This window comes from Actinocorallia lasiicapitis (assembly GCF_054778695.1).
In genome coordinates, this window is the sequence record NZ_BAAGZI010000004.1 from 1 (window position 1) to 50,530 (window position 50,530).

Below are 50,530 nucleotides of genomic sequence, written 5' to 3' on the forward strand. Positions count from 1 at the left end.
ACCCACCCGAGCCCACGCCGACCACCCCACCCCAAGGGCCCAAGCCCAACCCCAACCGGCCAGCCAACAACTCCTCCACAGAAGCGAAGCCAACACACCTCAAGCGAGCCCAGCTCCGCGCTCCACCCCGCGCTCCACCCCGCGCTCCACCCCGCGCTCCACCCCGCCTCGCTCGCAAGGCCCCCCAACGTCCCGCTCTCCCACTGGTCGGTACACAGCATGTGGATAGACCAGCGCGGCCCCACCCGCCCCGCCGAGAAAGCCGCGCCATCGTTGAGACCGAGCCGAGGCCCGCAAGGACGCTCCCTTCCTCTCGCCTGCACTAGATTCCCCCGACGCCCGACGCCCGACGCCCGACGCCCGACGCCCGACGCCCGACGCCCGACGCCCGACGCCCGACGCCCGACGCCCGGAATCAGCTTTAGCCGTGTGGCAGGGCCGGGGCCACTGATGCGAGCCGCCGCTTGCTGTGGGAGCTGCCGGGCTTGCCGGTCGGGGGGGTGGAACGGGGCCAAGCTAGCGATCCTGTAGGTGCGTCTCCAGGGGCGTTTCACGTGAAACGAAGGCGAGGAACATCGCTCTGTCAAGGTCGATGCTCAGTGCAGCGAGCAGGCCGTGGTCTTGCCTAGGTCTTATGCCAGCGAGCGTTCCGACTACGCGGGTCCAGGCGCTCGTGACTAGGACTGGGCCCTTAGAGAGGGAGAAACGTCTTAAGAATTAGGAGCGGCAGCCTGCGCGGGAGGGCAATGCGCAGGCTGGCCGGACGTTAGCTCCGCGGATCGTCTCCGATGTTCGACGAGGCCGGTGGAGCCAGACCAGCCGAAGTGTCATCTTGGAGGTCCAACCGGGTGAGCCAACTGCACCGGAGCTCGCGGTCCGCGTACCCTCGCCGCGCAGTCGGCCATGACGACCTACGGCCATTCATTGGGACTGCGTCACGGTGTGCTGCAGCGCTGAGGTGGGAACGGGGATCTCCTCCGTCGTCCCCGCTGGCCTTCCTCCCGGAGTCGTTGACCGCGACGATTCGCCCCTGGAGACGTATGCGGCCGTAGATAGCGGTCGAACCGAGCGTTGGAGAAGCGGAGCACCGGCCCTCCGGAACGCCTCGATGAGGTGATGCTGCCTAGCGCGGCCTCGCTTCCCCAATCTGACGGCCGGGGAGCGGCCAACTCAAGTTCGCGGGCTGGCCATGAGCAGGCGGCTAATCGGAGCCCCAGGTCTTCCCCTTGCGCCCGCCCGGCACCGGTACGGGGCCCCATGCCCCCGCCCGTCTTGTGAAGGCACCCTTGAACCGCGTTTCTGGGGGACGAGGTCCCGGTGGCCGGAGAGCGGTCGCCTCGTTTCACGTGAAACAGCGACTCCGGTTCAGGTCGAGTGGTTGCTGGCGGGTGAGGGGGCCGCGAGAGAGGCGAAGCTACGGATCTCTCGTACGAGCACCGCTCTGGGTGCCATGGTCCGCGCTTCGCCGCCACTCAACTCGTTCGGCTAAGGCCGGCTTACGGGAGGACGGGCCTGCCCCGCTACTGGGCGCTGTTCTGAATCGAGTACCGAGTCGCGCGCTCATATGACCGGCCGTCGTCTCTGGCTGTGCCCACGCCAAGGCTGGTGCCTGGGCGTCTAGCCACGACGGCGCTCCCGGGCGCCGACTAGCCTGACGGAGGCGCACTGATGGGTAAGGAGACCGAGAGCCCTCCTGCCTCAGCCGCGCCGGTAACCCGGGCCTGGCTCATCTGCCCGCTGCTGTGGGGCGGGAGAAACTCCGGGTGCTCGGCTAGTGCGAGTCGGCCCCGCAGCGTCGCTAGTGACTTGAACTGTCGTTACCGAGGGCCTGGCGCGGTGCCGGAGCTGGTTTCACGTGAAACAGAGCGAGGCCGAGGATCTGCAGGATCGATCGGCTTGCGTAGCTCGTAGGTTCAGGCAGCACTCAGAGGTTCCAGCGTCCCCGAAACGGGCCTTGCTGGTGCGAGGAAGACAAAGGCGGACCGGTGTCGGGCGGAGGGGGCCTCACCTTCCCCGTTGCGGGGTTTCGGTAGTGAGCCTTCGGTCCTCCTCGGGAAGCTTACAGCGCTCGTTTCACGTGAAACCAGTGCCGTAGGTCCAGATGGAAGGCGTCGCCACCGATCGATCCGAGGACGGCGCAAGTGAGCACAGGCCACGTCCTGGCGAGAACGTGGCCACCGAGAAGAGCTTTGCGGGCGGGCCCAGGGGGAGCGGCGCGGTGTCTCCTGGGAGAGCTGACAGGCTGGAATGAGAGCGATCACTAGCTAGGCGTCGCCGTCATAATGCTGGCCATGGCATCCGGGCTCTCCGGGTCACGGCTCCCTAAGTAGGGTTCGTTCGGTGTTGCCGCGAGCCCCTGGCGCGGCTTGGCGCGGCCCCGCGAGCCCTTGAGTCCATGACTCGCGGCAGGCAGACGACTTCGCGGTATGCGCCGTATCCGGCTGCCCACGAAGAGGGAGCGACGTCCGGGGCGGGTCTCGCACCCAGCCGTTGGTCTGGCTGAGCTCGCTCCCTCCACCCTGTCCGTTCAGGGATGTTGGTCCGCGCAAGGGTGAGGTCAGCGCGCTTGCGTGAACAGCATCCCTGCGCGGGCCGACCCTTGAGGCGCTCCATGGTTCGTGGCCTCTGCCAGTCCATGTGGGGAGCAGACCGCGCCGCGCGCCGTCGCGACGGTCTTCCTGGTGCCGGTCTCCCGCCTCAACGCCGTCCGGTGAGTCCGATACCCCGCTGTGTAGGCCCTCCTCGCAGGAGTGAAGCTTGACCTCCACTTGCCCGTGCAGCGCCAGACGAACGCTCCTTCGGAGGTCACATGCAAGGGGGCACTGTGGCGAATACCGTCACAACCGGATCCGGAATACTCTCGGCCCATTAGGTTCACGGTTCTTCTTCGTGACGCTCAGGAGCCTGTTGGAGGCGTCGTCGCTCGTCGGGCATCAGATCGATGCCCATCCACGGTGGCCTCACGCATCAGAGGTTCCCGGTCATCGACGAAGTTCGCTGGCCAGCCCCGGGGACGCCGGGCCCACTGCTCGAAGCCGTTCCCTCGTGGTGAAGATCGCCCCGATCAAGTCCGGCGCATCGCGCGCTGCGTGGCCGTAGATCCGCTCTGCTGAGTGGCGCCCAGTCGCTCAGTCCACAGCCTGAGGACCAACGGGCTACCCAAAGCCGTGTCCTCGCAGCGGCGGGGCTCCTTCCCTCCGTCTCAAGCCTTCGATGAGGCAGTGGGTTCTCCAGCATGACCGTGCTAGAAGCGCGCGACCGGCTGGATTGAGGGTGCGTCGTTGGCCACCGGCTGCGGATAGTTCTCCGCCCGCCTGCTCAGCATTGGGTGGACGGGAGGGAGGGGATTGGTGGGGGAGGGGGAATGGAAACGCCCCGGGAGGGAGCCCGGGGCGTGTTTCACGTGAAACGGGGGGTTGGGTTAGGGGTGGAAGGTGTTGCGGAGGTCTTGTTCGGCTTGGATTACTTCGGATAGGCGGCGGACGCCTTCTTGGAGATGGGCGGGCTCGGGGTAGCAGTAGGAGAGACGGAGGTGGCGGTGGCCGGAGCCGTCGGCGTAGAAGCCGGTGCCGGGGACGTAGGCGACGCGGTTGGCGATGGCCAGGGGGGCCATGGCTTTGGAGTCGAGGCCCTCGGGGAGGGTCAGCCAGACGAAGAAACCGCCGGCGGGGCGGGTCCAGGTGGTGCCTTCGGGCATGTGGGTCGTGAGGGCTTCGAGCATGGCGTCGCGGCGTTCACGGTAGAGCTCGGTGAAGGTCTTCACCTGGTCGCGCCAGGGATGGGCGGACAGGAACTCGCGGACGGCGAACTGGGTGAGGTTCGAGTGGGAGAGCATCGCCGACTCGGCCGCCAGAACCAGTTTGGCGCGGACGGCGTGCGGGGCCAGAGCCCAGCCGACACGGAGGCCGCTGGCGAAAGTCTTGGAGAACGAGCCGAGATAGACGACGCGCTCGGACTCGTCGGCGCGCATGGGGCGCGGCGGGAGGCCGTCGAAGCTCAGAAGACCGTAGGGGTTGTCCTCGATGATGAGGAGGTCGAACTCCTCCGCGAGGGCCAGGACCTCCGCGCGGCGCGCCGTCGACAGGGTGACGCCCGCCGGGTTCTGGAACGTGGGCACCGTGTAGAGGAACTTGACGCGGCGGTTCTCGGCGCGCAGCCGGACCAGGGTCTCGCGGAGCGCCTCGGGAACAAGCCCCAGCGCATCCATCGGAACGTGCACCACGTCGGCCTGGTAGGCGGCGAACGTGCCGAGCGCACCCACATACGACGGGGACTCGGCGAGGACGACATCACCCGGATCGACGAAGATCTTGGTGAGGAGGTCGAGCGCCTGCTGGGAGCCGACCGTCACGGTCACGTCTTCGGGGCTCGCGGTGATGCCCTCCATGGCCATCACTTCGCAGATCCGTTCGCGGAGCTCGGGGTCGCCCTGCGCCGACCCGTACTGGAGGGCCTGCGAGCCACGCGTCGCCACCACGTGCTGGAGCATCGCGCCGACCTCGTCGAGGGGGAGCGCGGAGACGAACGGCATACCGCCGGCGAGGGAGACGATCTCCGGCCGGGTGGCCACCGCGAACAGAGCTCGGATCTCGGAGGCGACCATGCCGCGTGCACGTGCGGCATAGCGGTCGAGATGCGAGTCGCTGCGGGTGGTCTCCATGGGTCTGCCTCCTTGGCCGGGCCGATTGAGCCGGGTTCCCACCGTACGACACGCCCTCCCACCCGCGCTCGCCGGTATCAGGAACGCCCCCACCTTCCTCCCACCCCGACCGACCCCTCGCCCCAACACCTCTAGGACGTACTTCAAGGCACCTTGCTCTGCCTACGGGACGACTACCGCGACTCAACGCTGACCACGCGGACCGATTCCACCGCCTCGAAGTCGTGACGGTCGACGGCCGCACCCTCGTGACCGCCCCGGCTACTGCTCGCGATGCAGACGACACCCCGCCGCGAAGAGCACCCACTGCTCCAAGCGCGCCCAACGGTCTGCCTCTTCGGAGTCTCACCCGCAGGACTCCGCGAAGGCAGACGACTTCGCGGTATGCGCCGCATCCGGCTGCCCGCCAGGACGACGCGACGCCCGGGGCGGGTCTCGCACCCAGCCGCTGCTCCGGCTGAGCTCGCTCCCTCCACCCCGTCCGCGCAGGGATTGTCGGTCTGCGCAAGGGTGTCGGTCCGCGTGGGGATGTCGGTCCGGGCAAGGGTGTCGGTCTGCGTAGGGATGTTGCTTGCGCGAGAACGCTGACCTTGAAGCGCTCCATGGTCCGTGGCCTCTGCCAGTCCATGCTGGGAGCAGACCGTGCCGCTCGCCGTCGCGATGGTCTTCCTGGTGCGGTCTCCCGCCTCAGCGCCGCCGGTGAGTCCGATACCTCACCGTGCAGGCCTCCTCGCAGGGGTGAAGCTGGAGATCCACTCGCCCGGGCAGCACCAAGACGGACCGTGTGTACAGCGGCTTGGGCGGAGCGCGCTGTTCGAGGGTGGGGGGAGGTTTCATCCTGTTGTTCGGCCTGCCGGAGCCGTTCCTCGCGGTGAAGGGTCCCGAGGTTCATGTGGATGGCGGTCTGGGGGGCGGACTGCTGTATTAGATGGGCGATGGGAGAGGGAGGGGGCCGGAAGTGTCCTTCGTCTGTGGATGGTTCGCGGTCATGGTGTGGGGCTTTCCACAGGCTGTGGGTGGGGGTTGGTCGCGGGGAGGGTGGACTACAGTTCCGGGTGTGGGGGCCGGGGGGTGGTCCTTGGAGAGATGGAATCGCGAAGGGTGTTTGAAGCCTGGTGTCTCGTCGCCTCGTGAACGTCACGCTCGATAATCTCGGCGATCTGCCGCGCCGGTGCCGTCATTGTGTTTTCTGGGAGCTCGACCCGGTGAGCAGGGAACGGGCCATGAACGCCGGGGACCCCGGGCTGGAGAAAGAAGCCTGGGTTTCGGCGACGCTCCTGGAATGGGGAAGCTGCGGGAAGATCGCGTTCGTGGACAACGTGCCGGCGGGTTTCGTGTTGTACGCGCCGCCGCTGTACGTGCCGCGGTCCGTCGCGTTCCCGACCAGCCCCGTCTCCGCGGACGCCGTGCTGCTGATGACAGCGCACATCGTGCCGGAGTTCACCGGCGGAGGGCTCGGCCGGATGCTGGTGCAGGGCGTCGCCAAGGATCTGACCCGGCGCGGAGTGAAAGCGATCGAAGCGTTCGGCGATCTGAAAGTGGAGGACGGCGGGTGCATGGTGCCCGCCGACTACCTGCTTTCGGTCGGCTTCAAGACGGTGCGGCCCCACCACAGGTATCCGCGACTCCGGCTTGATCTACGTTCCGCGCTGTCGTGGCGTGAGGACGTCGAGGTGGCACTCGAGCGTCTACTTGGATCTATGACCCCGGAAGGTGCGCTGCGGCCCGTCTGAGACGATCTCAGCGACCCGAATAATTCCCGCGGACAGTGGGCATTTCGGACAGGTTGCCGATAAGGTCATCCGACCCCGATCGAGCACCCCCGAGAGGCCACCGGTGAAAGTCCGCCTTACCTCCCTGACCGCCGTGGCGGCGCTGGCGTTGAGCGTGATGCAGGCGCCGGTCGCGCACGCCTCCGTCCCCGCAGAAGCCGCCGCCGTGCCCGCCGTCGCCGCCGCGAAGGCCGCCGCCAAGCGCTACCCGGGCAACCGGATCGGCTGGGCGTACGTCAACAAGGCCACCCCGAAGAAGACCTACGTCTTCAAGAAGACCCCGCTGCCCATCGGCAAGAAGGGCAAGAACCTCTACCGCAGCTTCCTGCGCATGGACCTCAGCTCCGCCACCGAAGCCGTGAAGATCAAATCGGTGAAGCTGACGGTCCCGGTGAAGACGCCGAACCCCTGCGTCAAGAGCAAGAACTACGCCGTCCAGGTGTTCATCGTGAAGCCGCTCACGAAGAAGGCCACCTGGAAGAACCAGCCGAAGTCCCTGGGCAAGCGGTGGCAGTGGCTGAAGCCGAAGTGCTCGGGCAAGCGCCTCGAAGTCGACGTGACGCGTCCCGCGCGCGCCCTGCTCAACAACGACCAGACGTCCATCTCGATCGGCCTGCGCGCCGACAGCGAGAAGGACGCCCGCAAGTACATGACGTTCGGCCGTGACGCGAAGCTCGTCATCAAGGCCACCTACGAGTCCGGCAACGGTGACCCCGGCACCGGCCCCGACCCGTCCACCAACAAGCCGAACGCCGTCGTCAACGCCACGGCGGGCGGCCAGGGCTGTGCGGTCGGCGCGAACCGGCCCAAGTTCGCCACCGGCGACGTCGGGTTCAGCGGCACGGTCTCCGACGCGGACGGCGGGTTCGTCCGGCTCCGCGCCGAGTACCGCAAGAAGGGCGCGCTCGACGCGAAGGCCCTGGAGGGCAAGCAGAAGTTCACCGACCAGAACCAGGCCGTCACCAGCACCGCCGGTGTCGCCGGGCTGGAGAACGCCGTCTACGAGTGGCGCGTCCAGGCCGCTGACGACGTCGCGGGCGGCGCGTGGAGCGGCTGGTGCGAGTTCGAGGTGGCCGTCCCGGTCGCTGCCGCTCCGCCTGCGGCTCCCGTGGAACTGAAGCTGATCGCCGGTGGTGTCGAGTACCCGTGTGGTGCCGTGCCGACGGTTCCGGAGGGTGTCGCCGTGACGGCCTCAGCGAAGGTCGTCGAACCGAACGGTGACAAGACCATGGCCCACTTCGCCTTCCAGGCCGCGGACGGCGCGCTGTGGAAGGGCGCAGGAGCCATCGACACCGGCGATTCCGTCGCCCAGGTGAAGACCGTGACCGTGCCCGCGGCCGCGCTCACCGCCGGCCTCAACCGGATGGCCGTCTACGCCGCCGACAAGGACGGCAAGGGCCCGGTCTCCGCGACGTGCGAGTACAAGATCGCCTGACACTGACGTGAACAGAAAGGGCCCCGTCCTGAGGACGGGGCCCTTTCTCGTCGGCTGAGGTCAGATGAACTCGGCGAGTTCTCTGAGCAGCGCCGCCTTCGGCTTGGCGCCCATGATCTGCTTCACGACCTGGCCGCCCTGGTAGACGTTCAGGGTCGGAATCTGCATGATTCCGTAGTTCCGCGGGATCTCGGGGTTCTCGTCGATGTTCATCTTGACGATGGAGAGCTTGTCGCCGTGCTCGTTGGCGATCTCTTCGAGGATGGGCGCGACCATCCGGCAGGGCCCGCACCACTCGGCCCAGAAATCGACCAGGACGGGCTTGTCGCTCATCAGGACCTCGTTGTCGAAGGTCTTGTCGGTCACGGCTTTCATCTCTAAGCCTCCTGAAGGTAGCGCTCGGCGTCGATCGCCGCGGAGCAGCCGCTGCCGGCTGCGGTGATGGCCTGACGGTAGATGTGGTCGACCACGTCACCGCAGGCGAACACGCCGGGAATCTTCGTCCTGGTCGTCGGGTGCTCGACGGTCAGGTAGCCCTCGTCGTCCTTGTCGAGCTGGCCGGTGAACAGTTCGCTGCGCGGGTCGTGGCCGATCGCGATGAACAGGCCCGTCACGTCGAGGACGCTCTCGTCACCGGTCTTCAGGTTCTTGATCTTGACGCCTTCGACCTTGTTCTCGCCGAGGATGTCGACGACTTCGCTGTCCCAGACGAACGTGATCTTCTCGTTGGCGAAGGCGCGGTCCTGCATGATCCGCGACGCCCGGAGCGTGTCGCGGCGGTGCACGACGGTCACGTTCGCGAACTTAGTGAGGAAGATGGCCTCTTCCATGGCGGTGTCGCCGCCGCCGACGACCACGATGTTCTGGTCGCGGAAGAAGAACCCGTCGCAGGTGGCGCACCACGACACGCCGCGTCCGGAGAGCCGCTTCTCGTTGGGCAGGCCCAGTTCGCGGTAGCCGGAGCCGGTCGCCACGATGACGGACTTGGCGTAGTGGACTTCGTCGCCCACCTTGACGATCTTGGGGTTGGCGGACAGGTCGACTTCGGTGACGTCGTCGGTGACGAGCTCGGTGCCGAAGCGCTCGGCCTGCTTGCGCAGGTTGTCCATGAACTCGGGGCCCATGATGCCGTCGGGGAAGCCGGGGAAGTTCTCGACCTCGGTGGTGTTCATCAGGGCGCCGCCTGCGGTGACGGAGCCTTCGAACAGCAGCGGCTTCAGGTCCGCGCGGGCCGCGTAGATCGCCGCCGTGTATCCGGCGGGACCCGACCCGATGATGATCACATTGCGGACTTCGGTGCTCACTTGCTGCTCCTCTGGGCTGGCTGCCGCTCCGACGTTGGCGTCAACCGATCCTAAGGCCCGCACATTCCCTACAGGGTCAGCGCCCTCCGGGCCACTAGGGTGGAGTCGTGGCGGAGATCATGTTGTTGCATTCGGTGTACGGGCAGCGGCCGGGCGTTCACGCCGCGGCCGACCGGCTGAGGGAGGCGGGCCATACGGTCCACACACCTGATCTCTACGAGGGCCGGGTGGCGGACACGTTGGAAGAGGCCAGAGAGATCCTGGCCGAGGTCGGCCGGGACAAGCTGCTGGAGGAGGCCATCAAGGCGTCCGCTCCGTACAGCGCGCACGGTCTGGTCTATGCCGGTTTCTCCCTGGGGGCGGCCATCGCCCAGACCGTCGGGATGGCCGATGAGAACGCCAAGGGGCTGCTGCTCATGCACGGCACCTCGGACCTGCCGGAGGAGGCCGACACCGAGCTTCCCGTCCAGCTGCACGTCGCCGATCCGGACGAGTTCGAGCCGTCCGACTGGCTGAACTCCTGGTATCTGGAGATGCGGCGGGCCGGCGCCGAGGTCGAGATCTTCCGCTACCAGGGCGCCGGTCATCTGTTCACCGACCCGAGCCTGCCCGACTACGACGGCGGTTACGCCGAGCAGGCCTGGGCGATCGCCCTGGATTTCCTCGCCGAAGTCGGCTGACGCTAGGCGGGCACCTGGCGGTGGATGATCTGGTCGTCCACCGTGGACGAGCAGTTCGGTCCGACCACCCAGACGTCGACGGGGCCCGGTTCCGTGCCGATCACGATGATCGTCGCGTCCTTGCCCTCGTACTTCGCCTGGTCGGCCCAGGCGATCCGCTGGCCCTTGCTGATCCGCTGGATGCAGCCGAGGAGCTGGTCGCTGACCTGCGGCCGTTCGGCCGCCAAGTCGCCGCCGATCTGCCGCCGCACCTGCTCGACGAGCCGGTCGGCACGGTACTCGGTGCCGGTGTGGGTGACCTTCGGCAGCGCTTTCGTCGGAATCGTGACGACGGCCTTGGCGTCGGGAGCCTCAGAGCCCGACCGCAGCGCGCCGACGACGACACCCGTCCCCACCCCGCCCACGACCACGACCGCGGCCGCCGCGGAAAGCAGCTGGTAGCCCCTGACCCTGCGCCGTGCCGCCAGCGACGGGACCGACGCCTTGGCCGCCTCGGCCATCAGCGCCTCGTCCAGGCGTGCCGCGAGCGAATCGGGCATCACCGGCATCGGCGCCGACGCCAGCAGCTGTGAGACGGCGCTCAGGTCCTCGAGCTTGCGGCCGCACTCCTCGCACTCGTCCAGATGGGCTTCGACGTCCCTGACGGCCGTCTCGTCCAGCAGTCCTTCGGCGAGATCGGCGAGCACGTCGTAGTCGAGGTGCTGCGTCATCTCGTTCACGGATTACCCCCTCCATCTCCCAGAACCGACGGTCTGCCCTGCCGGGGTATCGCAGGGGCATCCGTGTCAACGTTCGAAGGTCCGACGTTGGTGCCCGGCGTTCGGTTCCGAAGATGGAGAAGAAGTGGCGCGAGCCGCGCCCGGCCGCGCGCGCAGCGGCTCTTGATGGTGCCGGCCGGCACGTCCAGCACCCGGGCGGCGTCCTCCACGGCGTACCCCATCATGTCGACGAGGACGAGTGCGGCACGCTGCTCGTACGGGATCTGGGCGAGCGCGGCGGTGACGTCCAAAGTCACCTCGTGGGCGGACGTGGGATCGTTCCCACGCGGTGCGACGGCCTCGAACGAAGCCTCGTCCTGCAGGTTCACGGTCGGACGGACACGGCGCCTGCGCAGCCGGTCGAGGCAGGCGTTGACGACGATCCGGTGCAGCCACGTGGTGACGGCGGCGTCGCCACGGAACCGTCCGGCGGCACGGTAGGCGCTGAGCAGGGCGTCCTGGAGGGCGTCGGCGGCTTCTTCGGGGTCGCCGAGGGTGCGCAGGGCGACGGCCCACATCCGGTCGCGGTGCCGGGCGACCAGTTCGGCGAAGGCGTGCGGGTCGCCCTGGGCGTGCCGGAACAGCAGTTCCTTGTCGGGAACCGTGTCCACTTGGCCGCGCCCGGTGGCCATCAGCCCGTCCCGTAGACGGTGGCCTCGCCGACCTGGAGTTTGCCGCTCTTGGGACCCTTGGGGAACCAGAGGAAGACGTACCGGCCGGAACCGGTGAATTTGATCTCGGTGCTGGTGCCGAGCTTGCCGGACGCCGACTTCTCGACGCCCGCGCGCTGGTCGGCGTCGCTGACGTACACCTCGTAAGACGCGCCGATGCTGCCGATCGGGACGCTCAGCACGATCCTGCTCAGGTTCTTGCTCTGGCCCAGGTCGAGGGTGACGCCCACGCCCGTCAGGAAGTTGCCGTAGCTGGTGGCGTAGGCGGACCTGCCGTAGCCGTCGGTCTCGAAGTAGGTGGATTTGTCGCCGTCGATGATGTACTTGGCGCTGCTCTCCACATGGGTGTCGGGGTGGCCCTGGCCGGCGGGAGCGTAGTCGAAGGTGCCCTTCACGTTGTTGACGGTGATCTTCGAGCCCGGGATCGACCCGTTGGACGGCTGGACGGAACTCGTGCCGCCCGGCTCCTTCGTGTTCGGATTGTCCTTCTTACCGCCGGACATGCCCCAGATCGCCACACCGATCACGGCGACCGCGACGGCCGCGGCGGCGGCGATCAGCGGCCGGTTCACCGGCTTGGGCTCACCCGACGTCCAAGTGCCGACGGGCGCGGGCGACGGCAGCGCGGTCGTCGTCTGGGCCGTGGGACGCGGCTGGGGAACGGTCTTGGTCGGTTCGGCGGCGCGCGGCGGCCGGTTGATGATCGCCGGCGGCGGGCCGGTCTGCAGGCCGGCGAAGAGCGGCAGCGGGGTGCGCGGCACCTTCTTCAGCGCTTCGGCGACCTCGGCGGGCGTGGTGAGCGGATCGGTGGGCTCGCCCAGCTCCATCGCCCGCAGCACGATCTTCTCGACCTCTTCGGGGATCGACTCCCGGATCGTCCTGGGCGTGACGAACTCGCCGTCGGACTCCTCGGCGAGCGGCAGGCCCGACTCGTCGGCGGCGCCGGGCCAGACACCCGTCAGGGCCGCGTACAGCATCTGGCCGAGGCCGAGGGCGTCGAGCCGGCCGGGGTCGGAGGTCGACACGCCGCAGAGCACGGCGTCGACGCCGAGGCCGGTCAGCTTGACGGTGCCGCCGGTCGTCCAGACCAGGTTCTTCGCGGTCAGGCAGAGATGCGACATTCCGGCGGTGTGCGCGGCGGTCAGCGCCTCGGCGGCCTCGGAGATGAAGCGGGTGGCGCGGCCGGACTCCAGCGGGCCGTCCGCGTTGATCATGTCTTCGAGGGAGTCGCCGTTGACCCATTCGCTCACCACATAGGCCAGTTCGCCGGTGTCGTCGGCGTCGAAGACCTGGGTGAGGCGCGGATCGGTGAGCCGCGACGCGGTGCGCGCCGCGGTGACGACCTCGGCGGCGCGCGGGAAGTCCGGTTCGAAGGTCCGGACGGCGACGGCGCGCGCCAGGATCTCGTCGATGGCCTTCCACAGAGTGGAGCCACCGGCCTCGCTGCATTTCTCTTCGAGACGGTAGCGGCCGGCGAGCCTTGTTCCGGGCTCGATGACGGACGTGCTCATGACCGCTTCCGCCTGCCCGCCTCGAGAAGTCCCATGGTGCCTGACATGTTAGTAGCTTTACCGCAGGCCGGGGATCCGGGCGGTGAGGGTCCTCGTCATAGTCTCGACTTCCGCGATCCGGAGCAAGCGGGCGGAGACGAGGTAAAGGATGCCACCTCCGGCCGCGCCGACGACGAGCGCCCCGAAGGACTGCCAAGAGCCGGTTCCGGCCCATTTTTCGAACCCGACGTGACAACCCCACGCGAACGCGGCGAGGGGCCCTGCGGCGGCGAGCATCTTCACGTGCGAGGCGATGATCCGGCCGGCGTCCATCCGGCCCAGCCTGCGGCGGAGCACCAGCGCGCAGACGAAGACCCCGACCACGTTGGTGATCACGAACGCGCCGGCGATGCCGGTGATGATGTCCTGCGGCTGGAACGTCACATAGGCGGCGTACGCGCAGGCGATGTTGGTCGCGACCGTCGCGATCGCGATCAGCGCGGGCGTCCTGGTGTCGCGGTAGGCGTAGAAGACCCGCAGCATGAGCTGGTAGATCGAGAACGGCACCAGCGCGACGGCGAACACCTGCATGACCCGGCCGATCACCGAGGCGTCCTGGATCGTGAGGTTGCCTCGGGCGAGGAACGTGGTGACGATGTCGCCCGAGAGCGTCAGCAGCAGCGCGGCACCCGGGATGATCAACGCGGAGGACAGCCGGAGCCCGGCGGAGAAGTCGTCGCGGACGAGGTCGGCGTCGTTCTCCGCGGCGTGCCGGCTCATCCGCGGCAGCAGCGCGGTGATCACCGAGACGGCGACGATCGCGTACGGGAGCTGGAAGAACTGGTAGGCGGTCGAGTAGGACGCGAACCCGTAGGCGTGGCCGAGCCCCGCGGCGTACGCCTCGGCGTCGCCGCCGTTGACGAACCGGGTGACCATCAGGAAGCCGACCTGGGTGAGGACGACGTAGAACAGCGTCCACACGGCGGTACGTCCGACCAGCCCCAGTTCGCCCGGTTTGAAGTCGAGGCGCGGCCGCCACTTCCAGCCGACCTTCCGCAGCGACGGCCAGAGCGCGACCGTCTGCAGCACGATCCCGCCGGTCGTCGCGCAGGCCAGCAGCAGGAACTCGCCGTTGGTGAGGTTGTCGGCGGTCGCGTCTCCCTTGTGGATCGCGAAGAAGACGCCGCCCATCGCGATCACGACGAGGTTGTTCAGGACGGGCGCCCACATCGGCGCGGCGAACGAGTCACGGGTGTTGAGGATCGCGCCGGCGAAAGCCCCCACCCCGTAGAAGAAGATCTGCGGCAGGAAGAAGACCGCGAACATGACCGCGAGATCGCTCTCCTTGCCGGTCAGATGCGGGTTGTACGCATGGATGATCACCGAGGAGAGCGCGACCGCCGTGATGGTGATCGCCAGCAGGAACAGCACCGCGGCCGTGAACACCCGCTGCTCGTACTGCTCGCCGTAGACCTTGTCCTGTTTGCGCGCCTTGACCAGCAGCGGCACGATCACGCTGCTGAGGATCCCGCCGAGCAGCAGGTCGTAGACGATGTTGGGGATCGTGTTCGACAGGTTGTAGATGTTCGCGAGGGCCTGGCCCAACGCGACGACGATCACAGCCGTCCGGACGAATCCGGTGAGCCGGGAGGCGATCGTGCCCAGGGCCATCAACGCCCCGGACCGCATCAGACTGGACGCGCCGCCGCCACGCGCATCAGCCTGCCGCTGCTCCGTCATGCTCTGCTTCCTCCTCTTTGCGCCGCCGCCGGGCGCGCATTCCCCGGAAGCCTACGCCCAGAGCCAGGACGGCGAGGGCGCCAAGCGTGATCAACCATCCGATGAAAGGAATGTCGCTCGTTTTGACGTCGAAATCCTGGTGACCGATCCGCTCGCCCGCGGGGTTGTAGATGTCGACGTTCACCTTGACGGTGCGATTGGAGGAGCCGGTGACCTGCTCCATCGGGATCTGCAGCCCCAGCTTCTCGCCTCTGTTGAGCTTGAGTGGCATGGCGTACCCCGGCGGGTTGGTCTTCTCGCCCGCCGCGTTCTTGACGATCAGCACGTTCGGTTCGGTGGAGGTCACGATCACCTGGACCTCGACCGGTTCCTGGTAGTCGTTGGCGACGATCAGCTGCACGTTCGCCTCGGAACCGGTCAGCCCCTTGACGGTGCGCTGGTCGCCGTCCGCGTCGTCGCCCAGCACGGCGAAGACCTTCTTGGTCTGCTTGCCGACGGCCTCGTTCGCGGCGGCCATGAACAGTCCGGCTCTGCGCCGCTGGGCGGCCCCGCCACGCCAGATGCCGGACGCGGTGCGCATCGCGGCGGTCCGGAGGTTGTCGCGGTCGGGGTCGAAGACCTTGCCGAACGCGATCGCCTTCTGGTCGAGCCGGTTGACGGCGTCCAGGTAGGTGCTGGGCAGGGCCGAGGGGACGGTCAGTTCGTTCACCGGCGTGCGTTTCGCGACGGGAGCCCTGGCGACGTCACCGAGCGAGGTCGGCTTCAGCCACCGTCCCCAGGGCTGGGCGCCGTCGAGGAGGAACCGCGCGAACTCCGGCGTCGGGGACCAGCCACGCTCGGGCGTGATGACCAGGGTGCGCTGCGTGCCCGGTTGCTCCTGGTGGAACACGGCGGTCTCCGCGATGTACCGCTGCTCGGCGGCCAGGGTCTCGGCCGGATTCCTGATCGGCCCGCTGATCACGTTCTGCAGCGTGTCGTCGTAGGTGAGAACCCGGTGCGGTCTGCCTTTGGCGTCGTTGATCGAGGTGGTCGCGCTGGGCGTGAGGTTCTCCGGCGCGTACACCGAACCGCTCAGCAGAAAGACGCTGCTGCCGAGGCCCTTACGCTCGTTGACGATGAGCTGATTGATCGTCTTCTCGGTGGTCTTGCCGTTGAAGGGCCAGGCGAGCTTGGCGTACCGCTCCTGGGCGCCGAGGATGTCGGCGCCCTTCTTCTTGTTCTTGTAGGCGGCGGGCAGCAGGCCCAGCGGCCCGGTCTTCTTCTTGGGATCTTCCTTGGGGATGGTCGCCATCTTGGCGTGGACCAGCGCGACGGAGTCCGGGTCGCCGTACGGCGTGAAGAAGAACGGGACCCGGCCGCCGGACGTCATCCGCTTCAGCGTGCTCAGCCACGTGCCGGCGTTCGCGTTCTTCGGGTATGTCTTGCCCTTGATCTCCGAACCGGGCGGGTCGACGAGGTAGTCGCCTGAGGCCATCGTGTTGAGATCGTCGAGCAGACCGGGGTCGATCGCGAGCGTCAGCCCGGGGTTGGTCTCGAGGTCCGCGGCCGTCAGCAGGGTGTTCAGCCGGTTCTTGCCGGACACCTCGGCGGCCAGGGCGTCGTTGACGAAGACCTCGTCGGTGGTGCGGTGCGCCTGCTTCTCCAGCAGCGGCCAGACGAACGACACCTTCGTCTTGGGCAGTTTGGTGGATTTGGCCGGCACATAGGTGATGAACGAATGCTGGGCGTCGAGCTGCTCGCCGTTGGTGTTGACGGCTTTCAGCATCAGCGGGAACGTGGCGAGCTCCGCGCCGCCGATCTGCTTGCCCGGCTGCTTCCAGGTCAGCGCGACGGTCTTGGACCCGCCGGCCGGCAGGTCGAAGGGCCGCGCCGACTGGTCGACCCTGGCTCCGCCCGGGGCGTCGGCGGTGGAGTTGGCGAACTGGTTGAGCTCGCTGCGCGTCTCGATCTGGTCGCCGTACGCCAGCCGGACGGTGAGGCCGGTGATCGCGACCGGCCCCGAGTTGACGATCTTCGCGGTGACGGTGAGCTCGGGCAGCTTCGGCCCGATGGTCTGCGGGGACATCCCCAGCATCGTCAGCTTGATCGGGTCTTTGGCGACGCTCTGGTTGGCCGCGTGTGGCCGGGGACGGGCGGGTTCGGCCGCCGCCGGGGGTGCGACGGCGACGAGGAGGACCGCCGCGCAGAGCGCAGCGGAAAACCGATCTCTCACCAGATGTTCCGCCGTGTCACGCGCTCGATCGTAGTGGCCCGGCCAGAGTGCAAGGCTTCGCACCGGTCAATCTCCAGAGATCGATCGAGCGGATTCCCAGGGCTGTGGACGCTTCACCCGTTGCCGTGTACACGACTTCTTCGACGTCCAGCGCGTCGATGAGCTCTTCGTCCACCAGGATCGGAAGCCGGTCCGGGAGCAGGAGCGGCGCGGCCAGTTCCGCCACATAGTCGGTCATCCGGTTCACGGTGTCGGCGGGGGCGGGCCGGATCAGCCGGGGAGTGCCGAGCCCGTTGCGGACCGCTTCGTGGGTCGGGTGCGCGCCCGCGGGGACGAGCGCCGCGACCAGCTCACGCCGTCCGAACCGGTACAACCTGGTCACGATGCAGCGGTGCGGGGCCAGTCCGAGCAGCCGCGGCAGCTCGTCGGCGTGGGAGATGACCCCTGGCAGCCGGACGATCTCGTGCTGGACCTCACGGTCGAGCAGGTACCGATGTATCGCCAGGGCGTCCTTCATCTGTCCTCCAGGGGATTATCAGACGGTAACCCGCATATCGCGCGGTGTGAATACTGGTTTTGAGGGCGATCCGGGTTGCACTTACCCTTGGTGGTCGTGTCAAACGAGGAGCAGCAGAAGGCCGTGGCGGAACTCTTGCGCCGGGTCGTGCCGGCCGAGGCCGAGGAGCTGGGCGGGCTGTTCGCGGCCGCCGGGCATGAGCTCGCGCTGGTCGGGGGGCCGGTGCGCGACGCCCTGCTGAACCGGCCGGTGACCGATCTGGACTTCACCACCGACGCCCCACCCGAACGGATCCTGGAGATCATCGACGGCTGGGCGGACGCCGTCTGGACGATCGGGATCGAGTTCGGCACCGTCGGCCTGCGCAAGGGCGAGGAGCAGCTCGAGGTCACCACCTACCGGAGTGAGACCTATGACCCGAAGTCCCGCAAACCGGAGGTCTCCTACGGAACCTCGCTGATCGAGGATCTGCGCCGCCGCGACTTCGCCGTCAACGCGATGGCCGCCACCCTGCCCGGCTGCGGGTTCGTCGACCCGTTCGGCGGGGTCGACGACCTCGCGAAGAAGCTGCTGCGCACGCCGGGCCGGCCGGAGGACTCCTTCTCCGACGATCCGCTCCGGATGATGCGGGCGGCCAGGTTCGCGTCCCAGCTCGGCTTCTCGATCGCGCCCGAGGTGATGGCCGCGATGAAGGAGATGTCCGGCCGGATCGAGATCGTCTCGGCGGAGCGCGTCCAGGCGGAGCTGTCGAAGCTGCTGTGCGGGGAGTTCCCGCGGCTCGGGCTCGCCGCCCTGGACGAGTCGGGCCTCGCCGCGCACGTGCTGCCCGAGCTGCCCGCCCTCCGGCTGGAGATCGACGAGCACCACCGCCACAAGGACGTCTACGAGCACTCGCTGATCGTCCTGGACCAGGCGATCGCCCAGGAGGAGGACGGCCCCGACCTCATCCTGCGGCTGGCCGCCCTGCTCCACGACATCGGCAAGCCGCGCACCCGCCAGCATCTGCCGGGCGGCCGGGTCTCCTTCCACCACCACGAGATGGTCGGCGCGAAGATGACCAAGAAGCGGCTGACCGCGCTCAAATACCCGAAAGAGGTCATCCAGGACGTCTCGCGGCTGGTCGAGCTGCATCTGCGCTTCCACGGCTACGGCGACGGCGAGTGGACCGACTCGGCCGTCCGCCGGTACGTGCGCGACGGCGGCCATCTGCTTTCCCGCCTGCACAAACTGACGCGCGCCGATTGCACCACGCGCAATCGGCGCAAGGCCGACCGGCTGGCCCGCACCTACGACGCCCTCGAGGAGCGGATCGCGCGCCTCGAAGAGGAAGAGGAGCTCGGCAAGATCCGTCCCGACCTCGACGGAGTGGAGATCCAGGAGATCCTCGGAATCGCCCCTGGCCCCGAGGTCGGCAAGGCGTACCGGTTCCTGATGGAGCTCCGGCTCGACCAGGGGCCCGTCGGCAAGGACGCCGCCCGCGCCGCCCTGCTGACGTGGTGGTCAGCCCAGGGTTAGCGCGCCCGCCCGCATCGCCCCGGTGATGCGGGCGAGATCGTCGGCGGGGGTGATGTACGGCGGCATCGTGTAGATCAGGTTCCGGAACGGGCGGAGCCAGACCCCGTGGGCGATCGCCGCGTTCTGGACTTTCTGCTGGTCGAGCGGGATCGAGGTCTCGATCACGCCGATCGCGCCCTTGATCCGGACGTCCTTGACGCCGGGCAGCGCGGCGACCCCGTCCAGGCCGTCGCGGAGCGCGGTCTCGATGTTCTTGACCTCGGTCCGCCAGTCGCGTTCGGCGAGCAGCCCGAGCGACGCGTTGGCCACGGCGGCGGCCAGGGGGTTGGCCATGAAGGTCGGGCCGTGCATCAGCGGTGCCTCGCCCGCGGAGATCCCGGCCGCGACCCGGTCGGTGGTGAGGGTGGCGGCCATGGTCAGGTAGCCGCCGGTCAGGGCCTTGCCGACGCACATGATGTCGGGGGAGACCCCGGCGTGGTCGGCGCCCCAGAACTCGCCGGACCGGCCGAACCCGGTGGCGATCTCGTCCAGGATCAGCAGCAGGCCGTGCTCGTCGGCGAGCCGGCGCAGCGCCCGCAGATGGGACGGGTCGTAGAAGCGCATTCCGCCGGCGCCCTGGACGATCGGCTCGACGATGATCCCGGCCAGTTCGTGGGCGTGCTCCTCGACCAGTATCCCCAACCTGTGGACGTAGTCGTCGTCGTTGTCCACAGGGGGTTCGGGGGCGAAGAGGTGGAGCGGCAGGACGTCGGTGAAGAGCTGGTGCATCCCGTTGACCGGGTCGCAGACGGCCATGTCGCCGAAGGTGTCGCCGTGGTAGCCGCCCCGCACCGTGAGCAGCCGGGTGCGATGGATTCCCTGGTTCTTCCAGAACTGCAGCGCCATCTTGATCGCCACCTCGACGGCCACCGAGCCGGAGTCGGCGAAGAACACCTTGGTGATCCCGGCGGGGGCGAGCCCGAGCAGGGTGCGGGCCAGTTCGACGGCCGGCGGATGGGTGAGCCCGCCGAACATCACATGCGCCATCCGGCCGAGCTGGCCGGTGATCGCCGCGTTGAGCACCGGGTGGTCGTAGCCGTGGATCGCCGCCCACCAGGAGGACATGCCGTCGATGAGCCGACGCCCGTCGGCGAGGGTCAGCCGTACCCCGTGCGCCTCGACGACGGGGTGGACGGGCGCGGTCGCGGGCATCGGCGCGTAGGGGTGCCAGACGTGCTCGCGGTCGTAGGCGAGGAGCTCATCGGGGGACATGGGCATCCAGCGTAGCCGCGTGATCTGTATTACTCGCGAGTAGCTGACCTGGGCAAACGCGTACTGACGCGATCCACGTGATACGCCTCACCTGCACATTCTTCTAACTAGACGATCTGCCATCAGTAACTTGATCGAGAAAGTAACTCCTTCCCTCCGGGAGCCCCCGTGAAAGTCGCAACCGCACTCGCGACCGCTGTCCTCCTGCTCGCCCCCGTCCAGCCCGCGTCGGCCGCCCCCGCCGGCAGCGCCCGGGTCACGCCGGGCACCGTCGTGGTCAACGAGCGCGGAGCGGGCACCTGGGCCACGATTTCCGCCACCGGAATTCCGTCCTGGGCGGATTTCGTCGACGTGGATCTGCGCGGTCCTCGCGGGGAGCGCCTGCCGCTCGACCTGACCGTCATCGACCGGCCGGAGGTCTGGGAGGGGCAGGTCGCGTTCAGCCGGTACGACGCGGCCGGACTGTGGCGGGCCCGTCTCACCTACAGCGGCGACGGCCGGAAGGCCGCGGGACCGTCGTTTTCCTTCTCCGTCAAACGGCGGACCGTGCTTTCCGCTGACGGCAAGGGCGGCCGCGGCGGGGGCGGCGGCGGGATCAGGGGCGTGCTGCGCAGGCTCGGCGACCGTGGCGGGCTCGTGCCCTACCCGGGCCAGAAGGTCCGGCTCTACAAGTGGGCCGACGGCGCGTGGAAGTACGTCGCGGCCGACAAGACCGACGGCAAGGGCCGCTACTCCTTCACCCGCGGGAACTCCCGGTACCAGCTCCGCTTCGCCGGCACCGCCGTCAACGCCTCGTCCGTGCGCGCGGCCTGACGGGTCAGCAGGTAGTAGCCCGCGCTGGCCGCCGCGTACGCGGAGATCGTGAAGCCGAGGACGGGATAGGACAGACCGGACGGCGGCAGCGTCAGCGCGGCGACGCACGCCGCCGCCACGAAACCGACGTTGAACAGCATGTCGTAGGCGGCGAAGACCCGGCCGCGGAACTCGTCGTCCACCGACTGCTGGACGATCGTGTCCACACAGACCTTGATGCCCTGCGCGGCGACCCCCAGCACGAAACCGCCCGCCACATAGGGCGTCTGCCGGAACGGTGTGGCCAGGAGCAGCAGGCCGGCCGACGCCACCGCGAACAGGACGCTGATCCACAGATCCTTGCCGAGCCGGCGGACCGCCCACGGCGTGATCACCGCGCCGACGAGGTAGCCCAGTCCGGAGACCGCCGTGACCACGGCGAGCCCCCCGAAACCGGACGGGAAGTGGTTGCGGTACAGCAGCAGCGTCATGATCAGCCAGAGGCCGTAGACGAAGCGGTAGAGCGTGATCGCCGTCAGGGCCAGCGCGGCGGGGCGGCGGTGCGCCACATGCCGGACCCCCTCGACCATGCCTCTGACCACGTGCCGGACCGTCTCGGTGGGCGGCTCCTGCGGGCCGAGCAGATCGGGCGGCATGGTCCTGGCGACGGCCGAGGTGGCCCAGTACAGGCCGGTCGCGATGATCAGCCCGGGCAGCACGCCGCCGGCCAGGAAGCCCGCGGCCGCGCCGAAGAACGCGGCGATCGTCCCGGACGTCACCGAAACGGTGTTGGCGATCAGCAGATTCCGCTCGGCGACCACCTGGGGGAGCGCGGCCGGCAGCGCCGCCAGGAAGAACCGGTTGACGCCCAGCGCGATCAGCGCGGCCAGCAGGAACAGATCGTTGTCGTGGCTGATCAGCCAGATCATCAGCAGCACGCAGGCCGACCGGACCAGCGGGGTGTACACGAGGATCTGGCGGCGGCGCCAGCGGTCGATCAGGACGCCCGCGAACGGACCCAGCAGCGAATAGGGCAGCAGCAGGACGGCGAAGGCCAGCGCGGCCTTGCCCGCCGAGGTCTGCTTCTCGGGCGAGAAGAACAGGTAGCCGCCCAAGGCCACCTGGACGAGGCCGTCCGCGAACTGCGAGGTCAGGCGCGTCGCGTACAGCCTTCTGAAATTAGAATCCCGCCATACCTCGCGAATCCCCACAACGATCACAGTACGTCCCAGGAGCGTAGTTTCTTCGCGCCCGAGGTCAGAGTTTGATCTGTGTCCAGTCGTAGGAACCGGTGGTCGGCATGAACAGGACGTTGCCGATCCGGCTCGAGTGGTACAGGGCAAGTTTCCGATCGAGCAGAGGGATGATTGCCGCGTCGTTCATGATCAAACGGTCGGCGGCCGCCCAGGCGGTCGCGGCCTTCGCCGCGGTCGGCGCCGTGAGCGCGCGATCGATCAGCCGGTTGACCTGCGGATTGTCGTATCCGCCGTAGTTCGTTGAGTTCTGTCCGTAGCCGCGGCCGTCGAACAGCGGCTGGATGATCGAGCGGCCGTTGTTGCCGTACCAGTCCGGGGTCCAGCCGGGGGCGGCGATATCCCAGACGCCTTCCTTCGCTTGCGCCGGGGTGACGATCGTCTGGCCGTAGAGACCGCCCGTGGAGTCCGGGATCATCGTCACGGTCACCCCGCAGGACCGCAGGTTCTGGGCGAGCAGATCGGCGATCCGGCGCTGGTTGCCCGAGGTGCGGTAGGGGAACTTGAGCGTCAGCGGGGTCTTGAGCAGGGCGCGGCAGCGGTTCGGGTCGCCCGCGTCGTGCGGGGTCGGGTAGAGGTCGAACTTGCGGTGGCCGAGATTGCCCGGCGGGATGACCGTGTGCAGCGGCCTCGCGATCGACGGGCCGCCGTAGATCTTGGTGAGGGCCGACCGGTCCACGGCGTACTGGAGGGCCCGGCGGACGTCCTTGCGGGCCAGCGCGCCGCCGTTGTTCGGGCTGAGGGTGTTGAAGACCAGGTAGGGGCTGTTGCTGGGGCTCTCGTGGATCTTCAGGTTCGGATCGTCGCGCAGGCCGGGCAGGGCCGCGGTGGGCAGCGGCAGGTCCCAGCTCAGATCGGCGGTGCCCTGCTTGAGCTGCTCCAGGACGGTCTCGGCGGAGTCCTGCGCCAGGACCAGCTCGATCCGCGTCGGGCCCTGGCCGCGCAGGGGATCGTCCGACCAGTTCGGGTTCCTGACCAGCACGTAGCGGCGGCCCGGCTCATAGGTCTGGATCTTGTAGGGGCCGTTCGACAGGGTGTTGCGGCGCAGCTCAGGGCTGTCGGGGACGTACCTGTCGTACTCGACGGGGGCGGGGGCGGCGAACCCCATCGCGAGGATGTTGAGGAAGTCGCCGGCCGGGCGCGTCAGAGTTATCCACAGGGTGTTCCCCTTGGCTTTCACTCCTGTGATGGGGTGGGTGTTCTGGTACTTCGCGAAGGCGGTCGCGCTACGGGAACGGACCCTGGCGTAGCCCTCGCAGTAGGAGGCGAAACCGTGAATGGTCGAGGTGTAGTACGACAGGCCGCCCGCTGGGGAGGCCGGATTGCACAGGCGTTTAAGGCCGCGCACCACGTCTTCCGCCACGATCGGCCGGCCGTCGGCCCACCGCACCCCCGGGCGCAGCTCGATCTTGTAGCGGCGGCCGTCGCGGGAGATCCCCCCGTTGGCGCGGGTCGGGATCCGGGCGGCCAGATCGGCGCGCACCGGCACCGTCTCGGCGAACGTGTCAGAGGCGGCGTAGCCGAACAGCGTCCGGGCGAACACCCTGGTCAGGGCGTAGGAGCCGACACTGATCGAGCTGGCGGTGTCCAGATGTTCCACATCGGTCGAGCCGACGATCCGCAGGGTGCCCTCGTCGCCGTAGCCGTCGGTGCCCGCACACCCGGCCAGCGAACCGCACACCAGCAGGGCCGCGGCCGTCACACTCCCACTCCTGCCGACCGTACTTTTGGTCACCGAGCACCTCCAGAACGTGAGAAAGCCCGGACGGTAACAGGTACCGGCCGGGCTTCTCGCGCTATGTGGTTATTTGGTTACCGTTCGACGTCGCCACGGATGAACGCCTCGACGGCGAGGCGGGCCTCATCGTCGTTGTACTGCACGGGCGGGGACTTCATGAAGTACGAAGAAGCCGACAGGATCGGGCCGCCGATGCCGCGGTCCTTGGCGATCTTCGCCGCGCGGACGGCGTCGATGATGACACCGGCCGAGTTCGGGGAGTCCCAGACCTCGAGCTTGTACTCCAGGTTCAGCGGGGTGTCGCCGAAGGACTTGCCCTCCAGGCGGACATAGGCCCACTTGCGGTCGTCCAGCCACGGCACGTGGTCCGACGGGCCGATGTGCACGTCGGCCTTGGCCATCTCGTGCGGGATCTGCGAGGTGACGGACTGCGTCTTGGAGATCTTCTTGGACTGCAGGCGCTTGCGCTCCAGCATGTTCATGAAGTCCATGTTGCCGCCGAAGTTGAGCTGGTACGTGCGCAGCAGCTCGACACCGCGGTCCTCGAACAGCTTGGCCATCACGCGGTGCGTGATGGTCGCGCCGACCTGCGACTTGATGTCGTCGCCGACGATGGCCACGCCCGCGTCGGTGAACTTCTGGGCCCACTCGGGGTCCGAGGCGATGAACACCGGCAGGGCGTTCACGAACGCGACACCCGCGTCCAGGCAGGCCTGGGCGTAGAAGCGGTCAGCGTCCTCGGAGCCCACCGGAAGGTAGGAGACCAGAACGTCGACCTGCGTGTCCTTCAGGACCTGGACGACGTCGACGGGCTGAGCGTCCGACTCCTCGACCATTTCCAGGTAGTACTCACCAAGGCCGTCGAAGGTGTGCCCGCGCTGGACCGTGACGCCGGTCGGCGGAACCTCGGCGAACTTGATGGTGTTGTTCTCGCTGGCGTGGATGGCGTGCGCGAGGTCCTGACCGACCTTCTTCGCGTCGACGTCGAACGCCGCGACGAACTCAACGTCGCCCACGTGATAGTCGCCGAACTGAACATGCATCAGCCCGGGGACCCGCTGGTCGGGGGTGGCGTTCTTGTAGAACTCCACACCCTGGACGAGCGAAGAGGCGCAGTTGCCCACTCCAACGATGGCTACGCGCACCGAACCCATCCGGTTGCTCCTTTTCTCTAACCCCACAGGGGTCTGGGGGGTTTGGCCCCAGGCTTCTGCTGTACGAAGGGGGGACTTCCCTAGAAGGGAAGATCCTGATTTTTGGCTGTCTCGTCTTTGCGTTGCTGCTCCGGGATCTGGGCAGCGGCTTGCGCGTGTTCCCGTCCGATGAGCTCGTTGAGCCACCGGACCTCGCGCTCTACCGACTCGAGTCCATGGTTCTGGAGCTCGAGGGTGTAGCTGTCGACCCGTTCCCGGGTCCGGGTCAGCGCCGTCCGGACGGTCTCCAGACGCTCCTCCAGCCGGCTGCGCCGGCCTTCGAGAATCCGCAACCGCACGTCGGCCTGGGTCTGGGCGAAGAACGCGAAGCGAACCCCGAACCCTTCGTCCTCCCACGCCGCCGGACCGGCCTCGGTCAGGAGCCGCTGAAGCTGCTCCTTGCCCTCGGCCGTCAGCTTGTAGACGATCTTCGCCCGCTTGCTCGCCAGCGTCCCGGGGACGGGCTCCTCCTGGTCCTCAGTGATCAGCCCCTGTGCGAGGAGCTGCTTGAGGCAGGGATAGAGCGTCCCGTAGGAGAACGCGCGGAACATGCCGAGCAGAGTGTTGAGCCGCTTGCGCAGCTCATACCCGTGCATGGGGGACTCGTGGAGCAGCCCGAGCACGGCGAGCTCCAGCACGCCGCCCCTCTTGCTGCTCACGAGTACTCCCTCTACACGACGTCTCGTTTAGATGTATCGCGCGAATGTATCGGCTCGATACATCGCAAAGATACGTACTGTTAACCAAGTCCGCAAGGTGGGATATTCCGGCATCTAGTTCGCAACGAGGTGGCCCATCCCACACACCGCTACGGGTTGCCGTCGGTACCATGGCCCGCTAGACACCTGACGCTGCTGGGCCACCCCCCTGCTCCAGCCCTACGCAGTGCCGCCGTACGGCCCCCCAACAGGTCCGTACCCCAGAGCCGAAGAGGTCGCGTGAGTTTTCCGCCGTACGGACCCGACAACGGGCCTTCCGGCAACCTGCCGGACGACGACTGGTTCCGCCCCGCCCCCAACGCGGGCGAAGAGATCTTCCGCGAGTCGGAATACGGCCGCCCCCAGCAGCCCCAGTCGTCCTTCTCCCAGGAACCCCCCTACTCCGCGGACCCTTACGCCCAGAACGCCTACTCCCAAGACGGCTACGGCGGCTACGACGACGCCCCCGGCTGGGGCGACGACGAGAACGCCCGGGCCCCGCAGCCCGCCTACGCCCAGGGCAGCCCCGCCCTGTCACCCCACTACGTGGACGAGGGCGCCCCCCCGACGACCCTCGACGCGATGCGCGGCGAAGGCCCGATCGACTTCCCGGCGCAGGGCACCAGCCCGGGCGCCGACGGCCCGGGTGGTCCCGGAGGCGGCGCGGGCGGCGGCAAGAAGAAGCGCGAAGGCTGGAAGCGCTACATCCCCAACTGGAAGATCGTCTCCGGGGTCGTGGCGCTGATGGTCGTCAGCTCGGTGACCCTCGTCGCCGTCGGCTATATGACCACGCCCACACCTGACCTGGATTCCTCGTACGCCAAGGAAGGCGTCACCGACCAGAGCTCCGACGTCTACTGGGACAAGGCGGGACCGAACTCGGCTCCGCTTTTCCAGATCGGACTGCCGCGCGAGAACGTCGCCATCAAACGTGTTCCCCTGCACGTCCAGCAGGCGGTCATGGCCGCTGAGGAACAGGACTTCGAGACCGACGGCGGCATTTCCTACCGGGGTCTCACCCGAGCCGTCGTCAACACCGCGTCGGGCAAGCAGGTCCAGGGTGGTTCGACCATCACCCAGCAGCTCGCCCGCAACTACCTGGCGACGCTGAGCACCGACCAGAGCATGACCCGGAAGTTCAAGGAGATCTTCACGGCGATCAAGCTGAACGACAAGTACTCCAAGGACTTCATCCTCGAGACCTATCTCAACACGATTCCGTTCGGCCGCCAGACCAGCGGGATCCAGGCCGCCTCGAAGTCGTACTTCCACAAGAACATCGACAAGGTCACGGTCTCCGAGGGCGCGATGCTCGCGGCGATGATCCAGCAGCCCGGCCGCTTCTGCACGCAGTGTCCGAAGACCTCCAGTGACTACAAGGCTCTCGTGTACCGCTGGGGCTACGTCCTGGACAATATGGTCGAGAAGAAATGGCTCACGCCGGAGCAGCGCGCCCAGCAGAAGTTCCCGAAGACCTACCGCAGCATTGTCTGGACCACCAAAGACCAGAGCGACCAGACGGCCTACATCCGTGAGCGGGTCAACGCCGAACTCGCCGCCATGGGTATCAATGCGGAAGAGGCCGCCACCGGCGGCTACAAGATCTACACCAGTCTCGACCCGAAGCTGATGGAGTACGCCAGGACGGCCGTCCTGCAGAACCAGCCGGTCCAGGCGAAGAGCCGGAAGAGCAAGATCCGGGCGGGTCTCACCGTCGTCAACCCCGAGAACGGCGAGATCGTCGCGTTCTACGGCGGAGATCCCAAGAGGGGCAAGAACGGGCAGTCCGATGCGGCCCTCGTCGACCGTCCGCAGATGGGTTCGTCGTTCAAGCCCTATGTCCTGGCTACGGCGCTGGAGCAGGATTTCAACATCAAGTCCCTCATCGAGGGCCGCGCGAACATCTGCCTGAACAAAGAGACCGCCGATGTCATGAAGGCCTCAGGAAGGGAGTCCTGTGAAGGCGCGGGCGGCTACTGGGTGAGCAATCGCGGGCACGGTTCCGGCTCGGCCATCACACTGAAGAGTGCGATGACGCATTCGGTCAACTCATCCTTCATCCGGCTCTCCTACAAGGTGGGGCGGGACAAGGTGGAGAATCTCGCCGGCAAGATGATGGGATTCTCACCGGAGCGGACGAAAGAGGAGTTCGCTGACTCGCCGACCGCCACCACGTTCGCCCTGGGCGTCGCGAACATCAGGGGTGCCGTGATGCGGCAGGCCGCCGGCTACTCGACGTTCGCCAACGGTGGCTATGCCGTCATGCCTCACATCATCAAAAAGGTCACCTATGTGCGGAACAATGAGCGCAAGGAAGTCACTCTTCCCTGGAAAGTCGGCAAGGAACGCCCGCAGGTCCTGACCGCGGACCAGGCCGCGCAGGCCACGGAGGCCATGCGATCCGTCGTCACCAGTGGAACCGGCATCGGCGCCTCGCTCGGGTCCCGTCCGGCGGCCGGTAAGACCGGTACGACCGACGACGGTGTCGCACTATGGTTCACCGGTTTCACGCCGCAGTACTCGGCTGCCGCGGCCGTCTTCACCTCGAACAGCAAGCCCGACGCGGTGCTGAAGAACGAGTTCGGTGGTGGCCCCCCCGCCAAGATCTGGAAGGCGTTCATGCTGAGCGCACTGGAGGGCAAGGAGGTCAAGCAGTTCCCGACTCCCGACTACACCGGCCAGACCCAGAAGTGGGACACCCCCAAGCCGACGAAGACGACGCCGACCTGTGCCGCCGAGCAGCAGGATCTTGAGGGCAAGTGCCCGAAGCCGGGTGACGGCAACGGGAACGGTAATGAGCAGAAGCGGGGCTGCCTGCAGTTCGAGCCGCCGAACCCGTTCTGCGACCCGACCATTCCGCCGTCGACCAACCCGGTGCCCGACTGGTTCTGCGAGCAGAACCCCGGCTCGCCCTACTGCGCCGACCCGAACGGCAACGGTGACGGAAACGGCAACGGGAACGGCCAGCCCCAACCGGGCGACGCCAACGGCGACGGAGTCCCCGACAACCCGAACGACGTGGACGGCGACGGAGTCCCCAACAACATGGACCCCGACTACAAACCGGGCAACGGCAATCCGGGCCCGGGCAACGGGAACGGCAACGGCGGACCCCAGAACAACGGCACCCGTCTGCCCGCCTCCTGGGTGACTCCGACCCGCACCGACTGATCCACTCCGGCTTCATCCGCTTCACTCCAGAGGCTCGCGGCTCCCATGCCGCGGGCCTCTCGCTTTTCTCGTCCAGCTGTGACCGGAGAGATCCTTTTCGGCTGTTGGGGGCGGAAAGGATGGTCCTGGTGAGGGGTTTGCGGTGGGGAGGTGGGCGGGCTTCCCTTAACGGGGGCAGAGGTGGAACGTGGTAGAACGCATGACCATGGAGACGGTGGTGCGCACGGAGTCGGGGGTCGAGAGGTGGCGGAGGCGGCTGCCGCCGCGGCCTGACCGGGCGGCGTTGGGGCTGTGGCTGCTGGCCTCGATCTCGGTCGCCTGGTTCTCGATCGTCGTCATCCGGGTCGTGCCCCACGACGGTGTCTGGCCCGACTATCTCGGCCGCTGGAACCAGTGGGACTCCGACCGTTTCCGCTGGCTCGCCGCCAACGGATACGACGGCGCTCCCACCGCGATCTACCCGCGTTCCGAAGAGTGGCCCGCGTTCTTCCCCGGCTACCCCCTGGCCATCCGTCTCGTCGGCCTGATCTTCCACGACTACCGCGCCGCGGGCATCGTCGTCTCCCTCCTGGCCGGTGCCGTCGCCTCCGTCGCCTTCTCCCGGCTGGGCAACGATCCCGCCACGTTGCCGCGGACCTTCGCTACCCGCCCGAACCTGGGCAAGAGCCCGCTCCAGTGGTGGGAAGAGGCGGTCGGGAAGGAGCGGGGGCCCGGGTTCTATGCCGTGTTGGCGTTGGTCGCCAGCCCCTGTGCGGTGTTCCTGTTCGCGGCCTACTCCGAGGCGTTGTTCCTGGCGTTGGCGGTTCCGGCGTGGTTGCTGGCGAAGCGGGGACGGTGGGAGTTCGCGGTGCTGTTCGCCGCGGGCGCGTCCATTGTGCGGATCACCGGGTTCTTTCTGGCCATCGGCCTGATCGTCGAGTTTCTGGTCGGGAAGAACGGACGGCGCGGACCAGGCGGCTGGCGGAACGCCCCCTACCTGGTGACGCCGTTCCTTTCGATCGGCGCGTACATGGCCTACCAGTGGCATCGGACCGGCGACTGGATGGCCTGGAGCCACGCGCAGAAAGCCGGATGGAACCGTTCGATCGTCTCGCCGCTGCAGTCCTTCCGCACCACCTGGGACGCGGCGTTCCACGTCGACAACGAGTGGACGAACGCGTTCCGGGTGGAGATCGCCGCCGCGGTCGTGGGGCTCCTTCTCGTCGCTTGGCTGCTGTACCAGGCCCAGTGGGCCGAGGCCGTCTATGTGGGCTCGCAGCTGGCGGCGCTGATGGTCTCCGAGTACTACCTTTCGATCGGCCGCGCGACGCTGGTCTGGTTCCCGCTCTGGATCGCGCTCGGCCATCTGGCCCTCCGCCGACGCTGGCTCTACAACGGCTATCTGGCACTCTCCCTCCCTCTCATGGGCGCGTTCGTCCTCTCCTTCATTCAGGGCCAGTGGACCGGCTGACCGTTGGCCTAAGCGGCGGTGCCGCCGCCGGAGGCGGGAGATCCGTGCGGTGATCAGGGTGAGTTGCTGTGGGGACGGATTCCAGCCCGACGCCATGAGGAGCTCCAGCCAGGCGTCGAGGTAAGGGGCTGGGTCGGTGCGGAACTCCCGGGTGATCGGCAGGACGTGCCAGCCGAGGTCGGCGAGCACCGCGCGGCGGTAGGTGTCGTGGGAGCGGGCTACGGCACCGGTGTGGTGGGCTTCGCCGTCGTACTCGGCGGCGCAGAGCAGATTGGGATGCCCCAGGTCCATCCGGTAGCCGGTGGGCGGCGCCGGAACCTGGCAGGACGGCCGGGGAAACCCGGCGTCGAGGAACACGCCCCTGACCAGGGATTCAGCCGGTGATCCGGCCTTAGGATCGGCCATAGCGACCAGCGAACGGGCCTGTGAGACGCCGTGCCCGGACAGCCGGGAGATCCGCGTCGCGAGTGATTCCCGTGAAACATCGAGCGCCAGAAACCGGTCGAGCGCCGCCAGAGCCTCGTAGCGGGGGAGGCGTCGGGCACAGTCCAGGGCGGTCCGTTCGAGGGTCGTCACCCGGACCCCGTCGACCTCAGTGACGTCCGAAGCCGGCAGATTCTCGTACCGGATCACGCTCCCCTCCGGCGCGGACTCCTCGCCGATTCCCGGCCTCGGCCCCGCGCCGGGAACCGGCACCGGAGCGGGAACGGCCAGCTCCAGCGGCCACGAAGCGGCGATCGCTCCCGGGGGCAGCACCTCCACCCCCCAGAGCGCCGCCGCCGACCGGGTGGTGAGCACGAAGCGAGCAGGTACGGCACGCGTGAGCAGCCGTGCCCGCGAGAGCGGTGTGCCGAGCCCGTGGATCGGCAGTAAGGCGAACCCGGAAGGGTCCTGAGCGAACAAGGAGAGCTGAGGCGAGTCGTCCATGCCCCCAGCATCCGATCCCGCGACCCCCGCCAACCGACCGAACTAGATTCTGGGGATAACTTCTCGTGCTGAAAACGCGCGAACTTCTTGTTTGCCAAGGGGTGGGGCGGCTGGGAGGGTGGCCGCCCGGGGTCGCTGTGAAGGGGGAGACACGTGCGCGGGGTGGTGGTCGTGGTGACGGCCGGTGCGGTGCTGGCCGGCTGGACGGGAGGGGCTTCGGGCGCGGAACGGGACCTCGATCCCCTCGGCCTTTCCGCGCTGCTGAGCCGGCCTGAAGCGGTCCAGCCGTCCCTGCCGGCGGCCAAACCAGGACATCCCGCCCCGAAGATCAAGGCGAAGGCCTCCCTGCTCCAGTTGAACGGGAAGACGATCTGGTCGGAGAACGCGACCGTCCGACGTCCCGTCGCCAGCCTCACCAAGGTCATGACCGCCGTCGTCGTGCTCCGTTCCCGGCCCGATCTCGACCGTGTCATCACGATCAAGAAGAAGTACACGACCTTCGGCGACAAGTACGGCGCCACGGAGGCCCGTCTGGTGAAAGGCGACAAGGTCAAGGTCCGCGATCTGCTCTACGGCACGCTCCTGGAGTCGGGCGCTGACGCCGCCGCCGCGCTCGCCGACACCTACGGCCCCGGCTATGACGCGTTCATCGCGAAGATGAACGGCGCCGCCAGGTCCCTCGGCCTGAGGAACACGAAGTACGCCAACTTCGACGGCCTGCCCTACCCGACCCAGTACACGACCTACTCCACCGCTCAGGAGCAGGTGAAACTGGCCAGGTACGCCTACCGCTTCAGCGCCTTCCAGAAGATCGTCGCCACCAAGAAGATCAAGGTGACGAGCGCGGGCGGACGCACCTACACCTGGACCAACACCAACACGCTCCTCGGGAAGTACAAGGGGATGCTGGGCATCAAAACGGGCTACACCGACAAGGCGGGCTACTGCCTGCTGTTCGCGGCGAAACGCAACGGGAAGGTCCAGCTCGGCGTCGTCCTCGGCTCGCCGAACCCGAACCGGCGCTTCACCGACACCGCGCACCTCCTCGACTGGGGCTTCGGCCTGCGGGCCCGCGGCCACTCCTTCCGGAGCGAAGTCACCGCCGACTAGTAACGTGACGCGGTGTGATTCGACTGCTGCGCACGGTCCTGGCGGCCTTCCTGCTCCTGACGTCGGCCGCGTGCACCACGACCGTCACGGAACCGGCGCCCGCGGCGATCAGCCCGTCCGGCTTCCGGACGATCAGCCGTGCGGCGCTGCCCGCGGAGGCCCGCACCACCCTCGATCTCATCGCCCAGGGCGGTCCATACCCCTACAAAAAGGATGGAACGGTCTTCGCGAACCGGGAACGGTTGCTCCCGGCGCGGCCGGGTGGCTACTACCGTGAGTTCACGGTCCCCACTCCGGGGGAGAATGATCGTGGCGCGCGCCGCGTCATAGCGGGCCGGGATGGCGAGCTGTTCTACACGCCCGACCACTACCGCACCTACCTACTGATCACTGGCTGAGGACGGACATGCACGGGTTGGCAGGGCTCTATGCCGGACAGGTCGCGCCGGGCGTCTACCGCTGGGAGATCTCCGACGAGGAGCTGTTCCGCACGGAGAAGAAGCAGTCCGGCCTGACCCGCACCCCGGACGGCCGGCTGGCGCTGCCGCTGGCCATGGGCGGCGGCCACTCGGACGTCGAGATGCCGCCGTGGCTCCGGGCCGGCGAGGAGTCCGGCTGGGAGGTCTTCGGGCTCGGCCCCGCCGCCACCAAGCAGGAGTTCCTGACCCGCGCCGGCGACGTCCTGGAGTTCCCCGACTACTACGGCGAGAACTGGGACGCCTTCTACGACCTGCTCACCGATATGGAATGGCTGCCCACCGACAAGGGCTACCTGATCGTCTGGGCGGGGTGGCGGGCGCTGGCCGACGGCGACCGCGCCTCCTTCGACACCGCACTGGAGATCTTCGTCGACGCCGCAGGAGTCTGGAGCGAATCGGACACTCCGCTGTTCGTCCTGCTGCCGGACGCCGACGGCGCCGACGAGATCAAGGAACTACAGCGACTCGCGTAGCCAGGCGATGTCCTCGGCCTGGCCCGCCGCCGGAGTCTCCACCACGATCGGAGCGCCGGCGGTGCGGCAGACCGTGAGGATCAGCTCGGGGTCGATCTGCCCCTGCCGCAGGTTGGCGTGACGGTCGGCGCCCGAATCGAAGGCGTCACGGCTGTCGTTGCAGTGGATCAGGTCGATCCGCCCGGTGATCGCCTTGATCCGTTCGACGGCGTCGAGCAGGGTCTCGCCGCCGGCGTGGGCGTGGCAGGTGTCCAGACAGAAACCGACGTTCTTGTCCATGTCGGCCACACCATCCAGGGTCTCCCACAACTGGGCGATCCGGTCGAACCGTCGGGCCATGGCGTTCTCGCCGCCCGCCGTGTTCTCGATCAGCACCGGGATCGGGCAGTCGAGGCGCTCGAACACCTTCCGCCAGTTGTCGAACCCGACCTGCGGATCGTCCTTGCCGTCCAGATGGCCGCCGTGCACGATCAGGCCCTTCGCGCCGATCTCGGCCGCCGCCGTCAGATGCTGCTGGAGCAGCTTCCGGCTGGGGATCCGGATCCGGTTGTTGGCCGTCGCCACATTGATCCGGTACGGCGCGTGGACGAACACGTCGATGTCCGACGCTTTGACCAGGTCGCCCAGCCCGTCGGGGATCACCGGCGCCTTGTAGGACTGCGGGTCGCCCAGGAAGAACTGGACGACCTCCGCTTTCACCTCTTCCGCTGCGACGAGCGGATCAAGGTCTCTGACATGGGCTCCGATACGCATGAACCCCAGGTTATCGGCGGGTCGCGGCCCGGTCTCGAATTTTGTCGGACCTCCGCGCTAGGGTCGAACACAACTTCGACCGAGGAGGGCCGATGAACGAGCTGAACGTCATGCCGGACGCCGATCTCATCGACGAGCTGTCCACGCTGACCACCCAGACCGCCAAGATGAGGTCACGCATGTTCGACCTCATGGCGGAACTGGACAGGCGGCGCGCGGCGGCTTGACCCCTCTCGGCGGCCGACCTTCCCCCAAGCACCGCCGGGAGGCGCCAGTGACCGGAGGGCCGCCCGGCGCTCCAGCCGGCGAGCTGGAGCATTGGGCCCGACAACCTGCTGGTTGTTGGTAGCCTGTTTCAGTCCCGCACTCTGCGCGGGGCACGAAGGCTTAGCCCTCCTGTCACGGAACGGCCGTGACCGCATCAGTCCAAAGGAGGTAGGGACCGCATGTCGCGTCGCTACGAAGTCATGGTGATCCTCGACCCGTCGCTCGATGAGCGTCAGATCACCCCCACCCTCGACGGCTTCCTGAACGTCGTCAAGACCGGTGGCGGATCGGTCGAGAAGGTCGACGTCTGGGGCCGCCGGCGCCTGTCGTACGACATCCAGAAGAAGTCCGAGGGCATCTACGCCGTCGCCGACCTCACCGCTGAGCCCGCGCTGGTCAAGGAGCTTGACCGCCAGCTCAACCTGAGCGAGTCGGTGCTGCGTACGAAGGTCCTGCGTCCCGAGGTCCACTAGACACCTCTCTCGTCGGGAGCGTTACCCCTTATGGCAGCAGGCGACACCACGATCACTCTCGTCGGCAACCTCGTCGAGGACCCGAACCTGCGGTTCACCGCGAGCGGCCAGGCCGTCGCGTCCTTCCGCGTCGCGTCCACGCCCCGGTTCCTCGACAAGGCGACCAACGAGTGGAAAGACGGCGAAAGCCTCTTCCTCACCGTCAACGTGTGGCGGCAGGCGGCGGAGAACTGCGCCGAAAGCCTCCAGCGCGGGATGCGGGTCATCGTGCAGGGCCGCCTCAAGCAGCGCTCCTACGAGACCAAAGAGGGCGAGAAGCGCACCGTCTACGAGATCGAGGCCGACGAGGTCGGTCCGTCTCTGAAGAACGCTTCCGCCAAGGTCACCAAGACCACCCGTCAGGGTGGTGGCGGTAACTTCGGTGGTGGCGGCGGAGGCGGCTACCAGCAGGGTGGTGGCGGCGGTTACCAGCAGGGCGGCGGTGGCGGCGGGGGTTACTCCGCGCCGGCCGACGACCCCTGGGCCAGCCCCGCCCCGTCCGGCGGCGGATTCTCCGAGGAGCCCCCGTTCTAGGACGGCAGGCCACTCGCCCGCAGGTTGAACCCGTGGCGACGCCCCGTGCGTAGCCACAACTGTCCGATACAGTCCATTCCCGCTTCGGCGGGGCTCTGAACAAGGAGCACCACGATGGCCAAGCCACCGCCCCGTAAGCCCAAGAAGAAGGTCTGCCTGTTCTGCCAGGAGAAGATCTCTTACGTCGACTACAAGGACACTCCGCTCCTGCGGAAGTTCATCTCCGACCGGGGCAAGATCCGGGCCCGCCGGGTGACCGGCAACTGCACTCAGCACCAGCGCGACGTCGCCACGGCGATCAAGAACGCGCGCGAGATGGCGCTGCTCCCGTACACCTCCACCGCTCGCTAAGGAAGGGTGACCAGATCATGAAGCTCATCCTGACTCAGCAGGTGGCCGGCCTGGGCGCTCCCGGCGACGTCATCGAGGTCAAGGACGGCTACGGCCGTAACTACCTCGTGCCCCGCCAGTTCGCGATCCAGTGGACCAAGGGCGCCGAGAAGCAGATCGCGGTCATCAAGAAGGCCCGCGCCGCTCGCGAGATCGCGACGCTGGAGCAGGCCAAGGAGATCGCGGACTCGCTCAAGGGTCTGAAGGTCGTCGTCAAGGCCCAGTCCGGCAAGAGCGGCCGCCTCTTCGGCGCCGTCACCGCCGGTGACATCGCCGAGGCCGTCAAGGCCGCCGGCGGTCCCGACCTCGACAAGCGCCGGATCGAGATCGGTAACCCGATCAAGACCACGGGTTCGCACCAGGTCGTCGTCCGGCTGCACGCCGACGTCGCCGGCACGGTCAACCTGAACGTCGCCTAACGAAGATCAGCGGCCGTCTCCTCGGTTACGGCCCGCCATCTTCCACCGAAACGGGCCGGATCATAGCGATCCGGCCCGTTTCGCGTTAAAAGCCGTGGGAACATCAGCTTCGTGCGTCGCACCAACCCCTACGCTGTCGCGTCCCTCGTCTGTGCCGTTCTCTGGGGCTGCTGGCTCGGCAGCCTCCTCGCCGTCTTCTTCGGCCACCTCGCCCGCCGTCAGATCCGCGCCCATGACGAGCGCGGCTACCCCTTGGCGACCGCCGGGCTCGTCCTCGGTTATGCCGCTCTACTCGTCTTCGTCTTCCTGCTCTTCCAAGGCGACACCTGGGTGCGTCCCGAGGACTGACTCAGTTCTCGATGCCCGTGTACCTGGTGCGCCGCCTGATCTCCTCGGGGTTGATCCCCTCGACGAGAGCGAGGGTGACGGCTACGCGTTCGGCCAGCGCGTCGGGCGGCAACCCGGCGAGGCCGTGCGCCGCCAAGTCGTCGATGGCCTGGGTGAGGCGAGCCAGCCGGTCGCCGTGCGGTGAACGCATGTTCGAAGTTTAGCGAAGAGGGCCGACAGTTCGAGCAAGTTTTCGAACTCCTGTTCAAGGAGATTCAGGTGCTGCGCGCCGCACCCGTGATGAGCCAGGCGCCCGTGCGCGCCCGCAACGCCAGAGTGACCAGCCGCGCCAGCATCCACCACCCGATCGCCAGCCAGAGCACCACCAGCCCCTGCCCGGCCGCCAGCCACGCCGCGGGCAGGAAAGCCAGCAACGTGACGACCTGAGCCCACGCCAGGTACCGCATGTCACCCGCGCCGATCAGCACGCCGTCCAGCGCGAACACCGGACCGCCCAACGGCTGGATCAACGCCACGACCAGCAGCGCACTCCCGAGCAGCGCATGAACCTCCGGGCTGGACGTGAACAGCCAGCCCACCCACGGACGCACCGCCAGCAGCACCAGCCCGAACGCCACGGCCGTCCACAGGCTCCACTCCAGCATCCGCCTGGTCGCCGCCTTCGCGCCCGGCACGTCGCCCGCCCCCAGATACCTGCCGACGATCGACTGGCCCGCGATCGCCACCGCGTCCAGCACATAGGAGGACAGCAGCCAGATCCGCGAACTGATCCCGTACGCCGCGGCCTCGTCCGAACCCTGCCGGGCCGCGACGATCGTCGCGATCACCAGCGTCGCCTGCAGGCAGACCGTCCGCACCACCAGCGCCACCCCGGCCGTCGCCGACGCCCGCACGCCCGCCCGATCCGGACGCAGCGAAGCACCGTGCGCACGCGCCAACCGCACGACACTCGCCAGATAGAACAGCGCGCCACCCGTCTGCGCGAGCACCGTCCCCCACGCCGACCCGGCGATGCCCCAGCCGAACACGAGCACGAACACCGCGTTCAACAGCAGGTTCACCGCGAACATCGCCGACGCGATGCGCAGCGGGGTCCGGCCGTCCTGGAGGCCGCGCAGCACACCCGTCCCGGCCAGCACCACCAGCATCGACGGCGCGCCCAGCAGACTGATCCGCAGATACTCCACGGCGTACTCGTTCGGCTCGAAGATCCCGACGATCTGCGGTGCCAGCGGAACCCCGAGCGCCACCAGCAGCGCGCCGATCCCGAGCGCGAGCCAGATCCCGTCGACGCCCTGACGGGTCGCGTCCCGCAGCCGGCCGGCGCCGACCTGCCGGGCCACCGCGGCCGTCGTCCCGTACGCCAGGAACACGCAGACGCCGATCAGCGTCATGAGCGCCTGCGCGGCGATCGCCAGACCTGCCTGCTCCGCCGTCCCCAGCCGGCCGACGATCGCCGTGTCCGAAAGCAGGAACAGAGGCTCCGCTACGAGCGCCCCGAACGCCGGAATCGCCAGCGCGAGGATCTCCCGGTCATGTTTTCTTTTCCCCACAGGCAGTGGATGACGTTTCCGCAGCTCAAGCCCCTAATCTTGGATCTGTCCACGGCGTTGTCCCCAGGTTTTCCACAGGTCGTGCACAGCCCTGAGCCCGTCTCTGCACAGGTCGTCCACAGGCTTATCAACAGATCAAGTTGGGTGTAGCGCCGTTCCCCCCGAGAATGTCAGACGCGTCAGTTAGAACTGGGGCGTGGGGTTAGTCCAGGGGGAAGGGGGTGGCCGGATGAGCGTCGCGGAGATCCCTAGGGAACCCGAGTTCGAGCGAGTCCCGCCGCACGACATCAACGCGGAGCAGTGTGTGCTCGGCGGCATGATGTTGTCGCAGGACGCCATCTCAGACGTGATCGAGGAGCTGAAGTCCTCGGACTTCTACCGCCCCGCTCACCAGATCATCTACGACGTCGTCCTCGACATCTACGGCCGAGGCGAGCCCGTCGACGCCATCACCGTCGGCGCCGAGCTCACCAAGAAGGGCGAAGCGGCCCGCACCGGCGGCGCGCCCTACCTCTTCACCCTGATCAACTCCGTTCCGACGGCCGCCAACGCCGGCTACTACGCCAAGATCGTCCAGGAGCGTTCGATCCTGCGCCGCCTCGTCGAGGCCGGCACCCGCATCGTCCAGCTCGGCTACGCCCAGGGCGCCGAAGCCGACGACCTCCTCGACCAGGCCCAGGCCGAGGTCTACGCCATCGCCGACAAACGCAGCGGCGAGGACTACCAGCCCCTGTCCGAGATCATGCCCGGCGCCCTGGACGAGCTCGAAGCCATCAGCTCCCGCGACGGCTCCATGATCGGCTGCCCCACCGGCTTCACCGACCTCGACGCCCTCACCAACGGCCTCCACGGCGGCCAAATGATCGTCGTGGCCGCCAGACCCGCCATGGGGAAGGCTCTTGAGCTTTCCACTGCTTTGCCGACTCCCACGGGCTGGACGACGATGGGTGAAGTCAACGTCGGAGATCTCCTGATCGGCGGAGACGGCAAGCCGACCAGAGTCGTCGCCGCCACGACGGTCATGATCGGCCGCCCCTGTTATGAAGTCGAATTCTCTGACGGCACCGTTATCGTTGCCGACGCTGAACATCAGTGGAAGACAACGACAAGAGCGAGCCGTCGGCAGAAGAGCGAGAACAAGCAGAATCTCTCTTGGGCGAACGACGCGATTTCGCGTGTGCGTGACGGTGGCCAGCTCGTTGTGCGTCATGTGTCCGTGCAGGAGAGAGCCGAGCGTCCGATCGGTTTCGCGACGACCGCTGTTCACACCGAGACCAAGACCACCGAGGAGATCGCGAAAACGCTCCGCTGTGCCGATGGGCGCCCCAACCACGCTGTGCCGACGGCCAGAACATTCGACCTGCCTGAAGTCGAACTCGCCGTTCATCCCTACGTCCTGGGTGCATGGCTCGGGGCCGGGATAAGCTCAGACGAGGCTGGACTGAGTGCGAAGCTTCGCGAGATCGGCGTCTTCGAGAACAAGCACATTCCGCAGGCTTACCTTCGGGCCTCGCGCGAGCAGCGGATGGATCTGCTCGCAGGTCTGCTGGACACCGACGGCTCCATCTCGGAGATCGGGCAGGTCCAGTTCGGGGTCGTCAACAAGAGACTTGCCGATGACTTCCTTGAACTTGTGCTGAGTCTCGGCTGGAAAGCGACCATACGGGCCAAGAAGGTCGAGGGCCGGCGCGAGGAGACCTCGACGTTCTATCGGATCGACTTCACTCCTACGGAGATCGTGTTCGGGCTGTCACGGAAGGCGGAGCGGCAGCGCGCGAAGGTGGACGTCGACGCGAAGACGCAGGTGCGGTACATCGTGGATGTGCGTCCGATCGAGTCGGTGCCGGTGCGGTGCGTGCAGGTGGACAACGACGATCACATGTATCTGGCGAGCCGCGCGTGCATTCCGACGCACAACTCGACGTTGGCGTTGGATTTCGTCCGGGCGGCTTCGATCAAGCATGGGTTGACGTCGGCGTTCTTCAGCCTGGAAATGGGGCGGAACGAGATCACGATGCGTCTGCTGTCGGCGGAGGCTCGGGTGGCGTTGCACGCGATGCGGTCGGGCACGATGAACGACGACGACTGGACTCGGCTGGCGCGCCGCATGAGCGAAGTGGCGGAAGCGCCGCTGTTCATCGACGACTCACCGAACATGTCGATGATGGAGATCCGTGCCAAATGCCGTCGCCTGAAACAGCAGCATGACCTTCGTCTGGTCGTCATCGACTATCTGCAGCTGATGACTTCGGGAAAACGCGTCGAAAGCCGCCAGGTCGAAGTCTCCGAGTTCTCCCGAAACCTGAAGCTCCTCGCCAAGGAACTCCACGTCCCCGTCATCGCCCTCTCCCAGCTCAACCGAGGCCCCGAACAGCGCACCGACAAACGCCCCATGGTCTCCGACCTCCGCGAATCGGGCTCCATCGAGCAGGACGCGGACATGGTCATCCTGCTGCACCGCGAAGACGCTTACGAAAAGGAATCACCCCGTGCGGGCGAGGCCGACTTGATCGTGGCGAAGCACCGTAATGGTCCGACCGCCACGGTGACCGTCGCCTTCCAGGGGCACTACAGCCGCTTCGTTGACATGGCGACCAGCTAGCTCACGGGAGTCAGAGCAGGTTGATGAGGAAGGCGGAGAGTTTTTCGGTGGTGCGGGTGATCTGGGCGGATAGCGGGAGGGACTCTTCGAAGCGGCCGCCGGGGGCGGGCTTTTTGATGCCTCGGAGGTAGAGGGAGCAGTCCAGGTCGGTGCAGATGTGGAGGCCGAAGGAGTTGCCGCTGGAGCGGCGGGCCGTCATCAGGGAGACGCCGTCGCCCGGGTGGGTGGTCAGGCAGAGAGAGCACATGCTGCGGCGCGGCTGGGTGCGCGACGGGGTGACGGTGCGCAGCAGGACGCCGATGAGCCGGCCCTCGTGCTCGGTGACCAGGTAGGAGCGGTCCGATCCGGACAGGTCGCGCCAGCCGAGGAAATCGAGGTCGTCCCACGGGCGGTCGGCCAGATCGCGGGGGATCGCGAGCCGCTTGGCCTCACCCTTCGTGCAGTTCACGAACGAGGCGCGGATCTCGGCTTCGGTGACGGATCGCATAAGGCCAAGCTACGATTCCTAGAGGCTCTAGGCAAATGGTTAATCATCCTAGGAAGGCGGGTGGATGGCGCGAGCCGGACTCACTCCCGACCGGATCGCTGTGGCGGCCGCCGATCTGGCCGACGAGATCGGTTTCGACGCCGTGACCGTCACCGCACTCGCCCGCGGCTTCGGCGTGAAGGACGCCAGCCTCTACTCGCACGTCAAGAACGTCCAGGATCTGCGGGCAAGGGTCGCCCTGCTGTCGGCGACGGAGTTCGCCGACCGGCTGGCCGCCGCCGTCGCCGGCCGCGCCCATGAGCAGGCCCTCTACGGTTTCGCCGACGCCTACCGCGCCTTCGCCGTCACCCATCCGGGCCGCTACGCCGCTGTCCAGCTCCCGCTCCTGCCCGACCTGGCCGCGACGTCCCCGGGCCACCGCCGCCTCATCGAGATCACCACGGCTGTCCTCCGCGCCTACGACCTCCCCGAACCCGACGCCACCGACGCCGTCCGCCTCCTCCGCAGCACCTTCCACGGCTTCACCGTCCTCGAATCCACCGCCTCCTTCCACCTCCCACGCCCCCTCAACGCCACCTGGCCCCAACTCCTCCGAGCCCTCCACCTGACGCTCACCACCTGGCCCCCCGCCACCCCTTGACCCCGAAACCGCCGCGATCCGGCACCGTTCCCCGCGACTTGATCCCTCATGTGCCTCTGATGTGGAGGCTTGTGGTGCGGTAGGTGGTGGTGATCATTGGGCGGAGGAAGGGGCCGGAGGAGGTTTCGGGGGTGGTGGTGAGGAGGGCTCTGGCCTTGGCGAGGACGGTGGTTCTGGCTTCGGGGGACAGGAGGAGAAGCTGGGAGTGGGTCTGGAAAGTGGCCAGGAGGGAGTCGACGGTGCGGGGCTGCGGGTTGGGGAAGTCGGCGCGTTCGGCGGGCGGGAACAGGGCGGTGCCCGACAGCATGGGGACGGTGCGTTCGTTCAGGTAGGACGCGGTGTTGCCGGTCAGGGACTTCAGCGCGTGCAGCCAGGGCACCCGGTCGTCGTCGACGTTCCAGAGGGCGGCCAGCACACCGCCGGGCACGAGAACGCGGGCGATCTCGGCGGCGGCGGACTCCTGGTCGAACCAGTGCATGGCCTGGCCGACGAGAACGGCGTCCACCGAGGAGTCGGGCAGGGGGATCGACTCGGCGGTGCCCTGGTGAGCGGGCAGGTCGGGAAGGCGGCGGCGGAGCTCGGCGAGCATCGCCGCGTCGGGTTCGACGGCCGTCAGATGCCCGACTTCGGGCAGGCCGAGCAGCGTCTCGGTGAGTTTGCCGGTTCCGGCGCCGAGATCCAGGACGCGTCCGCCGGGCGCGTCGGCCAGGCACCAGCGGACGGCGTCGGCCGGGTAGCCGGGTCTTGCCTCCGCGTAGTCCGCTGCGGAAGCGCCGAAGGAGGAGGCGCGCCGCGCCACATGGTCCGGGTCTTCGCCGGGGAACACGCTGCTCACCCTGCCACCGTAGACACCGCCCTCCGGCCGGGGTCACGCGGGGGCGACGGCCTAGAGGAGAGCCAGGACGGGGAGCAGGGCGGACGGCCGGGCGTCGGCCGGGAGAGGTTCGACGAGGTGAAGGGGACAGCCCAGGGCGGCGGCGCCGGTGTCGGCGTGGAGGTCGTCGCCGACCATGAGGACGGCGGCCGGCGGCAGGCCGAGGGCGGCGCAGGCGGCTTCGAAGACGGACGGGTCGGGCTTCTGAGCGCCGAATTCGTAGGAGAGGAGGTAATGGTCGATGTAGGGGGAGAGGGCGTGGTGGCTGAAGACGGGGCGGAGGTCCCAGCCGATGTTGCTGACGACCGCGACGGGGATGCCGCGTTCGTGCAGGGCGGCGAGGGTCGGGGCGGTGTCGGGGTAGGGACGCCACGCGGCCGGATGCTGAGTGCGGTCGTAGAGCGCGTCGGCCAGCAGGCGGGTGGTGAAGGACGGCAGCGGCGGCAGCGCCTCGATGGTCAGGGCGGTGTAGGCGGCGCGATGGTTCTCGGCGGTGAGGTCGCGGGTCGTCCACAGGGGGTGGATACGGGGCGGGATCTCGGCCGGGGCCGGGCCGCCGGGTTGCGCGCCGAAGTGCTCCAGGCGCTCCACGCAGGCGAGGATCGCGGCTTCGGGCAGGGACGTCTCGGACGTGTCGAGCACCGCGCGGACCCACTCCTCGATCGGCTCGATCCGCAGCAGCGTCCCGGAGAAGTCGAACATCACACCTTTGATCACGCCTCGCACCCTATGAGGTCCGCAAATTCTGGATACAAAATGTCCTAGATCTCTGGTAATCTTGGACCCAAGACATCCAGAATGAGGGAGTGCGAATGCTGGTGCGTGCTGCGGAACAAGAAGTGGTGCTGACGGCGCCGAAGGCCCCCGTGCACCTGCTCGTCGAGGACGCGGACACGACGCTCTACCGGTCGGTGCTGCGGGACGGGTCCGACGGTGCGCCCGCCCATTTCCACACCCGGGCGTCCGAGATCTTCCACGTGCTCAGCGGAAAGCTGGAGTTCCTGCTCGACGAGGAGGTTCTGATCCTGGGGGAGGGCGACACCCTGGTCGTGCCGCCGCGGGTGCCGCACGCGTTCGGGGCCGTCGCGGGCCAGGACGTCGAGGTGCTGTGCAGCTTCACCACCGGAATGGGCCGTTTCGACTACTTCCGGCTGCTGGAGCGCGTCCAGCGGGGGGAGGCCGATCCGGGGGAGATCGCGGCGTCGGCGGAGCGGTTCGACAACCACTACTTCGTGAGCCCGCTCTGGCGGAAGACGCGGGGGCACGCGGCCTGAGCTGGGGGTGTCCCCGGGCAGAGCGTGACCGCACCACGCCCTGCCCGGGGTGTGTCTCCCCGACACCAGCCGGTGAACGGCCGCGATAAGAGTCTGTCGCGGTCCACACTCCGGTCATACTTCGCGAACAACGAAATTCAGGGGCAGACACGTGCGTGCGAGGTGAGACTCGTGCCGTTCCACACATGCAGCGTGAACCCTGGCGGCAGGTCCCAGTCCAGGTCGGCGGGTTCCGCGGGAGTGAGCGCGGTGTTGATCGTCGCCGGTGCGGTGATCACCGGAACCCCGGCGAAAGCGGCCGCCGCCGCGGTGTGGACGTGCCCCGCGACCACCGCGACGACCTGGGGAAACCGCCGGACGATCTGTTCGAGCCTGTCCGGTTCGCGCAGCAGGTATCCGTCGAGCCAGGGGATCCCCACCGAGACCGGCGGATGGTGCATCCCGAGGACGGTCGGTACGCCGCGCCGCGCGTCGAGCGCGTCCGCCAGCCACTCCAGGACGGAGTCCTCCAGCCGTCCGTGGATCTCGCCGGGCACCGTCGAGTCGATCAGCAGCACCGACAGCCCGTCCAGATCGAGGGCCTGGTTGACGGGCCCGTCCCCGCCGGACCCGTCGCCGAGCAGGACCTTCCGCAGCGTCGCCCGGTCGTCATGGTTGCCGGGACAGAACACTGTCGGAACCGAACAGGAAAGTATCTCCAGTGCCTGCTCGTACTCCGCGGCCGCGGCGTTGTCGGCGATATCGCCGGTGACGAGCAGCGCGTCGACGGGCAGCCGCCGCACCTGATCCATGACGTGCCGTGCCCGCCGGGCGTTGCGTGCGCCGAGGTCGAGATGGGTGTCGCTCACCTGAGCCAGTACCAACATGGACTCAGCCTGCGTTGACCTGGCGAGACCGGGAAAGGGCCAATCCCGTACGTATGGCCTGCTCCAGCCGTCGGTTAGAGTCAGGGTTCATGTCGTTTGGGATGTTCTTCGTGGGGCGTGACCTGCCCGTCCACAGGCTGGGGTTCGGTACCGCCGCCCTCGTCGGGTCCGGCTACTGGGGGCCCCGCGAGCTCCCCGACGGCGACGCGGTCGCGCTGCTGAAGCAGGCCGTCCGCGGCGGCGCCGATCTGCTCGACACCGCCGACAACTACGGGCCCGATCTGGCCGAGGAGCTGATCGCCGAGGCGCTGCACCCCTATCCGATGGGGCTGCACATCGCGACGAAGGGCGGGGTCGTCCGCACGTCGGCGACCGAATGGCACATCGACGGACGTCCGGAGGCGCTGCGCGCGGCGGCCGAGGGCAGCCTCCATCGGCTGAAGCTCGACCGGATCGACCTCTACCAGCTCCACCGGATCGACCCGCAGGTGCCGCTCGCCGACCAGCTCGGCACGCTCGCCGAGCTTCGCGAAGAGGGCAAGATCCGGCATATCGGCCTGGATACGGTGACGGTCGAGCAGCTGCACGCCGCACTGGAGATCACCGAGATCGCCTCGGTGCAGAACCGCTTCAACCTGCTCGACCGCGAGTCGGCGAAGGTCATCGAGCTCTGCGAGGTCCGCGACCTGGCGTTCCTGCCGTGGTTCCCGCTCGGCAACGGCGCCCTGACGGGCGACGCCAACACGGCCGTCAACGAGATCGCCACCGCGCACGACGCGACCCCGGCGCAGGTCGCGCTGGCCTGGCTGCTCTCCTACTCCCGAGTGATCATCGCGACGCCCGGCACCGCCGACCCCGACCACCTCGACGAGAACCTCGCCGCCGCGGACCTCGAGCTCACCCCCGACGACCTGACCAGGCTCAACGCCCTCACCCGCTAGCTCCCAGCCCGGCCGCCACGGAATATTTCTTTGACTTGGCAAGTTTCACCCTGGTTGCCTGAACCCCCGGACGACCAGAAGGAGCCCCTTGCCCACGAAGATCACACCCAAGGTCGCCGTCAGTGTGGTTTTCGTAGCCGCCATGTTCGTCTCGATCCTCGACACCACGATCGTCAACGTCGCCCTGCCGAAGATCGCGGACGGTTTCGACGTGCCGGTCACCGGGATCGGCGCCATGGTCACCGGCTATCTGGTCAGCCTCGCCGTGGTGATCCCCGCCTCGGGCTGGCTCGCCGACCGCTTCGGCAACCGCAGGATCTTCCTGATCGCGTTCGGCCTGTTCACGCTGGCCTCGGCGCTTTGCGGTTTCGCGACCAGCGAGACCCAGCTCATCGCGTTCCGGATCCTGCAGGGGGTCGGCGGCGGGATGCTCACGCCCGTCGGGATGGCGATGCTGCTGCGGGTCTACCCGCCGGCGGAGCGGATGCGCGCCAACCAGATCCTGATGGTCCCGATGGCGATCGCGCCCGCGCTCGGGCCCGTGCTGGGCGGGCTGCTGGTCGACAGCGTCGGCTGGCGCTGGGTCTTCTTCCTCAACCTGCCGATCGGGATCGTCGCGATCGTCTTCGGGCTGCTGACCCTGCCCGAGCATGTCGAACCCGAGGCGGGCAGCTTCGACGCCGCCGGGTTCGTCCTGGCCGGGGCCGGTTTCGCCGGAATCATGTACGCGCTCAGCGAGGGCGCGAACTCCGGCTGGACGTCCCACCGCGTCCTGCTGACGGGCCTCGGCGGGCTGATCCTCATCGGCGCGCTGATCCAGGTCGAGCTCCGCAAACGCCGTCCGATGCTCCACCTGCGCCTCTACCGCGACCGGCTGTTCCGCTGGACCAACATCGCCTCGGTCTTCTCGACGGCCGGATTCATGGGCGTGCTGTTCCTGCTCCCGCTCGCGCTGCAGGAGGGCCGCGGTTTCTCGGCGCTGCACGCCGGGCTGTTCACCTTCCCCGAGGCGCTGGGGGTCATGCTCGGCTCGCAGCTCGTGCCGCGCGGCTACCGGAAGATCGGTCCGCGCCGGATGATGGCGTTCAGCCTGACGGTCGTCGCCGGGCTGATCGTGCTGCTCGGCTGGATCGCGGTTCCGCTGATCCCGGTCGTCATGTTCTTCCTCGGCCTGATGATGGCGCACGTGTTCATCCCGGCGTCGACCGCGGCGTTCGCGACGGTCTCCAAGAGCCTGTCGGCGCAGGGTTCGACGATGTTCAGCGCGCTCCGCCAGCTCGGCGCCGCGCTCGGCGTCGCCGGTCTGTCGACCGTGCTCGCGCTGGCCAAGCCGGCCGGTGCGATCGCCCCGACCGCGGGCAGCTACCACTGGGCGTTCGCCGCGGCCGCCGCGATGTCCCTGCTCGGCGCGGCCCTCGCGCTGAAGATCAACGACGCTGACGCGGCGCCCACGATGGCCGCCCCGCCCGTAGGGAAGCCGGCGCCCGTCGCCGCTTGAGTGGATCTTCGCCTGGGTACCGGACCAGGTGATGTTTCCGCTGGCCGAACCACTGATCCTCATCCTGACGCTGCTGCTCGCGGCAGCCGCCGGGTGGAACTGGCCGGGCGGTGCGCAGGTCAGGCGCGGCTGGCGGTGGGCGGTCGGCTGGACGCGCAGGAACCCGGCGTCGGCGGTCCTGTGGATGCTCGTCGTCATGCACGGGGTGATGCTCGCGGGCCTCCCGGACGGCGTCCAGGACGCGGTGCTCCGCACGCACAGCACCAATCTGTACGAGATGGAGCGCTATCCGATCTCGGTGCTGATCACCTCGGCGCTCTGGACGGAACTGGACGATCTGCCCTATGTCACCCTGCTCGCGCTCCTGGTCTGGGCGCCGGTCGAGCGCTGGCTCGGCACGGCCAGGGCGGTCCTGGCGTTCTACATCGGTCATATCGGCGCCAGTGCGATCACCACGACGCGGGCCGCGCGGCTCGTGGAGGAGGGTGTGCTCCGGCACGACTTCGTCGGGATCATCGACGTCGGGGTCAGCATGGGCAGCCTCACGCTCGTCGCCCTGCTGGTCTACCGGCTGACCGGATGGCGCCGCTGGGCGCTGCTTCTGTCACTGATCATCCTGGTTCCTTCGTCTGTGGTGGTCTTCGGGCGGTACAGCACCGCCGGGCATCTCTTGGCGCTGTTCATCGGATTCGCCCTCTGGCCGATCACTCGAGGAAAGCTGCCAGAAGTCCGGAATCGCTTGCGAGCATGACCGCAAAAGGGAGACCATCGTGTCATCGGGTGCTCACCCGGAGTGACTCGTTATTGCGGAGGCGAGCTCATATGACTGCCAAGGTGCGGAGCCTGCGGCTGCCCGGGCGTCCCGACCAGGTCCGCACGGCGCGAAGATTCGTCGCGGACCAGCTCGGAATCGATCACTCCTACCGTGACGACGCGATCCTGCTCGTCAGTGAGACCGCCACCAACGCGGTCGAACACACCGAAAGCGGAGAGGTCGGCGGCCACTTCACCGTGACCGTCAGCCACACCGCGGACTGGGCGCGGATCGTCGTCGCTGACGAAGGCTCCTACACCGCGCCCTGTTTCTGCAGGGTCGCCCCGGAATCCACCGAGGGACGCGGCAGCGAACTCCTCGACAGCTGCGCGACGAAGTGGGGCATCACTCGCGAACCGGCCGGTACCAGGGTCTGGTTCGACGTTGGACTTTCGGCGGCGGAAGCCGCCGAAGAAAAGGGTCGTGGCCTTGAGGTCGAGCCCGCCGGTGAAACTGGAGGGCACCGGCAGGAGCTCCCTCAAGGCCACGGCACGGCCGCATGACCCCGTGACGGGTTCCGGGCGCGCTCCCATGGATAATCGGGTCATGCTCGATTCGATCGTCGTCGACGAACAGGTGCGCGCCCTTCGCCCCGATTTCGCGGTACTCGTCCTGATCGCTGAGGGGCTGTCGAACGCGCCCGGCGATCAGCAGTCCGCCTCCTGGCTGACGGCCGCCGCCCAGATCGCCGCCCCGGACGACCCCCACATCACGGCCTGGCGCGACGCCTACAAGGCGTTCGGCGCCAAACCGAACCGCACCCGCCCGTCGGTCGACGCCCTGATCCGTCGCGCCGACTCGCTGCCCAGCATCAACCGCGTCGTCGACGCCTACAACGCCGTCAGCGTCGAGTACGCCCTGCCGATCGGCGGCGAGGACCTCGACACCTACCGGGGCCCGGCCCGCCTCACCCTCGCCGACGGCACCGAGACCTTCGGCGATGACGAGCCGCCCGCCGCCGGCGAGGTCATCTGGCGCGACGACGAGGGCGCGACCTGCCGTCGCTGGAACTGGCGTCAGTGCGTCCGCACCCGGATCACCGAGGACACCAAGAACGCCCTCTTCCTTCTGGAACGGCTGGAGCCCTACCCCCTCGAACGGTTGGACGCCGCGGGCGAGGCCCTCGCCACCCGGCTCCGCGCGATCAGCCCGTCCGTCGAAATCACCGGACGCCTCATCACGGCTTGACCGGGCTCGCAACTGAACCCCCCACCCGTCCAGTCGAAAACGGTATTTTCCCGACGATTCCCCGACGGATGAATCCGAAGACAACTCATGAATCCCGGCGAATCCGTGCGGGAAGACCGTTCCGGTAAGGGTTTTCAGCGAACCGCCGCGGCGACTCAGCCCGCGCCGCGGCGAACGTTCTCGAAACAGTCGTGGGTGGCCTGTGCCGCCCGCTCCGGATCGGCGGCCGCGATCGCGTCCGCGATGGGCCGGTGCGGCACGGCCGGAAGATCACCGGAAAGCACCACACTGGCCCGGACGGCCGCGGTGAAATCCGCGTAGAGGTCGATGAGGACCTGGTTGTGAGTGGCCTCGACGACCGACACATGGAACGCGAGATCGGCGTCGAGGAAATCGTCCCGTGTCCCCGACCCCAGCGCAGCCTCCCTGGCCTCCAGCGCCGCGTTGATCCGCGCCAGATCCTCCTCGGTGCGCCGCGCCGCCGCCAGCCGGGCCGCCTGGATCTCCAGCGCCGACCGCACCTCGAGGATCTCCAGCATCTCCGCGGCACGCAGCCGCCGCTGGACCGCGCCGGAGAGTTCGCTGGTCGCGCGCACATAGGTGCCGTCGCCCTGCCGGCTGTCGAGCAGCCCCGCATGGGTCAGCGCCCGGACGGCCTCGCGGACGGTGTTCCGCCCGACGCCGAGCAGCTCCACCAGCACCGGCTCCGCCGGGATCTTGCCGCCGACGGGCCAGGTGCCGCGGGCGATCTCCTCCGAAAGCTGGCCGATCACCTGGTCGACCAGCGACGCCTTCTGTGCCGCGCGCAGTGCCATGGCTTTTCCCCCGATCATCCCATGACCGAGTCTACGGGCCACGACCCGTGGCCCCGGGCGGCCCGCCCGGGAACGCGGATCAGTGGTCGGCCAGCGCCTGAGTGGGCTGGTGGGTGGGGCGCAGCCCCACCGATTCGAGGGCGCGCCGGTAGGCGTTGGTGGCGGCGGCGCCGTCGCCCGCGGTGTCGAACAGGTCGCCGAGCTCCCGGGCGAGGGAGGCCGTCGCACGGCTCGGCGGGAACCGGTCCAGATGGATCGAGGTGGTGCGCAGCACCAGCAGCGCGGCGTCCACGTCGCCCCTGGCCAGCTCGGCCTGTGCCAGGACGAGCTGTGCCTGCGCGACGATCGGGTCGAGCTCCTGGCGGGGCGGTTCGGCCAGCGCGGAGCGCAGCCGGGTGATCGCCTCGTCGAGCCGGCCGAGCCCGATCAGCGCGCGGGAGGTCTCGATGGCGCAGAGCGCGGCCTC

Annotated in this window: 47 protein-coding genes; 24 read left to right on the plus strand and 23 right to left on the minus strand. The window is 68.0% G+C overall.

Features of this window, described 5'->3' with window-relative positions; translation table 11 throughout:
• Positions 1 to 3,421: 3,421 nt before the first annotated feature.
• Positions 3,422 to 4,660 (minus strand): aminotransferase-like domain-containing protein, encoded by a 1,239-nt coding sequence (locus ACYVE7_RS01080; protein ID WP_460362355.1) that lies wholly within the window; start codon positions 4,658 to 4,660, stop codon positions 3,422 to 3,424.
• Positions 4,661 to 5,883: 1,223 nt separating this feature from the next.
• On the opposite strand from ACYVE7_RS01080, the gene ACYVE7_RS01085 reads away from it, so the two are divergent.
• Positions 5,884 to 6,393, plus strand: coding sequence for a GNAT family N-acetyltransferase (locus ACYVE7_RS01085; protein WP_460362357.1), 510 nt, complete (start codon positions 5,884 to 5,886; stop codon positions 6,391 to 6,393).
• 103 nt (positions 6,394 to 6,496) lie between these two features.
• A complete protein-coding gene (locus tag ACYVE7_RS01090; protein WP_460362358.1) occupies positions 6,497 to 7,867 on the plus strand; it encodes a DNRLRE domain-containing protein in 1,371 nt (456 codons plus the stop codon).
• 60 nt (positions 7,868 to 7,927) lie between these two features.
• Here ACYVE7_RS01090 and trxA read toward each other — a convergent pair whose 3' ends face one another.
• Both trxA and trxB read right to left on the minus strand, forming a co-directional pair.
• Positions 7,928 to 8,242, minus strand: coding sequence for a thioredoxin (gene trxA, locus ACYVE7_RS01095; protein ID WP_460362360.1), 315 nt, complete (start codon positions 8,240 to 8,242; stop codon positions 7,928 to 7,930).
• 2 nt (positions 8,243 to 8,244) lie between these two features.
• On the minus strand, positions 8,245 to 9,171 hold the full coding sequence (trxB, locus tag ACYVE7_RS01100; RefSeq protein WP_460362362.1) for a thioredoxin-disulfide reductase: 927 nt from the start codon (positions 9,169 to 9,171) through the stop codon (positions 8,245 to 8,247).
• 107 nt (positions 9,172 to 9,278) lie between these two features.
• Here trxB and ACYVE7_RS01105 point away from each other — a divergent pair, with 107 nt between their 5' ends.
• Positions 9,279 to 9,851, plus strand: a complete 573-nt coding sequence (locus tag ACYVE7_RS01105) for a dienelactone hydrolase family protein (protein WP_460362364.1) — start codon at positions 9,279 to 9,281, stop codon at positions 9,849 to 9,851.
• 2 nt (positions 9,852 to 9,853) lie between these two features.
• Here ACYVE7_RS01105 and ACYVE7_RS01110 read toward each other — a convergent pair whose 3' ends face one another.
• The 6 genes from ACYVE7_RS01110 to ACYVE7_RS01135 are packed head-to-tail and all read right to left on the minus strand — an operon-like array spanning position 9,854 to position 17,239.
• Entirely contained in the window at positions 9,854 to 10,570 is a 717-nt protein-coding gene (locus tag ACYVE7_RS01110) for an anti-sigma factor family protein (RefSeq protein WP_460362366.1), read from the minus strand.
• Positions 10,567 to 11,241 (minus strand): RNA polymerase sigma factor SigM, encoded by a 675-nt coding sequence (gene sigM, locus ACYVE7_RS01115; protein ID WP_460362367.1) that lies wholly within the window; start codon positions 11,239 to 11,241, stop codon positions 10,567 to 10,569. Before sigM ends, ACYVE7_RS01110 begins: the two co-directional genes overlap by 4 nt.
• Positions 11,241 to 12,791 carry an AMP-binding protein gene (locus tag ACYVE7_RS01120; RefSeq protein WP_460362369.1) on the minus strand — a complete coding sequence of 517 codons (1,551 nt, stop codon included), beginning with the start codon at positions 12,789 to 12,791 and terminating at the stop codon, positions 11,241 to 11,243. Before ACYVE7_RS01120 ends, sigM begins: the two co-directional genes overlap by 1 nt.
• Before the next feature lie 57 nt (positions 12,792 to 12,848).
• Positions 12,849 to 14,510: a murein biosynthesis integral membrane protein MurJ gene (gene murJ / locus ACYVE7_RS01125; RefSeq protein WP_460362371.1), complete on the minus strand. Its 1,662-nt coding sequence runs from the start codon at positions 14,508 to 14,510 to the stop codon at positions 12,849 to 12,851.
• Positions 14,488 to 16,722 (minus strand): DUF6049 family protein, encoded by a 2,235-nt coding sequence (locus ACYVE7_RS01130; protein ID WP_460362373.1) that lies wholly within the window; start codon positions 16,720 to 16,722, stop codon positions 14,488 to 14,490. The genes murJ and ACYVE7_RS01130 overlap by 23 nt, the downstream gene beginning before the upstream one ends.
• 16 nt (positions 16,723 to 16,738) lie before the next feature.
• Positions 16,739 to 17,239 (minus strand): aminoacyl-tRNA deacylase, encoded by a 501-nt coding sequence (locus ACYVE7_RS01135; RefSeq protein WP_460362375.1) that lies wholly within the window; start codon positions 17,237 to 17,239, stop codon positions 16,739 to 16,741.
• Between the two features lie 90 nt (positions 17,240 to 17,329).
• On the opposite strand from ACYVE7_RS01135, the gene ACYVE7_RS01140 reads away from it, so the two are divergent.
• Positions 17,330 to 18,754 (plus strand): CCA tRNA nucleotidyltransferase, encoded by a 1,425-nt coding sequence (locus tag ACYVE7_RS01140; protein ID WP_460362430.1) that lies wholly within the window; start codon positions 17,330 to 17,332, stop codon positions 18,752 to 18,754.
• Here ACYVE7_RS01140 and ACYVE7_RS01145 read toward each other — a convergent pair.
• Positions 18,740 to 20,005, minus strand: coding sequence for an adenosylmethionine--8-amino-7-oxononanoate transaminase (locus ACYVE7_RS01145; protein WP_460362377.1), 1,266 nt, complete (start codon positions 20,003 to 20,005; stop codon positions 18,740 to 18,742). The genes ACYVE7_RS01140 and ACYVE7_RS01145 overlap by 15 nt on opposite strands.
• 168 nt (positions 20,006 to 20,173) lie before the next feature.
• On the opposite strand from ACYVE7_RS01145, the gene ACYVE7_RS01150 reads away from it, so the two are divergent.
• Positions 20,174 to 20,818, plus strand: a complete 645-nt coding sequence (locus ACYVE7_RS01150) for a hypothetical protein (protein ID WP_460362379.1) — start codon at positions 20,174 to 20,176, stop codon at positions 20,816 to 20,818.
• On the opposite strand, the gene ACYVE7_RS01155 is transcribed toward ACYVE7_RS01150, so the two are convergent.
• The 4 genes from ACYVE7_RS01155 to ACYVE7_RS01170 form a co-directional block, all read right to left on the minus strand.
• The gene (locus ACYVE7_RS01155; RefSeq protein ID WP_460362381.1) at positions 20,734 to 22,008 is read right to left on the minus strand and encodes an MFS transporter; all 1,275 of its coding nucleotides are present in this window, start codon (positions 22,006 to 22,008) and stop codon (positions 20,734 to 20,736) included. The two genes, ACYVE7_RS01150 and ACYVE7_RS01155, sit on opposite strands and share 85 nt — an antisense overlap.
• Before the next feature lie 46 nt (positions 22,009 to 22,054).
• Positions 22,055 to 23,752, minus strand: a complete 1,698-nt coding sequence (locus ACYVE7_RS01160) for an ABC transporter substrate-binding protein (RefSeq protein WP_460362383.1) — start codon at positions 23,750 to 23,752, stop codon at positions 22,055 to 22,057.
• Between the two features lie 110 nt (positions 23,753 to 23,862).
• Positions 23,863 to 24,942, minus strand: coding sequence for an inositol-3-phosphate synthase (locus ACYVE7_RS01165; protein ID WP_460362385.1), 1,080 nt, complete (start codon positions 24,940 to 24,942; stop codon positions 23,863 to 23,865).
• 80 nt (positions 24,943 to 25,022) lie between these two features.
• A complete protein-coding gene (locus ACYVE7_RS01170; RefSeq protein ID WP_460362387.1) occupies positions 25,023 to 25,640 on the minus strand; it encodes a PadR family transcriptional regulator in 618 nt (205 codons plus the stop codon).
• Positions 25,641 to 25,919: 279 nt separating this feature from the next.
• Between ACYVE7_RS01170 and ACYVE7_RS01175 the strand changes: the two genes are divergently transcribed.
• The 5 genes from ACYVE7_RS01175 (at position 25,920) to ACYVE7_RS01195 (ending at position 33,289) form a co-directional block, all read left to right on the plus strand.
• Entirely contained in the window at positions 25,920 to 28,850 is a 2,931-nt protein-coding gene (locus ACYVE7_RS01175; protein ID WP_460362389.1) for a transglycosylase domain-containing protein, read from the plus strand.
• Between the two features lie 199 nt (positions 28,851 to 29,049).
• Positions 29,050 to 30,300: a hypothetical protein gene (locus ACYVE7_RS01180; protein ID WP_460362391.1), complete on the plus strand. Its 1,251-nt coding sequence runs from the start codon at positions 29,050 to 29,052 to the stop codon at positions 30,298 to 30,300.
• 1,080 nt (positions 30,301 to 31,380) lie between these two features.
• On the plus strand, positions 31,381 to 32,337 hold the full coding sequence (locus tag ACYVE7_RS01185) for a D-alanyl-D-alanine carboxypeptidase family protein (RefSeq protein ID WP_460362393.1): 957 nt from the start codon (positions 31,381 to 31,383) through the stop codon (positions 32,335 to 32,337).
• A 14-nt stretch (positions 32,338 to 32,351) separates the two neighbouring features.
• A complete protein-coding gene (locus ACYVE7_RS01190) occupies positions 32,352 to 32,735 on the plus strand; it encodes a guanyl-specific ribonuclease (RefSeq protein ID WP_460362395.1) in 384 nt (127 codons plus the stop codon).
• Positions 32,736 to 32,743: 8 nt separating this feature from the next.
• Positions 32,744 to 33,289, plus strand: coding sequence for a barstar family protein (locus ACYVE7_RS01195; RefSeq protein ID WP_460362396.1), 546 nt, complete (start codon positions 32,744 to 32,746; stop codon positions 33,287 to 33,289).
• Here the strand turns inward: ACYVE7_RS01195 and ACYVE7_RS01200 are convergent.
• Positions 33,272 to 34,042: a deoxyribonuclease IV gene (locus tag ACYVE7_RS01200; RefSeq protein ID WP_460362398.1), complete on the minus strand. Its 771-nt coding sequence runs from the start codon at positions 34,040 to 34,042 to the stop codon at positions 33,272 to 33,274. The two genes, ACYVE7_RS01195 and ACYVE7_RS01200, sit on opposite strands and share 18 nt — an antisense overlap.
• Before the next feature lie 92 nt (positions 34,043 to 34,134).
• Between ACYVE7_RS01200 and ACYVE7_RS01205 the strand changes: the two genes are divergently transcribed.
• The 6 genes from ACYVE7_RS01205 (at position 34,135) to ACYVE7_RS01230 (ending at position 36,512) form a co-directional block, all read left to right on the plus strand.
• A complete protein-coding gene (locus tag ACYVE7_RS01205; RefSeq protein ID WP_460362400.1) occupies positions 34,135 to 34,269 on the plus strand; it encodes a hypothetical protein in 135 nt (44 codons plus the stop codon).
• Positions 34,270 to 34,488: 219 nt separating this feature from the next.
• Complete coding sequence (rpsF, locus tag ACYVE7_RS01210; protein WP_460362402.1) at positions 34,489 to 34,782, plus strand: 30S ribosomal protein S6; 294 nt, start codon at positions 34,489 to 34,491, stop codon at positions 34,780 to 34,782.
• 30 nt (positions 34,783 to 34,812) lie between these two features.
• Positions 34,813 to 35,355 (plus strand): single-stranded DNA-binding protein, encoded by a 543-nt coding sequence (locus tag ACYVE7_RS01215; protein ID WP_460362403.1) that lies wholly within the window; start codon positions 34,813 to 34,815, stop codon positions 35,353 to 35,355.
• A gap of 114 nt (positions 35,356 to 35,469) precedes the next feature.
• A complete protein-coding gene (gene rpsR / locus ACYVE7_RS01220; protein ID WP_106396786.1) occupies positions 35,470 to 35,706 on the plus strand; it encodes a 30S ribosomal protein S18 in 237 nt (78 codons plus the stop codon).
• Positions 35,707 to 35,723: 17 nt separating this feature from the next.
• A complete protein-coding gene (gene rplI, locus ACYVE7_RS01225) occupies positions 35,724 to 36,164 on the plus strand; it encodes a 50S ribosomal protein L9 (protein ID WP_460362404.1) in 441 nt (146 codons plus the stop codon).
• 111 nt (positions 36,165 to 36,275) lie between these two features.
• Complete coding sequence (locus ACYVE7_RS01230; protein WP_460362406.1) at positions 36,276 to 36,512, plus strand: DUF4190 domain-containing protein; 237 nt, start codon at positions 36,276 to 36,278, stop codon at positions 36,510 to 36,512.
• Between the two features lies 1 nt (position 36,513).
• Here the strand turns inward: ACYVE7_RS01230 and ACYVE7_RS01235 are convergent, their stop codons facing one another.
• Together ACYVE7_RS01235 and ACYVE7_RS01240 are read right to left on the minus strand one after the other, a co-directional pair.
• Positions 36,514 to 36,702, minus strand: a complete 189-nt coding sequence (locus ACYVE7_RS01235; protein ID WP_460362407.1) for a hypothetical protein — start codon at positions 36,700 to 36,702, stop codon at positions 36,514 to 36,516.
• Positions 36,703 to 36,766: 64 nt separating this feature from the next.
• The gene (locus tag ACYVE7_RS01240; RefSeq protein ID WP_460362432.1) at positions 36,767 to 38,071 is read right to left on the minus strand and encodes an MATE family efflux transporter; all 1,305 of its coding nucleotides are present in this window, start codon (positions 38,069 to 38,071) and stop codon (positions 36,767 to 36,769) included.
• A 223-nt stretch (positions 38,072 to 38,294) separates the two neighbouring features.
• On the opposite strand from ACYVE7_RS01240, the gene dnaB reads away from it, so the two are divergent.
• Positions 38,295 to 40,667: a replicative DNA helicase gene (dnaB, locus tag ACYVE7_RS01245; protein WP_460362408.1), complete on the plus strand. Its 2,373-nt coding sequence runs from the start codon at positions 38,295 to 38,297 to the stop codon at positions 40,665 to 40,667.
• Positions 40,668 to 40,677: 10 nt separating this feature from the next.
• Here the strand turns inward: dnaB and ACYVE7_RS01250 are convergent, their stop codons facing one another.
• Positions 40,678 to 41,154, minus strand: coding sequence for an FBP domain-containing protein (locus ACYVE7_RS01250; protein ID WP_460362410.1), 477 nt, complete (start codon positions 41,152 to 41,154; stop codon positions 40,678 to 40,680).
• A gap of 64 nt (positions 41,155 to 41,218) precedes the next feature.
• Here ACYVE7_RS01250 and ACYVE7_RS01255 point away from each other — a divergent pair, with 64 nt between their 5' ends.
• The gene (locus ACYVE7_RS01255; protein ID WP_460362412.1) at positions 41,219 to 41,794 is read left to right on the plus strand and encodes a TetR/AcrR family transcriptional regulator; all 576 of its coding nucleotides are present in this window, start codon (positions 41,219 to 41,221) and stop codon (positions 41,792 to 41,794) included.
• Positions 41,795 to 41,840: 46 nt separating this feature from the next.
• Here the strand turns inward: ACYVE7_RS01255 and ACYVE7_RS01260 are convergent, their stop codons facing one another.
• Together ACYVE7_RS01260 and ACYVE7_RS01265 are read right to left on the minus strand one after the other, a co-directional pair.
• Positions 41,841 to 42,629 (minus strand): class I SAM-dependent methyltransferase, encoded by a 789-nt coding sequence (locus ACYVE7_RS01260; RefSeq protein WP_460362414.1) that lies wholly within the window; start codon positions 42,627 to 42,629, stop codon positions 41,841 to 41,843.
• A gap of 51 nt (positions 42,630 to 42,680) precedes the next feature.
• Complete coding sequence (locus ACYVE7_RS01265) at positions 42,681 to 43,385, minus strand: HAD family hydrolase (RefSeq protein WP_460362416.1); 705 nt, start codon at positions 43,383 to 43,385, stop codon at positions 42,681 to 42,683.
• A 95-nt stretch (positions 43,386 to 43,480) separates the two neighbouring features.
• On the opposite strand from ACYVE7_RS01265, the gene ACYVE7_RS01270 reads away from it, so the two are divergent.
• Positions 43,481 to 43,942: a cupin domain-containing protein gene (locus ACYVE7_RS01270; protein ID WP_460362417.1), complete on the plus strand. Its 462-nt coding sequence runs from the start codon at positions 43,481 to 43,483 to the stop codon at positions 43,940 to 43,942.
• Between the two features lie 137 nt (positions 43,943 to 44,079).
• Here the strand turns inward: ACYVE7_RS01270 and ACYVE7_RS01275 are convergent, their stop codons facing one another.
• Positions 44,080 to 44,808 carry a metallophosphoesterase gene (locus ACYVE7_RS01275; RefSeq protein ID WP_460362419.1) on the minus strand — a complete coding sequence of 243 codons (729 nt, stop codon included), beginning with the start codon at positions 44,806 to 44,808 and terminating at the stop codon, positions 44,080 to 44,082.
• A gap of 89 nt (positions 44,809 to 44,897) precedes the next feature.
• On the opposite strand from ACYVE7_RS01275, the gene ACYVE7_RS01280 reads away from it, so the two are divergent.
• From ACYVE7_RS01280 to ACYVE7_RS01300, 5 genes are all read left to right on the plus strand, one after another.
• The gene (locus ACYVE7_RS01280) at positions 44,898 to 45,749 is read left to right on the plus strand and encodes an aldo/keto reductase (protein WP_460362420.1); all 852 of its coding nucleotides are present in this window, start codon (positions 44,898 to 44,900) and stop codon (positions 45,747 to 45,749) included.
• A gap of 88 nt (positions 45,750 to 45,837) precedes the next feature.
• Positions 45,838 to 47,247, plus strand: a complete 1,410-nt coding sequence (locus tag ACYVE7_RS01285; RefSeq protein ID WP_460362422.1) for an MDR family MFS transporter — start codon at positions 45,838 to 45,840, stop codon at positions 47,245 to 47,247.
• Positions 47,248 to 47,278: 31 nt separating this feature from the next.
• Positions 47,279 to 47,998 carry a rhomboid-like protein gene (locus ACYVE7_RS01290; protein ID WP_460362433.1) on the plus strand — a complete coding sequence of 240 codons (720 nt, stop codon included), beginning with the start codon at positions 47,279 to 47,281 and terminating at the stop codon, positions 47,996 to 47,998.
• Between the two features lie 71 nt (positions 47,999 to 48,069).
• The gene (locus ACYVE7_RS01295; protein ID WP_460362424.1) at positions 48,070 to 48,564 is read left to right on the plus strand and encodes an ATP-binding protein; all 495 of its coding nucleotides are present in this window, start codon (positions 48,070 to 48,072) and stop codon (positions 48,562 to 48,564) included.
• A gap of 43 nt (positions 48,565 to 48,607) precedes the next feature.
• Positions 48,608 to 49,249 (plus strand): B3/B4 domain-containing protein, encoded by a 642-nt coding sequence (locus ACYVE7_RS01300; RefSeq protein WP_460362425.1) that lies wholly within the window; start codon positions 48,608 to 48,610, stop codon positions 49,247 to 49,249.
• Positions 49,250 to 49,404: 155 nt separating this feature from the next.
• Here ACYVE7_RS01300 and ACYVE7_RS01305 read toward each other — a convergent pair whose 3' ends face one another.
• Positions 49,405 to 50,064 carry a FadR/GntR family transcriptional regulator gene (locus ACYVE7_RS01305; RefSeq protein ID WP_460362426.1) on the minus strand — a complete coding sequence of 220 codons (660 nt, stop codon included), beginning with the start codon at positions 50,062 to 50,064 and terminating at the stop codon, positions 49,405 to 49,407.
• A gap of 79 nt (positions 50,065 to 50,143) precedes the next feature.
• The coding region (locus tag ACYVE7_RS01310) for a tetratricopeptide repeat protein (protein WP_460362428.1) at positions 50,144 to 50,530 on the minus strand (387 nt) is incomplete at its 5' end.

Coding starts and splice junctions, on each gene's coding strand:
- ACYVE7_RS01080 (WP_460362355.1), bottom strand. CDS start 4,660: ATGGAGACCACCCGCAGCGACTCGCATCTCGACCGCTATGCCGCACGT.
- ACYVE7_RS01085 (WP_460362357.1), top strand. CDS start 5,884: ATGAACGCCGGGGACCCCGGGCTGGAGAAAGAAGCCTGGGTTTCGGCG.
- trxA (WP_460362360.1), bottom strand. CDS start 8,242: ATGAAAGCCGTGACCGACAAGACCTTCGACAACGAGGTCCTGATGAGC.
- sigM (WP_460362367.1), bottom strand. CDS start 11,241: ATGGCCACCGGGCGCGGCCAAGTGGACACGGTTCCCGACAAGGAACTG.
- ACYVE7_RS01120 (WP_460362369.1), bottom strand. CDS start 12,791: ATGAGCACGTCCGTCATCGAGCCCGGAACAAGGCTCGCCGGCCGCTAC.
- murJ (WP_460362371.1), bottom strand. CDS start 14,510: ATGACGGAGCAGCGGCAGGCTGATGCGCGTGGCGGCGGCGCGTCCAGT.
- ACYVE7_RS01135 (WP_460362375.1), bottom strand. CDS start 17,239: ATGAAGGACGCCCTGGCGATACATCGGTACCTGCTCGACCGTGAGGTC.
- ACYVE7_RS01145 (WP_460362377.1), bottom strand. CDS start 20,005: ATGTCCCCCGATGAGCTCCTCGCCTACGACCGCGAGCACGTCTGGCAC.
- ACYVE7_RS01165 (WP_460362385.1), bottom strand. CDS start 24,942: ATGGGTTCGGTGCGCGTAGCCATCGTTGGAGTGGGCAACTGCGCCTCT.
- ACYVE7_RS01180 (WP_460362391.1), top strand. CDS start 29,050: ATGACCATGGAGACGGTGGTGCGCACGGAGTCGGGGGTCGAGAGGTGG.
- ACYVE7_RS01195 (WP_460362396.1), top strand. CDS start 32,744: ATGCACGGGTTGGCAGGGCTCTATGCCGGACAGGTCGCGCCGGGCGTC.
- ACYVE7_RS01200 (WP_460362398.1), bottom strand. CDS start 34,042: ATGCGTATCGGAGCCCATGTCAGAGACCTTGATCCGCTCGTCGCAGCG.
- ACYVE7_RS01205 (WP_460362400.1), top strand. CDS start 34,135: ATGAACGAGCTGAACGTCATGCCGGACGCCGATCTCATCGACGAGCTG.
- rpsF (WP_460362402.1), top strand. CDS start 34,489: ATGTCGCGTCGCTACGAAGTCATGGTGATCCTCGACCCGTCGCTCGAT.
- ACYVE7_RS01215 (WP_460362403.1), top strand. CDS start 34,813: ATGGCAGCAGGCGACACCACGATCACTCTCGTCGGCAACCTCGTCGAG.
- rpsR (WP_106396786.1), top strand. CDS start 35,470: ATGGCCAAGCCACCGCCCCGTAAGCCCAAGAAGAAGGTCTGCCTGTTC.
- rplI (WP_460362404.1), top strand. CDS start 35,724: ATGAAGCTCATCCTGACTCAGCAGGTGGCCGGCCTGGGCGCTCCCGGC.
- ACYVE7_RS01235 (WP_460362407.1), bottom strand. CDS start 36,702: ATGCGTTCACCGCACGGCGACCGGCTGGCTCGCCTCACCCAGGCCATC.
- dnaB (WP_460362408.1), top strand. CDS start 38,295: ATGAGCGTCGCGGAGATCCCTAGGGAACCCGAGTTCGAGCGAGTCCCG.
- ACYVE7_RS01250 (WP_460362410.1), bottom strand. CDS start 41,154: ATGCGATCCGTCACCGAAGCCGAGATCCGCGCCTCGTTCGTGAACTGC.
- ACYVE7_RS01255 (WP_460362412.1), top strand. CDS start 41,219: ATGGCGCGAGCCGGACTCACTCCCGACCGGATCGCTGTGGCGGCCGCC.
- ACYVE7_RS01270 (WP_460362417.1), top strand. CDS start 43,481: ATGCTGGTGCGTGCTGCGGAACAAGAAGTGGTGCTGACGGCGCCGAAG.
- ACYVE7_RS01275 (WP_460362419.1), bottom strand. CDS start 44,808: ATGTTGGTACTGGCTCAGGTGAGCGACACCCATCTCGACCTCGGCGCA.
- ACYVE7_RS01280 (WP_460362420.1), top strand. CDS start 44,898: ATGTCGTTTGGGATGTTCTTCGTGGGGCGTGACCTGCCCGTCCACAGG.
- ACYVE7_RS01290 (WP_460362433.1), top strand. CDS start 47,279: ATGTTTCCGCTGGCCGAACCACTGATCCTCATCCTGACGCTGCTGCTC.
- ACYVE7_RS01295 (WP_460362424.1), top strand. CDS start 48,070: ATGACTGCCAAGGTGCGGAGCCTGCGGCTGCCCGGGCGTCCCGACCAG.
- ACYVE7_RS01300 (WP_460362425.1), top strand. CDS start 48,608: ATGCTCGATTCGATCGTCGTCGACGAACAGGTGCGCGCCCTTCGCCCC.
- ACYVE7_RS01305 (WP_460362426.1), bottom strand. CDS start 50,064: ATGGCACTGCGCGCGGCACAGAAGGCGTCGCTGGTCGACCAGGTGATC.